General features: G+C 72.3%; 51 protein-coding genes and 3 pseudogenes (2 of these 54 cut by a window edge). 23 read left to right on the top strand and 31 right to left on the bottom strand.

The window, feature by feature from the left end:
• Nucleotides 1–151, top strand: the 3' portion of a protein-coding gene (locus tag KIS93_RS00485) for a class I SAM-dependent methyltransferase (protein ID WP_080040285.1). The gene continues 437 nt to the left of window position 1, outside the view; 151 of the gene's 588 nt are visible here — the last part of the coding sequence; the start codon falls outside the window, past its left edge; it ends in the stop codon at nt 149–151.
• A gap of 396 nt (nt 152–547) precedes the next feature.
• Here the strand turns inward: KIS93_RS00485 and KIS93_RS00480 are convergent, their stop codons facing one another.
• The 4 genes from KIS93_RS00480 to KIS93_RS00465 all read right to left on the bottom strand — a co-directional run bounded on the left by KIS93_RS00480 (nt 548) and on the right by KIS93_RS00465 (nt 3,979).
• Nucleotides 548–1,330 carry an enoyl-CoA hydratase/isomerase family protein gene (locus KIS93_RS00480; RefSeq protein ID WP_080040286.1) on the bottom strand — a complete coding sequence of 261 codons (783 nt, stop codon included), beginning with the start codon at nt 1,328–1,330 and terminating at the stop codon, nt 548–550.
• Nucleotides 1,331–1,378: 48 nt separating this feature from the next.
• Nucleotides 1,379–2,293 (bottom strand): alpha/beta hydrolase, encoded by a 915-nt coding sequence (locus KIS93_RS00475; protein WP_080040287.1) that lies wholly within the window; start codon nt 2,291–2,293, stop codon nt 1,379–1,381.
• A gap of 9 nt (nt 2,294–2,302) precedes the next feature.
• Nucleotides 2,303–2,989: a gamma-glutamyl-gamma-aminobutyrate hydrolase family protein gene (locus KIS93_RS00470; protein WP_080040288.1), complete on the bottom strand. Its 687-nt coding sequence runs from the start codon at nt 2,987–2,989 to the stop codon at nt 2,303–2,305.
• Between the two features lie 693 nt (nt 2,990–3,682).
• Nucleotides 3,683–3,979 carry a hypothetical protein gene (locus KIS93_RS00465; protein ID WP_155127948.1) on the bottom strand — a complete coding sequence of 99 codons (297 nt, stop codon included), beginning with the start codon at nt 3,977–3,979 and terminating at the stop codon, nt 3,683–3,685.
• A 303-nt stretch (nt 3,980–4,282) separates the two neighbouring features.
• Between KIS93_RS00465 and KIS93_RS00460 the strand changes: the two genes are divergently transcribed.
• The 3 genes from KIS93_RS00460 (at nt 4,283) to KIS93_RS00450 (ending at nt 7,063) form a co-directional block, all read left to right on the top strand.
• A complete protein-coding gene (locus KIS93_RS00460) occupies nt 4,283–5,401 on the top strand; it encodes a globin domain-containing protein (RefSeq protein ID WP_080040290.1) in 1,119 nt (372 codons plus the stop codon).
• A gap of 199 nt (nt 5,402–5,600) precedes the next feature.
• Nucleotides 5,601–6,560 (top strand): sialidase family protein, encoded by a 960-nt coding sequence (locus KIS93_RS00455; RefSeq protein WP_186403498.1) that lies wholly within the window; start codon nt 5,601–5,603, stop codon nt 6,558–6,560.
• Nucleotides 6,479–7,063 (top strand): sialidase family protein, encoded by a 585-nt coding sequence (locus tag KIS93_RS00450; protein WP_186403497.1) that lies wholly within the window; start codon nt 6,479–6,481, stop codon nt 7,061–7,063. The genes KIS93_RS00455 and KIS93_RS00450 overlap by 82 nt, the downstream gene beginning before the upstream one ends.
• A gap of 78 nt (nt 7,064–7,141) precedes the next feature.
• On the opposite strand, the gene KIS93_RS00445 is transcribed toward KIS93_RS00450, so the two are convergent.
• Together KIS93_RS00445 and KIS93_RS68225 are read right to left on the bottom strand one after the other, a co-directional pair.
• Nucleotides 7,142–7,669, bottom strand: coding sequence for an MmyB family transcriptional regulator (locus KIS93_RS00445; RefSeq protein ID WP_335673872.1), 528 nt, complete (start codon nt 7,667–7,669; stop codon nt 7,142–7,144).
• Nucleotides 7,660–7,941 (bottom strand): helix-turn-helix domain-containing protein, encoded by a 282-nt coding sequence (locus tag KIS93_RS68225; RefSeq protein ID WP_335673871.1) that lies wholly within the window; start codon nt 7,939–7,941, stop codon nt 7,660–7,662. Before KIS93_RS68225 ends, KIS93_RS00445 begins: the two co-directional genes overlap by 10 nt.
• Before the next feature lie 239 nt (nt 7,942–8,180).
• On the opposite strand from KIS93_RS68225, the gene KIS93_RS00440 reads away from it, so the two are divergent.
• Nucleotides 8,181–9,260, top strand: a complete 1,080-nt coding sequence (locus KIS93_RS00440; protein ID WP_080040292.1) for a WD40/YVTN/BNR-like repeat-containing protein — start codon at nt 8,181–8,183, stop codon at nt 9,258–9,260.
• A gap of 3 nt (nt 9,261–9,263) precedes the next feature.
• A complete protein-coding gene (locus tag KIS93_RS00435; protein WP_080040293.1) occupies nt 9,264–9,575 on the top strand; it encodes a ubiquitin family protein in 312 nt (103 codons plus the stop codon).
• 108 nt (nt 9,576–9,683) lie between these two features.
• Here the strand turns inward: KIS93_RS00435 and thyX are convergent, their stop codons facing one another.
• The 5 genes and pseudogenes from thyX to KIS93_RS00415 form a co-directional block, all read right to left on the bottom strand.
• On the bottom strand, nt 9,684–10,466 hold the full coding sequence (gene thyX, locus KIS93_RS00430; RefSeq protein ID WP_080040294.1) for an FAD-dependent thymidylate synthase: 783 nt from the start codon (nt 10,464–10,466) through the stop codon (nt 9,684–9,686).
• 209 nt (nt 10,467–10,675) lie between these two features.
• Nucleotides 10,676–12,406, bottom strand: a complete 1,731-nt coding sequence (locus KIS93_RS00425; RefSeq protein WP_186403496.1) for a M4 family metallopeptidase — start codon at nt 12,404–12,406, stop codon at nt 10,676–10,678.
• 563 nt (nt 12,407–12,969) lie between these two features.
• Nucleotides 12,970–13,185, bottom strand: a pseudogene (locus tag KIS93_RS64310) (hypothetical protein); the annotation flags it as partial.
• Nucleotides 13,186–13,448: 263 nt separating this feature from the next.
• Nucleotides 13,449–14,618 carry an amidohydrolase family protein gene (locus tag KIS93_RS00420; protein ID WP_080040296.1) on the bottom strand — a complete coding sequence of 390 codons (1,170 nt, stop codon included), beginning with the start codon at nt 14,616–14,618 and terminating at the stop codon, nt 13,449–13,451.
• A gap of 45 nt (nt 14,619–14,663) precedes the next feature.
• Nucleotides 14,664–16,790 (bottom strand): anthranilate synthase component I, encoded by a 2,127-nt coding sequence (locus tag KIS93_RS00415; protein ID WP_080040297.1) that lies wholly within the window; start codon nt 16,788–16,790, stop codon nt 14,664–14,666.
• A 261-nt stretch (nt 16,791–17,051) separates the two neighbouring features.
• Between KIS93_RS00415 and KIS93_RS00410 the strand changes: the two genes are divergently transcribed.
• From KIS93_RS00410 to KIS93_RS00385, 6 genes are all read left to right on the top strand, one after another.
• Nucleotides 17,052–18,242, top strand: a complete 1,191-nt coding sequence (locus KIS93_RS00410; protein WP_080040298.1) for a cytochrome P450 — start codon at nt 17,052–17,054, stop codon at nt 18,240–18,242.
• Nucleotides 18,239–19,066, top strand: a complete 828-nt coding sequence (locus KIS93_RS00405; protein ID WP_222107152.1) for an oxidoreductase — start codon at nt 18,239–18,241, stop codon at nt 19,064–19,066. The genes KIS93_RS00410 and KIS93_RS00405 overlap by 4 nt, the downstream gene beginning before the upstream one ends.
• On the top strand, nt 19,063–19,710 hold the full coding sequence (locus tag KIS93_RS00400; protein WP_080040299.1) for a TetR/AcrR family transcriptional regulator: 648 nt from the start codon (nt 19,063–19,065) through the stop codon (nt 19,708–19,710). Before KIS93_RS00405 ends, KIS93_RS00400 begins: the two co-directional genes overlap by 4 nt.
• A 96-nt stretch (nt 19,711–19,806) precedes the next feature.
• The gene (locus KIS93_RS00395; protein ID WP_080040300.1) at nt 19,807–23,295 is read left to right on the top strand and encodes a S8 family serine peptidase; all 3,489 of its coding nucleotides are present in this window, start codon (nt 19,807–19,809) and stop codon (nt 23,293–23,295) included.
• A 62-nt stretch (nt 23,296–23,357) separates the two neighbouring features.
• Nucleotides 23,358–24,947 carry a CocE/NonD family hydrolase gene (locus KIS93_RS00390; protein WP_186403495.1) on the top strand — a complete coding sequence of 530 codons (1,590 nt, stop codon included), beginning with the start codon at nt 23,358–23,360 and terminating at the stop codon, nt 24,945–24,947.
• The gene (locus tag KIS93_RS00385; RefSeq protein WP_080040302.1) at nt 24,929–25,891 is read left to right on the top strand and encodes a helix-turn-helix transcriptional regulator; all 963 of its coding nucleotides are present in this window, start codon (nt 24,929–24,931) and stop codon (nt 25,889–25,891) included. The genes KIS93_RS00390 and KIS93_RS00385 overlap by 19 nt, the downstream gene beginning before the upstream one ends.
• On the opposite strand, the gene KIS93_RS00380 is transcribed toward KIS93_RS00385, so the two are convergent.
• Nucleotides 25,882–26,772 (bottom strand): SDR family oxidoreductase, encoded by an 891-nt coding sequence (locus KIS93_RS00380; RefSeq protein ID WP_155127954.1) that lies wholly within the window; start codon nt 26,770–26,772, stop codon nt 25,882–25,884. The two genes, KIS93_RS00385 and KIS93_RS00380, sit on opposite strands and share 10 nt — an antisense overlap.
• Before the next feature lie 91 nt (nt 26,773–26,863).
• Here KIS93_RS00380 and KIS93_RS00375 point away from each other — a divergent pair, with 91 nt between their 5' ends.
• From KIS93_RS00375 to mctP, 4 genes are all read left to right on the top strand, one after another.
• Nucleotides 26,864–27,412 carry a VOC family protein gene (locus KIS93_RS00375; protein ID WP_080040304.1) on the top strand — a complete coding sequence of 183 codons (549 nt, stop codon included), beginning with the start codon at nt 26,864–26,866 and terminating at the stop codon, nt 27,410–27,412.
• Nucleotides 27,412–28,044 (top strand): carboxymuconolactone decarboxylase family protein, encoded by a 633-nt coding sequence (locus tag KIS93_RS00370; RefSeq protein WP_080040305.1) that lies wholly within the window; start codon nt 27,412–27,414, stop codon nt 28,042–28,044. Before KIS93_RS00375 ends, KIS93_RS00370 begins: the two co-directional genes overlap by 1 nt.
• Nucleotides 28,045–28,337: 293 nt before the next feature.
• On the top strand, nt 28,338–28,547 hold the full coding sequence (locus KIS93_RS00365; RefSeq protein ID WP_080040306.1) for a DUF3311 domain-containing protein: 210 nt from the start codon (nt 28,338–28,340) through the stop codon (nt 28,545–28,547).
• Nucleotides 28,544–30,148 carry a monocarboxylate uptake permease MctP gene (mctP, locus tag KIS93_RS00360; RefSeq protein WP_186403494.1) on the top strand — a complete coding sequence of 535 codons (1,605 nt, stop codon included), beginning with the start codon at nt 28,544–28,546 and terminating at the stop codon, nt 30,146–30,148. The genes KIS93_RS00365 and mctP overlap by 4 nt, the downstream gene beginning before the upstream one ends.
• Nucleotides 30,149–30,323: 175 nt before the next feature.
• On the opposite strand, the gene KIS93_RS00355 is transcribed toward mctP, so the two are convergent.
• Complete coding sequence (locus KIS93_RS00355) at nt 30,324–30,668, bottom strand: DUF6285 domain-containing protein (RefSeq protein ID WP_080040307.1); 345 nt, start codon at nt 30,666–30,668, stop codon at nt 30,324–30,326.
• 67 nt (nt 30,669–30,735) lie between these two features.
• Entirely contained in the window at nt 30,736–32,316 is a 1,581-nt protein-coding gene (locus KIS93_RS00350; protein ID WP_080040308.1) for an IS1182 family transposase, read from the bottom strand.
• 503 nt (nt 32,317–32,819) lie between these two features.
• Here KIS93_RS00350 and KIS93_RS00345 point away from each other — a divergent pair.
• The 6 genes from KIS93_RS00345 to KIS93_RS00325 all read left to right on the top strand — a co-directional run bounded on the left by KIS93_RS00345 (nt 32,820) and on the right by KIS93_RS00325 (nt 40,558).
• The gene (locus KIS93_RS00345; protein ID WP_186403493.1) at nt 32,820–34,700 is read left to right on the top strand and encodes an alpha/beta fold hydrolase; all 1,881 of its coding nucleotides are present in this window, start codon (nt 32,820–32,822) and stop codon (nt 34,698–34,700) included.
• A 529-nt stretch (nt 34,701–35,229) separates the two neighbouring features.
• The gene (locus tag KIS93_RS00340) at nt 35,230–36,012 is read left to right on the top strand and encodes a CPBP family intramembrane glutamic endopeptidase (protein WP_080040310.1); all 783 of its coding nucleotides are present in this window, start codon (nt 35,230–35,232) and stop codon (nt 36,010–36,012) included.
• A 604-nt stretch (nt 36,013–36,616) separates the two neighbouring features.
• On the top strand, nt 36,617–37,882 hold the full coding sequence (locus KIS93_RS00335; RefSeq protein WP_080040311.1) for a helix-turn-helix domain-containing protein: 1,266 nt from the start codon (nt 36,617–36,619) through the stop codon (nt 37,880–37,882).
• A gap of 110 nt (nt 37,883–37,992) precedes the next feature.
• Entirely contained in the window at nt 37,993–38,127 is a 135-nt protein-coding gene (locus KIS93_RS67190) for a hypothetical protein (RefSeq protein ID WP_268966984.1), read from the top strand.
• Between the two features lie 254 nt (nt 38,128–38,381).
• Nucleotides 38,382–39,572, top strand: coding sequence for an acyl-CoA dehydrogenase family protein (locus KIS93_RS00330; RefSeq protein ID WP_080040312.1), 1,191 nt, complete (start codon nt 38,382–38,384; stop codon nt 39,570–39,572).
• Nucleotides 39,569–40,558, top strand: a complete 990-nt coding sequence (locus KIS93_RS00325; RefSeq protein WP_080040313.1) for a phosphotransferase family protein — start codon at nt 39,569–39,571, stop codon at nt 40,556–40,558. Before KIS93_RS00330 ends, KIS93_RS00325 begins: the two co-directional genes overlap by 4 nt.
• A gap of 24 nt (nt 40,559–40,582) precedes the next feature.
• Here the strand turns inward: KIS93_RS00325 and KIS93_RS00320 are convergent, their stop codons facing one another.
• Both KIS93_RS00320 and KIS93_RS00315 read right to left on the bottom strand, forming a co-directional pair.
• Nucleotides 40,583–41,188, bottom strand: a complete 606-nt coding sequence (locus KIS93_RS00320; protein WP_080040314.1) for a TetR/AcrR family transcriptional regulator — start codon at nt 41,186–41,188, stop codon at nt 40,583–40,585.
• Complete coding sequence (locus tag KIS93_RS00315; protein ID WP_155127960.1) at nt 41,185–41,643, bottom strand: hypothetical protein; 459 nt, start codon at nt 41,641–41,643, stop codon at nt 41,185–41,187. The genes KIS93_RS00320 and KIS93_RS00315 overlap by 4 nt, the downstream gene beginning before the upstream one ends.
• A gap of 252 nt (nt 41,644–41,895) precedes the next feature.
• Between KIS93_RS00315 and KIS93_RS00310 the strand changes: the two genes are divergently transcribed.
• Nucleotides 41,896–43,101 (top strand): cytochrome P450, encoded by a 1,206-nt coding sequence (locus KIS93_RS00310; protein WP_186403492.1) that lies wholly within the window; start codon nt 41,896–41,898, stop codon nt 43,099–43,101.
• 9 nt (nt 43,102–43,110) lie between these two features.
• On the opposite strand, the gene KIS93_RS00305 is transcribed toward KIS93_RS00310, so the two are convergent.
• The 15 genes and pseudogenes from KIS93_RS00305 to KIS93_RS00250 form a co-directional block, all read right to left on the bottom strand.
• The gene (locus tag KIS93_RS00305) at nt 43,111–44,259 is read right to left on the bottom strand and encodes a NosD domain-containing protein (protein WP_080040317.1); all 1,149 of its coding nucleotides are present in this window, start codon (nt 44,257–44,259) and stop codon (nt 43,111–43,113) included.
• 25 nt (nt 44,260–44,284) lie between these two features.
• A complete protein-coding gene (locus tag KIS93_RS00300; RefSeq protein ID WP_080040318.1) occupies nt 44,285–45,421 on the bottom strand; it encodes a right-handed parallel beta-helix repeat-containing protein in 1,137 nt (378 codons plus the stop codon).
• Nucleotides 45,422–45,634: 213 nt separating this feature from the next.
• A pseudogene (locus tag KIS93_RS00295) lies at nt 45,635–47,003 on the bottom strand (alkaline phosphatase family protein).
• A complete protein-coding gene (gene eboE, locus KIS93_RS00290; RefSeq protein WP_080040320.1) occupies nt 47,000–48,127 on the bottom strand; it encodes a metabolite traffic protein EboE in 1,128 nt (375 codons plus the stop codon). The pseudogene KIS93_RS00295 and the gene eboE overlap by 4 nt, the downstream one beginning before the upstream one ends.
• Nucleotides 48,127–48,981, bottom strand: a complete 855-nt coding sequence (locus tag KIS93_RS00285; protein ID WP_080040321.1) for a TatD family hydrolase — start codon at nt 48,979–48,981, stop codon at nt 48,127–48,129. Before KIS93_RS00285 ends, eboE begins: the two co-directional genes overlap by 1 nt.
• A complete protein-coding gene (locus KIS93_RS00280) occupies nt 48,981–49,643 on the bottom strand; it encodes an EboA domain-containing protein (RefSeq protein WP_080040322.1) in 663 nt (220 codons plus the stop codon). Before KIS93_RS00280 ends, KIS93_RS00285 begins: the two co-directional genes overlap by 1 nt.
• Nucleotides 49,643–50,209 carry a sugar phosphate isomerase/epimerase family protein gene (locus KIS93_RS64305; RefSeq protein ID WP_246005143.1) on the bottom strand — a complete coding sequence of 189 codons (567 nt, stop codon included), beginning with the start codon at nt 50,207–50,209 and terminating at the stop codon, nt 49,643–49,645. Before KIS93_RS64305 ends, KIS93_RS00280 begins: the two co-directional genes overlap by 1 nt.
• 26 nt (nt 50,210–50,235) lie before the next feature.
• Complete coding sequence (locus KIS93_RS64300; RefSeq protein ID WP_246005144.1) at nt 50,236–50,526, bottom strand: hypothetical protein; 291 nt, start codon at nt 50,524–50,526, stop codon at nt 50,236–50,238.
• On the bottom strand, nt 50,523–50,747 hold the full coding sequence (locus KIS93_RS62890) for a UbiA prenyltransferase family protein (protein WP_222107153.1): 225 nt from the start codon (nt 50,745–50,747) through the stop codon (nt 50,523–50,525). The genes KIS93_RS64300 and KIS93_RS62890 overlap by 4 nt, the downstream gene beginning before the upstream one ends.
• A 74-nt stretch (nt 50,748–50,821) precedes the next feature.
• A pseudogene (locus KIS93_RS68715) lies at nt 50,822–51,568 on the bottom strand (SCO3242 family prenyltransferase); the annotation flags it as partial.
• Nucleotides 51,569–52,286: 718 nt separating this feature from the next.
• Entirely contained in the window at nt 52,287–53,447 is a 1,161-nt protein-coding gene (locus KIS93_RS00265) for an inositol-3-phosphate synthase (RefSeq protein WP_080040325.1), read from the bottom strand.
• A gap of 260 nt (nt 53,448–53,707) precedes the next feature.
• Nucleotides 53,708–54,637, bottom strand: a complete 930-nt coding sequence (locus KIS93_RS00260) for a carbohydrate ABC transporter permease (RefSeq protein WP_080040326.1) — start codon at nt 54,635–54,637, stop codon at nt 53,708–53,710.
• Complete coding sequence (locus KIS93_RS00255; protein ID WP_080040327.1) at nt 54,634–55,557, bottom strand: carbohydrate ABC transporter permease; 924 nt, start codon at nt 55,555–55,557, stop codon at nt 54,634–54,636. The genes KIS93_RS00260 and KIS93_RS00255 overlap by 4 nt, the downstream gene beginning before the upstream one ends.
• Nucleotides 55,554–55,994 carry a type 2 periplasmic-binding domain-containing protein gene (locus tag KIS93_RS64290; RefSeq protein WP_420895842.1) on the bottom strand — a complete coding sequence of 147 codons (441 nt, stop codon included), beginning with the start codon at nt 55,992–55,994 and terminating at the stop codon, nt 55,554–55,556. Before KIS93_RS64290 ends, KIS93_RS00255 begins: the two co-directional genes overlap by 4 nt.
• A protein-coding gene (locus KIS93_RS00250) for an ABC transporter substrate-binding protein (RefSeq protein WP_222107149.1) crosses the window boundary here: on the bottom strand, nt 55,880–56,349 show its end. 532 nt of this gene lie beyond the right edge of the window; 470 of the gene's 1,002 nt are visible here — the last part of the coding sequence; its start codon lies off the right edge, out of view; the stop codon is at nt 55,880–55,882. Before KIS93_RS00250 ends, KIS93_RS64290 begins: the two co-directional genes overlap by 115 nt.

The raw sequence follows: 56,349 nt of genomic DNA, 5'->3' as shown, positions 1-56,349 counted from the left end.
CACGTTCTCCTACATCCACGCCATCCCGCTCAGCTCGGCGCGGCGCTTCCGCGCGCTGCTGGCCGAGCGGTTCGAGGAAGTGGTGCCGGGGCGTACCGTGTGGCGGAACACTCCGCCGGCCTTCGTGTTCCACGCCCGCCGCCCCCGGTAGGGGCCATCGCCCGAGCCCTGACCTGTAGGCCGGGCCCTCATGCTGGGCCCTCATGCGGGCCCTCATACTGGGCCCTGGTGCGGGCCCTCATACTGGGCCCTGGTGCGGGCCCCTTCTGCGGGCTCTGGTCCGGACCTGCTGCCGGTCCTGATCCGGAGCCCTCTGCGGGGAGCCCGGCCGCCCGATCGGCGCCGAGATCGGGCGGGCCACGCCATGTAAGCGGGGAGCTGGTTGCTCAACCCCTCGCGGCGCGGGCACTCGGACCGCCCCGCGGCCTTCCGCGGCCGGCGACCGCGTCGTCTGACCTCCTCCCCCGTCGTCGTCCTCCGTGACAGCCGACTACCCGAGGGTCTGGGAAGCATTCGTCCCGCGCCAGGATCCGGCGGCCCGGACGTCTCAGCCGAAGGCGGGCGGCCGCTTCTCCCGCAGCGCGCGCACGCCCTCCGCGATGTCCGGGCCGGTGAAACCGAGGAACTCCATCGCCAGCGACGCGTCGAACGACGGGCCGGCCAGGCGCAGCCAGTTGTTCAGCGAGTACTTGGTGAGCCTGATCGCCTCCTGCGCGCCGGCCGCCAGCCTGACGGCGATCTCCATGGCGCGCTCGTGCACCTCGTCGTCGTCCACGCACACGCTGACCAGCCCCATCCGCTCCGCCTGCTCACCCGTCACCGGCTCGCACAGCAGCAGGTGGTACTTCGCCTTCGCCATGCCGCACAACAGCGGCCAGATGATCGCCGCGTGGTCGCCGGCCGCGACCCCGAGCCGGGTGTGACCGTCGATGATCCGCGCGGTGCGGCCCGCCACCGAGATGTCGGCCAGCAGCGCGACCGCCAGCCCCGCGCCGACGGCCGGGCCCTGGATGGCGGAGACGACCGGCTTGGAGCAGTTGAGGACGTTGTAGACGATGTCGCGGGCCTCGGCGAACACACGCAACCTCGTGGCGTGGTCGCGCATCATGTCCTCGATCATGGACAGGTCGCCGCCCGCCGAGAACGCCCGGCCCTCACCCCTGACCAGGATCACCCGCACGCTGTCGTCGCGGTCGGCGTCGCGCCAGACCTCGCCCAGCTCGCGGTGGGCGGTCGCGTCGACGGCGTTGAGCCGGGCGGGCTCGCTGATCGTGACCCGCAGCACGCCTTCGGCCGGGGTGTCGAGCTTGAGCTTGGTGTAGGCGTCCATCACAGGTGCCCCCGCGGCGTCGTACGAGCGTCGTCCATCAGTCGTCCATCACAGGTGCTCCCGCAGCCGTTCGGCGACGTACTCGCGGGCCTCGATCGCCTGGTCGAACAGGCCGGGCAGCACGTAGAAGCTGTGCACCGCGCCCTCGAACCTGCGCAGGTCCACCGGCACGCCCGCCTCGGCCAGGCGCGCGGCGTACCGCTCGCCCTCGTCCCTGAGCACGTCGTACTCGGCGGTCACCACCGTGGCCGAAGCCAGGCCCGACATGTCGGGCAGGCGCAGCGGGGACAGGCGCGGGTCGGCCGGGTCGGCGCCGGGCGCGTACTGGCGGGCGAACCAGGCCATCTCCGCGGCGTCCAGGCCGAAGCCCTTGGCGAACTCGCGGTAGCTCGGCGTGTCCATCGCCACGTCGAGCACCGGGTAGACGAGCACCTGGTGGGCCAGAGTCAGGCCGGCGTCGCGCGCCTGCCACGCCGCGACCGCCGCCAGATTGCCGCCGGCGCTGTCGCCGCAGACGGCGACGCTGCCGTTGCTCTGGTAGAAGGCGGGCCTGGCGAACAGGTCGCGCACCACCGTCCAGGCGTCGTCGGCGGCGGCCGGGAACGGATGCTCCGGCGCCAGCCGGTAGTCGACCGACACCACCACCGCGCCCGTGCGGATCGCCAGGTCGCGGGCGGTCGCGTCGTTGCGCTTGACGCTGCCGAACACCCAGCCGCCGCCGTGGAAGTAGACCACGACCGGCAGCGGGTCGTCGCCCGGATCGGCGCGGTAGATGCGGATCGGGACGCCCTCGGCCAGCTCGTCACGCACGAACGGCAGCTTCGTCAGCGGCCCGCGATGGTCCGCGAAGGCGTCCTGCGCGCGCATCTCCTGGATCGCGGCCAGGTCGAGCGCGGCCAGGTCGGTGTCCAGATCCGATGGGTATCGGGCGAGGTGCTCCCGCGCCTGGGGGTGCAGCGGCATGATCGCAGCCTAGCGGGCCGCCTCGATGAACGCATCGAAGAGCCGGGTGTCGCCGCCCCTTTCCGGATGCCACTGCACGCCCACGCCGAACCGGTGCCCCTGCAGCTCGATGCCCTCGACGATCTGGTCCTCGGCCCAGGCCACGGCCAGCAGGCCCGTGCCGAGGCGGCGTACGGACTGGTGGTGCGGGGCACTCGTCTCCACCCGCTCCCCCACCGCCTTGCCCAGCTTGCTGGACACGCTCACCTGGATCGTGTGCCCGCCGTCGGGCTCGGCGTGCCGGTCGCTGTCGAGCACGTCCGGCAGCCACGGGATCAGCGTGCCGCCCTGGGCGACGTTCAGCACGTGCATGCCCCTGGCGACGGCCAGGATGGGCACGTCGGCGCGCACCGCCGCCCGCGCCAGCGCCAGCTCGAACCGGTCACGCTGCGCCTGCGGCTCGTGGACCCGCGCGTCCTGCTCGCCGCCGTACGCCTCCGCTCCCAGCTCCACGCCGCCCGCCAGGACGACGCCCCTCAGCCCGCTCACGTAGTCGTCCACGGCGCTCGGGGCCAGCGGCGGCAGCACCACCGGCGCGCCCCCAGCCCGCCCGACGGCCCTGGCGTACGAGGGCGGGGACAACACGGCCTCCCGCACCCAGTCACCCCAGCGGGCTGCTTCGAAATAGGCGGTGATACCGATCAGCGGTCGGGACATGCGATCTCCAGGGGGCATGGTGGAGTCGGGCGGCCATCGGCTTCGGCCTCACGGGGACGGCCCCATGCCCCATCATGGCGCACTCCCTTTCCGATATGTCACCCCTCCCAAAGATCCCTTGCCTGCCCCTGCGCGGGCTTTCCGCGATTCGTCCCGGTACCTCCCACGAGGCGCCCCGATCCCGCCACCCGCCCCGGCGCACACGTCCGGTCACGACGCCCGGGGCACGGCCACCGCCCGGCACAACGCCGGGGTCGCACAGGCCGTGGCGAGCCGACACACGCGATCTCGCGAGCACACAGCCCAAGGGGGCGCCCGGCGTGCGTGTGTCGCCAGCGGGCACGGCGACCGCGCAAGCCCCGCCCAACCCGAGGCCCACAAGAGGCCGCGAGTGGTGCGTGGCACGAGGCCGCGCGCGGGGGCGCACGGCACGTGGCACGGAACGCGCTCTGCCGAGCTGGCCCAGCCCAGACAACGCGAGACGCACAACGCGAGGCGCGCAAGACGTGGCGCGGCGCACAGCACATGGCGCCCGGAGCGTGGCTTGCACCAAGCGGTGCGGCGCGGGTGCGGCGCGGCCGACGCGTAACGCGGGGCGGTCCGGCCGGGCCCGGCGGGGCGCAGCACGGCGCAGCACAGCACGACGCAGCACGGCGCAACGCGGCGCGGCACGGCACAGTGCGGTGGGTGGGGTTAGGGGAGGCGGGAGGTGGTTTCGGTGATGAGTTGGGTGAGGAGGGAGGTGGTGGAGGGGGTGGTGGTGAGGAGGTCGTCGAGGCGGGCGCGCCAGGCCCCGACCTCCTCGTACGCCGCCTCCACGTCCGGCTCCCCCTGCAGCCGCAGCCGTGTTTCGCAGAGCTGGAGCTGGTACATGAGCCCCAGGTACTGCCCCACCGTGTCGCTGAGCCACCAGTAGGCGTCCGTGGTGGCGGCGGAGACGAAGGTGCGTGCGCCCTCCCAAGCGACCCGCTTGGGGTGGAGGACTGCCATGGCCGGATCGTACGCCTCCCGCCCCGGCCCGGAAACCGTTCCACCGAATGATGTTCCGCCCGCCGACAAGGGACGGCCCCACAGCGAGCCCAGCCAAATGCGAGAAATAATTACTTTCGCCTGCCCCAATCGAAAACACGCGAAATTGGGGAGAATCGGTTGTGACGCGTCATCGGTGGTGTAAGACTCAATTTCGAGCGTACGGGAATGGCCGGGGAGGGCCCCGCGCTCGCGACCCGGACTGTCAGGGAGGTGCAGGTCGAGGCCGGAATGCGTGCCGGCCGAAAAGGGTGGGGCTGGAATATGTCGTTGAATCCGCGACTGGTCAAAGAGAGTTTCTCCGTCGTCGAGCCGATGGCCGACAAGGCCACGGCCTACTTCTACGGCCGCTTGTTCGCCGAGAACCCGCACTTACGGGGCATGTTCCCGCCCGCCATGGACGTCCAGCGGGACCGGTTGTTCGGGGCGCTGACGCGGATCGTGTGGAGCCTGGACAGCCCGGACAGCCTGGCGGCCTTCCTCGGGCAGCTCGGCAGGGACCACCGCAAGTACGGCGTGATCGCGGAGCACTACACGGCCGTGGGCAACGCCCTGCTGGCCACGATCCGCCGGTTCGCGGCCGACGTCTGGAACCACGAGATCGAGGCGGCCTGGGTGTCGGCGTACACGGCGGCGGCCAACCTCATGATCGAGTCGGCCGAGTCGGACGCCGGGGTCTCCCCCGCCTGGTGGCTGGCCGAGGTGATCGACCACGAGCTGCGTCACCGCGACATCGCGGTGCTGACGCTGCGGCCGACGCAGCGCCTGCCGTTCACGCCGGGACAGTACGTCAACGTGCAGACGCCGCGCTGGCCGCGCGTGTGGCGGACGTTCTCGATCGCGAACGCGCCCCGCCCGGACAACACGCTCACGCTGCACGTGCGCTCGGTGCCGGGCGGCTGGGTCTCGACCACGCTGATCCGGCACACGCGCGTCGGCGACACGCTCATGCTGGGCCCGCCGATGGGCACGATGGCGCTGCGCGAGCACAGCGTGCGCGACATGCTGTGCGTGGCCGGCGGCACGGGCCTGGCGCCGCTGAAGGCGATCATCGAGTCCGTCATCGCCTCCGGCCGCCGCCCCAACATCCACCTGCTGTACGGCGCCCGCACCGCCGAGGAGCTGTACGACCTGCCGGACCTGATCAGGATGGAGTCGTCGTTCCCGTGGCTGCGGGTGCTGCCGGTGGTGTCGGACCAGCCCGCCTACGACGGCATGCGCGGCCGCCTGCCCGAGGTGACGCAGCGCTTCCATTCGTGGGCGGAGCACGACGTGTACGTGTGCGGCCCGCCCCTCATGGTGAACGAGACCGTGCGGCGCCTGCAGATCGACGGCGTGCCGCTGGCGCGCATCCACCGGGACGTCGCCCACGGCGAGCGCTGAGATGTTCAGGGGAAGGACGTCCCAGAGCGAGCGCCTCTCACGGCGTGCCGCCGCGGACGTGCGCGGCGCGGCTGCCGCAGGCCCGCCCTGCCGATGAGCAGGGGATCTTCACGATGAGGAAGGGTGTGGCGTAGATCGGGAGTTGACAGCGGGCGCTGGACGGTGCCAAGTGGATGTTGACACGCCTGTGAGGTGAACCGTGCCATCGCCCGCCCGGCGCCGAGTATTCGGCGGACTCGTCACCGTCATCACCGCGACCCTGCTGTTATCCCCGTCGACCGCGGCGGCGGTGTCGGAGGCGGACTCGGAGGTGGGCTCGGAGGCCGTGCCGCTGACGGAGTTATCCGCGGGTGCGGGTACGGGCGGCCAGCGCGGTACCTCGGCCGGGCCCGACACCTACCACTGGGGCTCGACGATCGTGACCGCGCAGCAGGCGGGCCGCTTCCATGACGGCGGGGCGGCCGGCGTCACGTTCGCCACGTCCACCGACAACGGCGCCACCTGGACGAGGGGCACGCTGCCCGGCATCACCGCGCCGGGCGGGGGCCCGTACGGGCGGGTCAGCGACCCGTCGGTGGCCTTCGACGCCGAGCACGGCACCTGGCTGATCACCTCGCTCGCGCTCGACGACGCGGGCGGGCTGACGGGGGCGGCGGTCCTGACCAGCCGCTCCACCGACGGCGGCCTGACCTGGAGCGCGCCGGTCACCGCGGCCACCGGCGGCGACCTGGACAAGAGCTGGGCCGTCTGCGACAACGGCGCGGGCAGCGCCTTCCGCGGCACCTGTTACGCGGTGTTCGACGACCACGCGGCGGGCAACGCGATCAAGGTGGCCCGTTCCTCCGATGGCGGCCAGACGTGGGCCGTGACCGGCACCTCCGCGACCGGCCTGGGCGCGCAGCCGGTGGTGCGGCCGAACGGCGCCGTGGTGGTGCCGTACCTGGGCGAAGCGGGCGAGATCCGCTCCTTCCGTTCCCGCGACGGCGGCGCGAGCTGGGAGGACAGCGTGCTGGTGTCGGCGGTGCAGCGGCACACGGTCGGGGCGGGCTGCGGGCCGCGCCGCTGCCGTCGGCCGAGGTGGACGCGGCCGGCACCGTGTACGTCGTCTGGCAGGACTGCCGCTTCCAGGTGGAGTGCGCGGGCAACGACATCGTGCTGAGCAGGTCGGCCAACGGCGCCACCTGGAGCGACGCTCTCCGCGTCACCAGGGGCGACGGCGACCACTTCATCCCCGGCCTCGGCGTGGACCGCGAGAGCTCAGGCAAGGGGGCGCGGCTGGCGCTGGCGTACTACCGCTACCCCGACGCCGCCTGCGCGCCCGCCGCCTGCCGGCTCACGGTCGCTTTCACCTCCTCGGCGAACGGCGGCGCGAGCTGGTCGCAGCCGACGGAGCTGCACGCGGGCATGGCGCCGGACTGGCTGGCGACCAGCACGCAGGGCCGTACCGTCGGCGACTACATCTCCACCTCGGTCGTGCCGGGCGGCAGCGCGTTCCCGGTGTTCACGGTGGCGGGGGCGCCGTCGGGCGGGGCGTTCGACGTGCGCACGCTGACGGTCACGGGCGGCCTGTCGATCGCGGGCGGCGAGCCGCCGACGATCGCCGTCGAGGCGGAGGTCGCATCGGGCGAGCCCCCACCCCAAGCACCCCAGACCGCCCGCTGACGCCACCCGCCCAACCCACCGCCGACCGCCCGCTGACGCCGCCGTCAGCCGCGCCGACGGCCGCCCGCTGACGCCCGTTCAGGCGTTCTTGCGGAACGCGGCGGCGGTCTCCTCGTCGCTGGGCCAGAACGTCTCGATGGCCAGCTCCGACACCGTCACGTCCACCGGCGTCCCGAACGTCGCAATCGTCGTGAACATCGACAGCACCCGGTCCCCGGCCGCGATCCGCAGCGGCACCAGGATGTCGGCCGGTCCGGGCACGTGCGCCACGTTGAGGTCCACGCCCGGGTAGGTGTAGGAGGCCAGCTCGTCGTGCAGCTCGGCGAGCTGCCCGTTGCCGGACATCTCGGCCTGCCTGCGGAGCTGGTGCAGCAGGTGGGCGCGCACCTCGGCGAGGTTCAGCAGCCGCCCGCCCATCGCCTGGGGGTGCAGCGACAGCCGCATCACGTTGACCGGCTCCCGCAGCAGCTCCTCGGGCACCCCCTCCATGAACATGGCCGCCGCCGCGTTCGCGGCCACCAGGTTCCACGTCGCGTCCACCACGACCGCCGGGTACGGCTCGTGCCCGGCGAGGATCTTGTCCAGCGCCTGCCGGATCACCCCCATCTCGGGGCGCGCACCTCGCGTTCCGGGTAGACGGGCGCGAACCCGGCGGCCACCAGCAGCCGGTTGCGGTGCCGCAGCGGCACCTCCAGCTCCTCGGCCAGCCTCATCACCATCTCGCGGCTCGGGCGGGCGCGGCCCGTCTCCAGGAAGCTGACGTGCCGCGCCGACACGTCCGCCTCGATGGCCAGGTCGAGCTGGCTCACCCTCCTGCGCTGCCGCCACGACCGCAGCAACTCACCGAAAGAATCCTCATGTACGGCCACAGCTCCCATGCCGGACACGGTAGCGGTCACAGGGAAGCGCCTCGATTACCTGTCAGGTAAGCGACGGGGGCTTGCGCGGGGAATCTCCCAGTCCTCGGTAACTGTCGGTGGCGCGTGGCACGATGGCCGCAAGACCGACTGGGAGCGCTGCCACGGCCGCTCCCACCTCCTGGAAGGGGATCTCACTCCCGCCCGTCCGCCAGCACCCCAGCTCCGCGACACAAGGTTTCCAGATGTGAGGAGATTCGATGAGTGACGCAGTGGTCGCGATCGGCACCCGCAAGGGCCTGTTCCTCGCCCGTTCCACCGGTGGCGGCCCCTTCCGGGTCCAGCCGATCCAGTTCTCCACGGTCGCGATCCCCTCGGTCGCGATCGACACCCGCGGCGCGACGCCCCGGCTGCTCGCCGGCATCGAGTACGGCCACTTCGGCCCGTCCGTCATGTACTCCGACGACCTGGGCGAGACCTGGCAGGAGGCCGAGCAGCCGCCGATCGCCTTCCCGGAGAAGACGGGGGCGACGCTGACCAGGGTCTGGCAGCTCGCGCCCTCGCCGTCCGAGCCCGACGTGGTGTGGGCGGGCGTCGAGCCCGCCGCGCTGTTCCGCTCGGAGGACCGCGGGGTCACCTACCGCCTGGTGGAGGGCCTGTGGGAGCACCCGCACCGCGAGCACTGGCAGCCGGGCGGCGGCGGCCTGTGCCTGCACACGATCGTCAACCACCCGACCGACCCGGAGATCATGGCGGTCGCGGTGTCGGCCGCCGGCTTCTACCGCAGCACCGACGGCGGCCTGTCGTGGGAGGCGGCCAACAAGAACATCCGGGCCCCGTTCATGCCGGAGGGCCAGCAGTACCCGGAGTACGGGCAGTGCGTGCACAAGGTGTCGATGCACCCGTCGCGGCCCGAGCGGCTCTACCTGCAGCACCATTTCGGCGTCTACCGCAGCGACGACTTCGGCGGGAGCTGGCATGACATCGGCTCGCCGCTGCCGTCCGACTTCGGGTTCCCCATCGCGGTGCACCCGTCGCGGCCCGACACGGTCTACGTGCTGCCGCTGACGGCCGACATCGACCGCACGCCGGTCGGGCATCGCTACCAGGTCCACCGCAGCGACGACGCGGGCAAGACCTGGCAGGCGCTGTCGAAGGGGCTGCCCGAGGGGCCGGTGCACGCGACCGTCCTGCGCGATGCGATGACCGCGTCGGAGGCGGGCGTGTTCTTCGGTACGCGCGGCGGCGAGGTCTACGGCTCGCGCGACGACGGCGAGACCTGGGCGGCGATCGCCACCCACCTGCCCGACGTGCTGACCGTGCGGGCGGCGGTGCTCTGAGGCATGCTCTCGAAACCGGTGACGATGGTGGTGTTCGTCCTGCCGAGCGTGCTGCGCAGGTGGGTGAGCGGGCGCACCGAGGTCAAGGTCTTCGCCGTCGGCGCCGATCGCGACTCGCCGCCCACCCTGGGCTCGGCCCTCGACACGCTGCGGCGTACGCATCCGATGCTGGAGGAGCGGCTGCGCGACGAGTACGGCCGCATCCGCCGGCACATCAGCATGATCGTGTGCGGCGAGAACGCGCAGGGCCTCGGCGGGCTCGACTGCGCGCTGCCGCCGGGCGCCGAGGTCTACGTGCTCCCTGCTCTGGGCTGACAGCCTGCCCGGGCGCCTGCCGCACGCCCGGGCGGGTGCCCGGCCCCGGCGCTGGGCGGCAGCACGCCCCCCCGTGGCGGGTGTGCCGGCCCGTGCCGGGGCGGGCGGTCAGACCTTGCGGTAGCCGGGGATCCAGGCGCCGTCCTCGACGACGTAGTCGCCGAAGAGGGCCGGCGCCTCCTCGCGCATGAGCTCGCCGATGCGCTGGAACAGCAGGCGGATCTCCTCCTCCGCCCCGGCGGCGGTGCGGGCCTCGATCGTGTGCCGCAGCGTGCGCACGTTCGCGGTCCACACCAGCCCGGTGGCCAGCCCTTCGGGGGCGAACCTGCGCATGAACGAGGTGCGGTGCTTCTTCTCGGAGAACGGCACGCCCTCCTCGTCGAGCCCGAAGTGCCCGGCCATCCAGAGCTGGAACTGCTCGAGCTGCTCCAGCACGGCGGTGGCCCGCTTCATCAGCTCCTCGTCGGCCTGGGCCCACTCGGGGAACCAGAACGGCAGCTCGTCGAGCCGGACGAAGCGCAGCGACTCCTGCGAGATGGCGACGCCGGGCCGGTGCCGGACCAGCTCGTGCGTCAGGACCCGGCTGACGTTGTGCAGCACGAAGCTGAAGCTGAGGTGCTCCAGGACGGACCCGTGCGCGCTGGCCAGGATGTTGCGCAGGTAGTCGTCCTGGTTGTCCCTGATCCTGACGACGTTGGGGTTGAGGCCGGGCTCGAAGGAGCGGTAGCAGAGGCGGCCGGCGAACTCGGCCAGGTTTTGGGCGTCGAGGTCGCCGCGGTCGAGCCGCTCCAGCCAGCTCTCGCCGCCGACCTCGCGCAGGTAGCGGGCCAGCTCGTCGTAGTCGAGGGATGGACGGGCGACGATGAAGACCTCGGGTTCGACTGTGCGCATGGGGAGCCCCCGCTCGGATCGGCAGTGTGACGGCCCAAGCAAACCAGGTCACGGGCCCGCGCGCGACTCGGCGCCCGTCGCGCCCCCATGAGGGCGCGACGGGCGCCTGCCCAGGTCAGCGGCCTGGTACGACCCGAGTCAGCACCGGATCGGCCGCTGAATCAGCCGTTCCGGCAGCCGTTCTGGCAGCGGCTCCAGCAGCCGCCGGGTCAGCAGCGGACAGCGGGTCTGTCGCGGGTCACCAGGTCGGTGTTACCGCTGGTGCCGTCGAGCCAGGCGAGCCTGCTGCCCTCGCCCGCGGCGAAGTAGTCCTGCGTGCCCTTGTTGCAGGACTGGCGCCACATCTGCCCGCCTCCCGCGGGAAGCTGGAAGATCTTGGGCAGGGTGGCGTTCTCAAGCTGGTCCCCGTCCGGCCACACGCCGATGGACACGACGGTGTCGTTGGCGTCGAACCAGTTGGGGAACGGCGCCTGCGGGCCGTCGGCCAGGACGAAGGCGGAGCCGGTGCCGTCGGTGGCGGCGCGCATGATGCCGTAGCGGCCGTCGCCGTTGGTGTCGACGGTCCAGAACACGTGCTTGCCGGTGATGACCGGCAGGACGGTGTCCGAGGGCAGCCCGCCGGTGCCGGGCGCTTCGGGGATGACGACCTCGGTGCCGGTGGCCAGGTCGTAGACGGCGGGCGTGCTGTGCGTGGCGCCGCCTTCCTGCCAGAGCCGGTTGTAGGCGAGCTTGCCGCCCTTGATCGTCGGCCCGACGCCGGCGACGCCCTGCGCGGTGGTGATCTTGACGGGGGCGGCGGCGCCGCGCTTGAGCCAGATCTCGGGCTCCTCGCTGGCCGGGTCGAAGGCGTCCCAGGCGATGTACTCGCCGGAGACGGCCAGCCCGTTCACCGGCTCGGGCGACTGGTGGACCAGCCGCGCGGGCGCGCTGCCGTCGATCGGGCGGGCGTGCACCTGGAAGCTGTCAAACGCGGCGTTGTACGACGCCCAGGCGACCTGCCGGCCGTCGGTGACGGGCAGGTAGTTGTAGCGGTCGTTGTCCTCCAGGGTCACCGGTGTGCCGCCGCGCAGCCGTCCGGCGAGGATGCGGGTGGGGGGCTCGCCGGCGGGCGAGGCGTCGGAGACGACGTAGCGGTCGCCGGCCACGTCGGGCCTGGCCTGGATGTCGGTGATGCCGTCGATCAGCGTGCGGCTGTCGGTGCGCAGGAGCCGTTCCCAGCCCGCCTTGATGCCGTGCTGGTCGAACGCCCGTGCGACGGTCTGCCGGTCGCGTGCCGACCAGCCCAGGGCGCGGGCGGCCGACTCGACGGCGCGGCGGCCGTCCACGAAGTCGTCGAGCGGCGTCATGTACTCGGTCAGCGCCTTGTAGGCCAGCTTGTCGGCCTTCTTGCCGCCGAGCTGCTCCCTGACGTCCCACAGGGCGCCGGAGAAGATGGTGGAGTTGAGGTGCACGCCGCCGTTGTCGATGCTGACGGTGGCGCCGAGGTAGTCGCGCGCGGCGACGCGGGCGTCGTCGAGGTCGCGGCCGGCGCACTCGGCGGGCGGCAGGGTCTTGCACAGGCCCTCGCCGAGCAGGCTCGCGTCGGGGTCGCTCATCGGGATCCCGAACGTGTCCACCTGGATGGCGTTGCCGAAGTAGTCGGCCAGGCCCTCGTTCATGGCGCCGGACTGGCCGAGGTAGACCAGGTCGGCGCTGTGCTCGATGACGCCGTGGGTCATCTCGTGGCCGACCACGTCGAGGCTGGCGGCGAAGGAGTGGTACTCGGGGCCGCCGCCGCCGTAGACCATCTTGGTGCCGTCCCAGAAGGCGTTGGCGAACGGCTGGCCGTCGAGGGTGACGTTGACGACGGAGTACATGGTGCCGCCCTGGCCGTCGAGCCCGTCGCGGCCGAGCCCCCGGTAGTACTCGTAGACCTGGCCGGCGCCCCAGTGGGCGTCCACGGCGCCGGTCTGGGTGTGCTCGGGCCGAAGACGGGGGTGGCGGAGCGGGCGAGCTCGGTGCCGGGCGGGATGCCGGGCTCGAGGTAGTCGAAGACCTCGCCGCCCTTGGCGTCGTAGGTGAGGATCTCGCCGGTGGTGCCGTTCCACATGGGACGGGTGCGGTCGCGCAGCTCGTAGGCGCCGTCGGCGCGCTGGTAGGCGTTGAGCGGGACGGTCTGCCCGTGCGCGGTCTGCCCGCTGCCCTGGACGGGGCCCTCGAACCGGAGCCGGTCCACGGCGAACAGGGGGCGGCCCGAGTGGGCGTCCACGTACGCGTCGAGCAGCACCGGCCGCCGGGCCGTCCGGTCCTTGCCGCTGAGCACCACGTGCCAGGCCAGCACGCCCGCGCCGCGCGGCACGACGACCAGCTCGCCGGTACGGGCGGCCAGGCCCTCGGGCGCGCCGTAGGGGCGTGCCATCAGGCTGCGGGCGATCTTGGCGGCGCTCTCCTTCTTCACGGCCGGGGCCGGGTCCACGCTCAGCTCGGTGAGGAAGCGGCCACCCGCGCCGACCACCTCACGCTGCCCGCCCTCGGTGCGGAAGTGCACGAGGTAGTGGGCGCCGAAGACGGGCAGGCCGCGGTAGCGCTGGGCGAACCTGACGGTCTCGTCCTGGCCGTCCTTGACGGTGCGCAGCGGGGCGAGGTCGGCGGGGTTCAGGTGGTAGCGCGGGTCGGCCAGGTGCGCCTTGGCGGCGGCGACGGGGTCGCCGGCCTTGGCGGGCTCGGACAGGCCGCGCACCTCCGCCGGGGCCTGTGTGCCGGCGCGGGCCTCCACCTCGGGGGGCGGATCCTCCGCCGCGGCCACCCCCGGGACGGATAAAGCCGTACATAACGCGGTGATGAGGATGATGGGACGCCAGGACACGACACCTCCAGGTGTGTGCGACAAGTTTTCTGGCGCTCCCGATCATCACCAGGACTTTGACAAACAGACAAATCACAATTCGGTCAACCCAAAGGGGAATGATGCATTTCCCCGGCGAAATCCCGGAAACTTTCCGGTCACAAGCGGTAGATCCGCCGCGCGTTTCCCGAGCCGATCATGTGCGCGATGCGGGCCGCGTCGGACGTGCTCCACTCCCCCGCCGCGATCCGGGCCTGCAGCGCGCCGGCCAGGGCCCGCCGGTAGGTCAGCGCGCCCAGGTAACCGGTCTCGGCCAGGCCGCGGCAGCCGGAGCTGAACAACTGCTTGTGGAAGGGGGCCAGCTCCAGCAGCTCGTCCATGACGCGGGCCGCGGCGGCGGTGCCGTGCGGCGGGGCCAGGCCGACGTCCACGTACACGTGCGGGAAGATCCCGGCCAGGTGGGCGGCCTGGCGGTGGAACGGGTAGCAGTGCAGCAGGATCACCGGCACGCCGAGCGGCTGCAGCGCCGCGGCGAAAGCGCTCAGCCGGGCCGGGTCGGCGCGGTGCGGCTCGCCCGCGGGCCCGCCGGCCCCGTGGTGGACCGGCCCGCCGAACCCGGTGTGGAACTGCACCGGCAGGCCCCGCTCCCTGGCCACGTCGACGGCGCTCCACAGCAGGTAGCGCAGCAGGACGTGGTCGGTCAGCGGCTCCTTCGGGTCGGCCAGGCGCCGGTTGGCCGCCGCGATCACCGCCCCCCTGGAGGGCCGGGCGGGGTCGAAGTCGAGGCCGCACAGGGCGCCGATGACGGTCTTGAGCCCGACCGCCCTGGCAGCTTTGGCGGTCAGCTCCTCGCCCAGGTTGTCGAGGTAGTCCACGGCCAGCTCGGCGGTGGCGGCGACGTCCCGTTCGATCCGCTCGATGCGGACCAGCTCGTCGGCGGCGGCCCCGCCGTGGCGGCCCATCTCGGCGGCGGTCAGCACCTCCAGCTCCTCGTGGGAGGCGTCCACCAGGAACGCCACCACCCCGGAGCCCGCGAGCAGCCGCCGGTTCACCTCGGCGGCGCCCAGCTCGGCGCGGCGGGCCAGGTAGACGGCGGGCGGAGCGTGCGGCTCCAGGTCGAGCAGCGGCGCGCACCAGCGGCGCACGGCCGCGCCGAACGGGGTGTCGAAGTGCGTGGTGCCGGGCGGGGCGGGGCCGCCGCCCTCGCCGCTGAGCAGCTCGAACTGCGCTCTGCTCAGGTCGTCCCGCCGCACCCCGTGACAGTGGTGGTCGACGAGCGGGGCGAGCAGCGCGTCACGCACCGTGCCGGGCAGGTCTACGGGGAGCATGCGGGAACTCTAGGGGAGCCCCGCATGCCCCCGCCCGGGTTTTACCTACCTGCGGGACAGACGCAGCACGTTCGCGATGATCTTCGCGCCCGCGCCGCCCTCCTGGGTCAGGATCGACTCGGGGTGGAACTGCACGGCGAAGCGCCGCCGCTCGGGGTCCTCGATGGCCATGACGTTGCCGTCGGGCGTCAGCGCGGTCGGGGTGAAGCCGACCACGCCGGGCCGCTTGGCGTGCAGCGAGTGGTAGCGGGCCGCGGTGAACTCGCCGGGCAGCCCGTCCAGCAGCGCGCTGTCGCCGAGCCTGGACACCTGGCCGCGCTTGCCGTGCTCGGGGTAGTCGAGCAGCTCCAGCGTGCCGCCGGCGTGCTCGACCATGGCCTGCAGGCCCAGGCAGACGCCGAAGACGGGCAGGTCGCGGGCGTAGACCTGGTCGAGCAGGGCGGAGATGCCGAAGTCGGTCGGCCAGCCCGGCCCCGGCGAGAGCACCACCAGGTCGGGGGCGATCTCGTCGAGCATGGCGGACGGGAAGCCGTGCCGCAGCGTCACGACGTCGGCGCCCTCCTGGCGGAAGTAGTCGGCCAGGGTGTTGACGAAGGAGTCCTCGTGGTCGACGAGCAGCACCTTCATGCCGGCGCCCGGCTGCTCCCTCGTCTCGGCCGGCCGTACGGCCTCGGGCTGGTTGACCGCGGCCAGGGCGCCGAGCAGGGCGCTGGCCTTCAGCTCGGTCTCGCGCTCCTCGGCCTCGGGGTCGCTGTCGAACAGCAGCGTCGCCCCGGCCCGCACGGTCGCCACGCCGTTCTTGATCTGCGCGGTGCGCAGGGTCAGGCCGGTGTTCATGGAGCCGTCGAAGCCGATGAAGCCGATGGCGCCGCCGTACCAGCGGCGGGTGGTGGCCTCGTGGTCCTCGATGAACTGCATGGCCCACGTCTTGGGCGCGCCGGTCACCGTGACGGCCCACATGTGGGTGAGGAAGGCGTCGAGCGCGTCGAACTCGGGGCGCAGCCGGCCCTCGATGTGGTCGACCGTGTGGATCAGCCGGGAGTACAGCTCGATCTGGCGGCGGCCGATGACCTTGACGCTGCCGGGGACGCAGATGCGCGACTTGTCGTTGCGGTCGACGTCGGTGCACATCGTCAGCTCCGACTCCTCCTTCACGCTGGACAGGAGGGTGCGGATCGCTTCGGCGTCCTCGACCGGGTTGCTGCCGCGGGCGATCGTGCCCGAGATGGGGCAGGTCTCGACGCGGTCGCCGGTGACGCGGACGTACATCTCGGGTGAGGCGCCGACCAGGTGCTCGCCCTCGCCGAGGCTGATGATGAACTCGTACGGGGCGGGGTTGCTGTGGCGCAGGCTCCGGTAGAAGGCGGACGGGTCGGCGCAGGTGGCGTGGAAGACCTGGCCGGGCACGACCTCGAACAGGTCGCCGCGCTTGAACTTCTCCTTGGCGGCGGCGACGACCTTGGCGTACTCGCCCTTCACCGGGTTCGGTGGCAGCTCGGCGGGCGTCACCGGCGGGGCGGAGGTGCCGGTGCGCTCGAGGCCGCGGGTGGTGGCGCCGTCGACGGTGAACTCGTAGCGGTACTCGAAGCTGGTCTCCCGCTGCCGGTCGATGACGACCAGCCGGTCGGGCAGGTGCAGCACGAGGTCGCGCTGGTCGTCGGGGCGGACGAGCTCCTGCCTGATCGGCTCGAACTGGAAGGCCAGGTCGTAGCCGAACGCGCCGTAGAGCCCGAGGTGCGGGTCGTCGCCCTGGAAGGCGGCGATGACCTCGCGGATGGCGGTGAACACGGTGGGCCGGCGGCTGCGCAGCTCCTCCGGCAGGAGGTCTTCGGACTCCGGCACGTACACCTCGACGCGGTCGGCCGTGGGCTCGGTGACCGGCTTGCCCGCGGCCAGCAGGCAGGAGGTGACGGCCGGGAGCACGACCCGGCCCCGCTCGTTGAGCGCGGTGGCCGAGATGGTGCGGCCCTTGGCGACCAGCTCCAGGCACGGGTCGACGTAGCCGAACGCCCATCGGCTGTAGCGGCCCGGGTAGTCCATGCCGGAGGAGAAGGCGCCCCCGCGCCGCTCCGACAGGGCGGTCACGATCTCTTCGAGGGCGGCCTCGTCCACCTCGCGTGTCTCGCGCTCGACACCGATGCCCCCGGCGGTGGTATATCCGCTCGTCTCCACTTGCTGCCCCTTTACCACTTCAAATGATCGAGCCCCGGGGCGGACACGAGAAAGGCCGCCTATCCGGGGCGGCCGTCCGTTGGAAGGAATGCGAAACACGCGCCGCCTAGGAGCGGCGCCACCACTGGAGCTGAGCGTGATTTCGCATGACGTCCAGGGTAACCGCCGGACCATGATCGCGCAACGCGGACGCGCCGCCCCGCTTGCCAGAGTTTCAATACAGAGCTGTACTGTATTTGTGCAGGGCGAAAGGAGTCCTTCATGACCGACACCGAGGTGATCACGCTGCCCACCGGGCGGCCCACCCCGTTCGATCCCCCCGCCGAGCTGGGCGAGCTGCGCGAGAGCCGGCCCATCACCCCGCTCGCCTACCCCGACGGCCACGTCGGGTGGCTGGTCACCAGCCACCCGCTGGCCCGCGAGGTGCTGGCCGACCGGCGCTTCAGCGCGCGCTCCGAGCTGCGGCACCTGCCCACCGAGTCCGGCGGGCAGGCCGGGCGGCCCGCGCCGCCCGGCATGTTCGTCTCGACCGACCCGCCGGTGCACACCCGCTACCGCCACCTGCTGACCGGCGAGTTCACCGTGCGCAGGATGCGGCAGCTCGGCGAGCGCATCGAGGACGTCACCCGCTCCCACCTCGACGCCATGGAGCGGCAGGGCCCTCCGGCGGACCTGGTGAAGACGTTCACCGCGCCGATCCCCGCCGTGGTGATCTGCGAGCTGCTGGGCGTGCCGGAGCAGGACCGCGGCCGGTTCATGGAGCGGAGCACCACGCTGATGCGCACGGACGTGCCGCAGGAGGAGAAGATCGCGGCCTACCTGGCCATGCAGGCCCACATGAAGGAGCTCGTCCTGGCCAAGCGGGCGGCCCCCACCGACGACCTGCTCAGCGGGCTGACCAGGAGCGACCTGACCGACGAGGAGCTGGCCAACATCGGCTTCATGCTGCTCGGCGCGGGCCTGGACACCACGGCCAACATGCTCGCCCTGGGCACGTTCGCCCTGCTGCGGCACCCCGACCAGCTCGCCGTGCTGCGCGAGCGGCCGGAGCGGGTGGACCAGGTGGTGGAGGAGCTGCTGCGCTACCTCAGCGTCGTCCCCTTCCTCGTGCGCACCGCGCTGGAGGACGTCGAGCTGGGCGGCGAGCGGGTCAGGGCCGGCGAGACCGTGACGATCTCGCTCGCGGCGGCCAACCGCGACCCCGCCCGCTTCCCCGATCCCGACCGCCTGGACGTGCTCAGGGCGAGCGGCGGCCACGTGGGCTTCGGCCACGGCGTGCACCAGTGCCTGGGCCAGCAGCTCGCGCGGGTGGAGATGCGGGCGGGCTTCCCCGCGCTGTTCGAGCGCTTCCCGTCGCTGCGGCTCGCGGTCGATCCCGGGCAGGTGCCGCTGCGTACGGACATGCTGATCTACGGCGTGCACGCGCTGCCCGTCACGTGGGACGCCCCGTGACCGGCGGGGGCAGGGTGTGCCTGGTCACCGGGGCGTCGTCCGGGATCGGCCGGGCCACCGCGCTGGCGCTGCTGCGCGCCGGCCACACCGTGTACGGGGCGGCCCGGCGGGCGGAGCGCATGGAGCCGCTCGTCAAGGCGGGCGGGCACGCGATCGGCGCGGACGTCACCCGGGAGGAGGACCTGCAGCGGGTCGTGCGCACGGTCGTGGACGCGCAGGGCCGCGTCGACGTGCTGGTCAACAACGCCGGGTCGGCCGTCTACGGGTCGGCGGAGGAGGTGCCGATCGCGCGGGCGCGGCAGGTCTTCGACGTCAACCTGTTCGGCCCGGCCCGGCTGACCCAGCTCGTCCTGCCGGGGATGCGCGAGCGCGGCTCGGGCACGATCGTGAACATCTCCTCGATCGGCGGCGAGATCGCGCTGCCCCTGGGCGCCTGGTACCACGCCTCCAAGCACGCGCTGGAGGGGTATTCGGACTCGCTGCGGCAGGAGGTGGCGCGGTTCGGCGTGCGCGTGGTGGTGGTCCAGCCGGGCATCATCAGGACCGACTTCCAGGACGGCACGCCGCGCGAGCTGAGGGAGATCTCGGGTCACGGGCCGTACCGGGCGGTGGCCGAGCCGATGGCGCGGCGGGCGGAGCAGGCGAACGGGCCGGATTTCGCGGCGTCCGACCCGTCGGTGGTGGCCGCGTGCGTGGTGCGGATCGTCGCCGCGCCCGCGCCCCGGCCACGTTACGCCGTCGGCCGGCTCGCCAAGGTGATGCTGGGGGTCAATAGACTCCTGCCGGACCGCCTGTACGACAAGATGGTGACGCGAGGGGCATGACCGGGCAGCCAGACGAGACGACCGGCGGCACGCGGGCGGCACGCCCGCCGGGCCGGCCGCGCAGCCAGGAGGCCGATCTCGCCATCCTGTCGGCGGCGCTCGACCTGCTGATCGAGCAGGGCGCGGCGCAGACCAGCATCGAGCAGGTGGCGCGCCGGGCCGGGGTGACGCGGGCGACGGTCTACCGGCGCTTCGCCGACAAGACGGCGCTGCTGGTGCGGGCGCTGGAGTGGGCCAACCACGACAACGATCCGGCGTTCACCGGCTGGCGGGACCTGGAGCACATGTTCGCCGACTGGGCGGCGTACCTGGCGGTGCCGCGGCACCGCCGGCTGCTGCGCCGCCTGTACGGCAGCGTGGACGACTACCCGGAGCTGGTGGCCGCCTACCGGGTGGTCAACGGGGGGCGGCGGGCGGCGGTGGTGCGGGAGCTGCTGTGCCGCACGCGGGATCTGGGGCGGCTGCCGGGCGACGTGGACGTGGACGCGGTGCAGCGGATGCTGACCGCGGCGGTGTTGTACGAGGTGGGCGTCCAGCCCGACCGGGACGACGAGGCGGCGATCGCGGCGGATTTCCTCGCCGTCATGCGCCTGGTCGGATACGACATTTCAGATGACCAGATTACATTTCATCGCGCAAAGTAACTTTTCACGACATCTCTTGCTTTCCGAACAAGATCTCTTCACTCTTCTCGACAGAGGCGTAAAGATCACCTCTCCCCGTGTCGTGAAGGAGAGCAAGTGCCCCCCATCTCCCGCTTACGCGCGACCCTTTTAGGGCTCGTGACCGCCGCCGGCCTGCTGGTCCCGCAGGCCGCGGCGCAGGCGGCGCCGGATCCCGGCAAGATCGACGCAACGGTCCGGGCGCAGCTCGCCCAGGACGACAAGGCCACCTTCTGGGTGCGGTTGAAGGGGGAGGCCGACCTGAGCGGCGCCCGCCGCGCCCTGACGAAGGAGGCGAAGGCCGAGCGGGTCTTCGAGGCCAAGACCGAGCAGGCGCGGTCGTCCCAGGCGGGGCTGCGCAAGCTGCTCGACGCCCAGCACGCCGACTACCGCCCGTTCTGGATCGTCAACGCGGTCAAGGTGACCGCGGGTGAGAAGCTGGCGGCCGAGATCGCGAGCCTGCCCGAGGTCGAGCGCATCGACCCGGTCCGCACGCTCACGCTGCCCAAGCCCGTCGAGGGCAGCGCCCAGGCCAGGGTCAACGCCGTCGAGTGGAACATCGACCGGGTCAACGCCCCGCGCGTGTGGGACGAGCTGGGCAACCGCGGCGAGGGCATCGTGATCGCCAACATCGACTCGGGCGTCCAGTTCGACCACCCCGACCTGGCGGCCAGCTACCGGGGCAGGAACCCCGACGGCACCTACACCCACGACTACAACTGGTTCGACCCGGCGGGCGTCTGCCCGACGGCGGCGCCGTGCGACAACAACGACCACGGCACGCACGTCATGGGCACCATGGTCGGCGCGAACGGCATCGGCGTGGCGCCCGGCGCCAAGTGGATCGCCGCCAAGGGCTGCGAGGTCAACACCTGCACCGACGCGTCCCTGCTGGCGGCCGGCCAGTGGGTGATGCGGCCCACCGACCTCAACGGCCAGAACCCGCGCCCGGACCTGGCGCCCGACATCGTCAACAACTCGTGGGGCGGCTCCGGCTTCGACCCGTTCTACAAGGACGTCGTGGACGCGTGGGTCGCGGCCGGCATCTTCCCGGCCTTCTCCAACGGCAACGAGGGCCCCGCCTGCGACACCAGCGGCTCGCCCGGCCAGTACGTGAACGCGTACAGCGCGGGCGCCTTCGACGTCAACAACGCGCTCTACGCCCGCTCCAGCAAGGGCGAGGGCGAGAACGGCGAGATCAAGCCGAACATCGCCGCCCCCGGCGTCAACGTGCGCTCCTCGGTGCCGGGCGGCTACGACAGCTTCACCGGCACGTCGATGGCCTCGCCGCACGTGGCCGCCACGGTGGCGCTGATCTGGTCGGCCTCGCCGGGGCTGCAGGGGAACGTCGCGGCCACCCGCCCGCTGCTGGACGGCACCGCCGTGGACGTCGCCGACACCAGCTGCGGCGGCACCGCGGCCGACAACAACGTGTGGGGCGAGGGCCGGCTGGACACCTACGCCGCCGTGCTGGCCGCCCCCGACGAGGGCCTGGGCGACCTGTCCGGCACGGTGACGGCGGGCGGCGCGCCGCTGTCCGGCGTGACGGTGACGGTCAGCGGCCCGATGACCCGCACCATCGTCACCGGCGCCGACGGCACGTACGCGATCCCGCGCCTGCTGGCCGGCTCGTACGAGGTCGCCGCGGAGAAGTTCGGCTACGCCCGCGCCACCACGACCGTCACGATCACCGCCGGGCAGGCCGCGACCGCGGACGTGCCGCTGACGGTGCTGCCGACGGGCGTCGTGTCGGGCACGGTCACCACGGCCGGCACGCCGGAGCCGGGCACCACGGTCGCGGCCGCCGGCACGCCGGTGAGCGCGGTGACCGACGCGTCGGGGCGGTACTCGATGACGCTGCCGCACGGCTCGTACGAGCTGCGGCTCACGCCGTCCTCCCGCTGCTCCAGCGCGGCGACGGCGGAGGTGACGGTGGCCGGTGACGTGGTGAAGGACGTGGAGCTGCCGCTGCGCGGCGACAACTTCGGCTACACGTGCAGGAGCGGCGCGCAACCGTACCAGGCGGGATCCGAGAAGCTGGCGCTGACCGGGGACGACGAGGCGCAGCAGGTGACGCTGCCGTTCCCGGTGCCGTTCTACGGCACGGGCTACACGAAGGCGTGGATCGCCACGAACGGGTTCGTCACGTTCGCCGACCGGATCACGACCGGCAGCAACGGCAGGCTGCCGACGTCGGGGACGCCCAACAACGCCGTCTACCCGTACTGGGACGACCTCGTCGTGGACGCGCAGGCGGGCGTCTACACGGCGGTGACGGGCACCGCACCGCACCGGGTGTTCGTGGTGGAGTGGCGCAACGTCACCTTCTACAACGAGGGCGGGCAGCGGGTGTCGTTCGCGGCGCTGCTCGGCGAGGACGGCTCGATCGCCTTCCGCTACCAGGACGTCGAGAGCGAGCGCGACCGGGGCAGCAGCGCCACGGTCGGCATCGAGAACGCGGCCGGCAACGACGCGCTGCTGTACTCCTACGAGGAGCCGGTGCTGGCGACCGGGCAGGGCCTGACGTTCACGGCCAGCCGGCACGGCCTGGTCACCGGCAAGGTCACCGACGCCAACGACGGCGACCCGATCGCCGGGGCGACGGTGAAGATCGGCGACGTGGCCACGCTCACGACCGCCGCGGACGGCACCTTCTACGGGCAGGTGCTGGCCGGCGACTACGAGGTCGTGGTCTCCAAGGAGCACTACGGCACGTTCACCCGGCAGGTCACGGTGGCCGCGGCGACGGTGACGCGGATCGACACGGCGCTGGTCACCGGGCGGGTCAGCGCGTCCACGGCGGAGCTGACCGTGGTGCTGCCGGCCGAGTCCAGCCGGACGCGGACGCTGGAGCTGACGAACCTCGGCACGGCGACGCCGTACACGGTGACCGGGGAGCCGTGGTTCACGGTGACGCCGGCGGCGGGCGAGCTGGCCAAGGGGCAGCGGGTGGTCCTGGAGGTGGAGCTGTCCAGCGCCGGGGTGGCGGCGGGCACGTTCCGCACCGGCAAGCTCCTCGTCAAGTCGGCCAGCGGCCGGCAGCCCACCATCGAGGTGAAGGTGACGGTCGTGGTGCCCAAGCTGCAGGTGGCCATCGACACCGGCGCCACGAGGAGCTTCGTGGACGCCGCCGGTGACACCTGGACGCCGGACAAGAAGTACGCCCAGGGCGGCTACGGCTACCTGACCAGCCAGAACCGCACGCAGAGCACGTCCAGGACGATCGCCGGCACGCCGGACCAGGCGTTGTTCAGGACGGCGCGGGAGTCGATGCTGGAGTACCGCTTCGACAACGTGCCGGCCGGGACGTACACGGTCGAGCTGGACTTCGCCGAGATAAAGAACATGCGGATGGGGCAGCGGGTCTTCGACGTCCTGGTCGAGGGGCAGCTCGCGATCCCGGCGCTGGACCTGGCGCTGGAGTCGGGCACGTACACGGCGGTGAGCAGGCAGTACACGGTGAAGGTGACCGACGGCCAGCTCAACGTGCGCTTCGCGACCCGGCAGGGCGCGACGATCGTGAACGGGCTGCGGATCTCGGAGCGCCCGGACAAGGCGGCTTCGTAGCGATTGCGCAAGGGCGGCCCCCGGGCTACCGCCCGGCGGGCCGCCATGTTACTCGTTGGTATATGAGACGCGTACGGCTCCAGCGTGATCTACCGGTGCCGATGCCCGACGGCGTGACGTTGCTGGCCGACCACTACGCCCCGCCCGGAGGGGAGCGCGCCCCCGTGATCCTGATGCGCTCCCCCTACGGCAGGCGCGGCCTGTTCGGGCTGGTGTACGGCCGCGGGTTCGCCCGGCAGGGCTTCCACGTCGTCATCCAGAGCTGCCGGGGCGGTTTCGGCTCCGGCGGCCTGCTGGACCCGCTCGGCGACGAGCACGAGGACGGCCTGGCCACCGTGGCGTGGCTGCGCGAGCAGCCCTGGTACGGCGGCTCGTTCGCGATGTTCGGCCCCTCCTACCTCGGCTACACGCAGTGGGCCGTCGCCCCCTACGCCGGGCCGGAGCTCAAGGCGATGGCCCTGCAGATCACCGCCTCCCAGTTCAGGGACGCGGCGTACGTGGGCGGCGCGTTCGCGCTGGAGTCGGCGCTGAGCTGGACCACGCTCACCGACGGCATGTCGCGGCGCTTCGGCGGCGCCGCGGTGCTGACCGCGCCCCGCCAGACCCGCAGGGCGGTCCTGTCGGGCCGGCCCGTGGCGGAGCTCGACCTGGTCTCGGCGGGCCGGCCGCTGCCGTTCTTCCAGGACCTGCTCGCCCACCACGCCGACCCGGCCGTCCCCTACTGGCACAAGCGCGACTTCTCCGCCAAGGTGGGCGAGGTGGAGGCGGCGGTCACCATGCTGGGCGGCTGGTACGACGTGTTCCTGCCGTGGCAGCTCAAGGACTACGCGGCGCTGCGGGCGGCGGGCCGCCGGCCGTACCTGACGATCGGGCCCTGGTACCACATCGACGCCCGGCACGGGCGGCCCACGATGGCCGAGGCGACGGCGTGGTTCCGCGCGCACCTGCTCGGCGACCCGTCGGGGCTGCGGCCCGACCCGGTGCGCATCTACGTGACGGGGGCCGAGGAGTGGCGCGACCACCCCGACTGGCCGGTGCCCGGGATGCGGGAGCAGCGCTGGCACCTGCAGCACGGGTTCGGGCTGGGCGTGGCCGGGCCTCTGGAGTCCGGGCCCGACCGCTTCCGCTACCACCCCGAGCACCCGACGCCCTCGATCGGCGGCCCCGTCCTGCTGGGCGACTCCCGTCCGCGCGACCAGCGGCGCCTGGAGCAGCGCCGTGACGTGCTGGTCTACAGCTCTGCGGCGCTGGAGTCGGACGTGGAGATGATCGGCCCGGTACGCGCGGAGCTGTTCGTGCGGGCCAGCACCCCGTCCGCGGACGTCGTGGTGCGGGTGTGCGACGTGCACCCCGACGGGCGGTCCATGAACGTGTGCGAGGGCGTGCGCCGGCTCGCCACGGGCGGCGGATCCGGTAGCGTGCAGCGGGTGGACGTGGAGCTGTGGCCGATGGCCCACCGGTTCGGCCGCGGTCACCGGATCAGGGTGCACGTGGCGGCGGGGGCGTACCCCGCGATCGCCCGCAACCACGGCACCGGCGACCTGCTCGGCGCGGCCGGCTCAGGGGGCGCGGCGCCCACCGACGTCGAGGTCTTCCACTCCCCCGACCGGCCCTCGGCCGTGGTGCTGCCGCTGTGCGCGCCGCACGCCTGATGTCCCTGGTCCTGCTGCTGCAGGGCCGGGGCGGGATGACGGCGGCCGAGCTGGCCAAGGAGCTGGAGGTCTCCGAGCGCACCGTGCACCGCGACGTGCTCGCGCTGTCGGAGGCGGGCGTGCCCGTCTACGCCGACCGGGGGCGGGGCGGCGGCTACCGGCTGCTCGACGGCTACCGCACCCGCCTGACCGGGCTCGACCGGGCCGAGGCCGAGGCGCTGTTCCTGTCGGGGGTGCCGGCGGCGCTGCGCGAGATGGGGCTCCAGGACGTCGCCGCCACCGCCCGGCTGAAGGCCGCCGCCGCGCTGTCGCCCGCGTTGCGCGACGCGCCGGCGACCGCGGCGCAGCGCTTCCACCTCGACGCGCCCGGCTGGTTCGCCGCCGACGACCCGCCGCCGGCCGCGCTGGCGCCGCTGGCCAGGGCCGTGTGGGGAGACCGGCGCGTCGCGGCGGCCTACAAGGACGAGCCGCGCGTGCTGGAGCCGTACGGGCTGGTGCTCAAGGCCGGCGCCTGGTACCTCGTGGCGCGGCAGCGGGCCCGGTTCCTGATCTTCCGGGTGCACCGGTTCGGGGAGATCTCGGTGCTGGAGGAGCAGTTCGACCGCGACCCGGGCTTCGACCTGGCGGCCTTCTGGAAGGAGCAGGCGGCCTCGTTCACCCGCTCGCTGCTGCGGGAGGTCGTCACGCTGCGGCTCAGCGAGCGGGGGCGGCGCATGCTGCGGCACGTCGCCGACCCGGCCGCGCTGGAGGACGCGCTCGCCTCGCTCCGGCCCGACGGGACCGTGCGGCTCGCGGTGGAGTCGGTGGAGGTGGCGTTCTCGCAGGTGCTGCGATTCGGGCCGGAGGCGGAGGTGCTGGACCCGCCGGAGCTGCGGGCGATGGCCGCCGAGGCCGCCGCCCGCATGGCCCGCCTGTACCAGAGCCCCCCGCAGGATCAGCGGTAGCCTTCCCAGCCCGTTTCGCCGCCCTTCTCGCGGACCTCCGTGATGTAGCTCCACACGCGCGGGCGGCTGCCGTCCAGGTCGGTGATGTCGTACGCCAGCGCCAGCTCCTCGCTCGTCACCGACTTCCCCGACCAGCGCGCCCGGTCCGGGTCCCGCGCCAGGGCGGCCACGCCCCTGCCCAGGTAGGCGGGGGTCTCCGAGACCATCCACGTGGGGTCGGCCTTGGCCTCCCGCCAGGTGTCCTCGGTGACGCCGAAGTTGTCCAGCATGGCCTCCGAGCGCAGGAAGCCCGGCGTCACCGCCAGGCCCGTGCCCCCGTACGGGCGCAGCTCGTTCGCCCAGGCGTAGCCGAGCCGGTTGACCGACATCTTGGCCAGGTCGTAGTAGACGTTCTCCCGGTAGCGGGTCTCGTTGAACTCCCACGTGCCGTCGGTGACCTCGACCACCAGGCCGCCCTCGTTCTCGATCAGCAGCGGCAGCAGGTGGCGCGCGCTGATGAGGTGGGTGTCGACGGCCAGCCGGAGCAGGCGCAGGCCCTTGTCCTGGTCGTGCCGCCAGACGGGGGTGTTCCACGTCCACAGGTGGTCGCCGCCCCAGATGTCGTTGACCAGGACGTCGAGGCGGCCCTGCTCGCGGCGTACCCGCTCGGCCAGCGCCGCCACCTGCTCCGGCTCCAGGAAGTCGGCCCGGACCGGGATGCCGGTGCCGCCGGCCGCCGTGACCAGCTCGGCCGTCTCCTCGATGGTCTCCGGCCGGTTCATCTCGGAGCGCCGCTCCCGGGTGCTCCGGCCGGCGCAGTAGACGGTGGCGCCGGCCTCGCCCAGCGCCACCGCGATGCCCCGTCCTGTTCCGCGGGTCGCGCCCGCCACCAATGCGATCATGCGGACCATCCTGCGCTCAAAAGCCGACATGTCCTGTCATGTTTTCGCGTCGTGTCTTTCCGGGAACCCCTGTGATAAGCAGGGAGTTACCATGAACGGCGAATTCGAGCTCCGCGGGGTCAACCACGTCGCGCTGGTCTGCTCCGACATGAAACAGACCGTCGCCTTCTACTCCGGCGTGCTCGGCATGCCGCTGATCAAGACGATCGAGCTGCCCATGGGCTGGGGCCAGCACTTCTTCTTCGACTGCGGCGGCGGCAACGCGCTGGCGTTCTTCTGGTTCCCCGACGCGCCCGACGGCGTGCCCGGCGTGTCCGCGCCGAAGAACCTGCCCGACCGCGGCGAGCTGCTGTCGGCCGTCGGCTCCATGAACCACATCGCCTTCGACGTGCCGCCGGAGAAGATCGAGGAATACCGCGAACGGCTCATCGCCAAGGGCATCGACGTGGGCGTGCTGCTCAACCACGACGACAGCGAGTTCGGCGTGGCGCCCGAGCCGCACGACGGCGTGTTCGTTCGGTCGATCTACTTCAAGGACCCCGACGGGATCCTCCTCGAGTTCGCCGCCTGGACGCGGCCGGTCGGGCAGCCCGGCGACGTGCGCCACGAACCCCGCACGGCGGCGGACCGGACCATCTGATGGCGCGCCTGCGCCGGGTGCCCCGCGCGGAGATGACCGACCCCGTCGTCCAGCTCTTCCACGACCGCCTCATCCTGCCCGGCGGAGGCACGGCCACCGGCTCGCCGGGCGACTGGTGGGAGGTGTTCGCGCTGCACCCCGCGATCTTCCGGCACTGCGTCAAGGGCTTCGAGCTCTACCGCGGCACCGCGCTCGACCCGGTGCTGCGCGAGCTGGCCCAGGTCCGGGCCGGGTGGGCGCGGCAGAGCCAGTTCGTCTACTCCCAGCACTGCAAACAGCTGCGGGCGCTGGGCGTGGCGGAGGAGAAGGTGCGGGCGGTCGCGCACTGGACGGTCAGCGACGTCTTCGACGCGGCGGAGCGGGCCGTGCTGGCCTACGCCGACGCGCTGGTGCTCGACGGCGGGCGGGTGCCCGACGAGGTGTTCGCCGCCCTCGGCCGGCACCTGCCCGACGAGCAGATCCTGGAGCTGACGTACGTGACGTGCCTGTACGAGATGCACGCCACGATGGCGCGGGCGTTGCGGCTGGAGTTCGACGACCGGCCCGACCCGATCGTGGAGGTACCGGCGCCCGACGGGTACGGCACGCGGGACATCGCTGACGACTTCACCGACAACTCCCGGGGGACGTGACCGCTCGGCGCGAGCAACCGACCACCCCCGACTCTTTGGGACGGTGACCGCTCGGCGCGAGTAACCGACCGCTCACCGATCGGCGATCCCGGTCGCCGCGCGTCCGTCGTTAGGGTGGCTCTGGTCCGCGCGGCACGCCGTCTCACATTGCGAGATTTCATCTCGACATTTAGGCCAAACCGTAACACGGCGGACATTGGGTTTAATATCCCCGAAAAGCTACCCTCCCTCCATTGACACACACGTCAGGACCGGGTCAACAGCCTGGTCCTGATCCGTTCATCGGAGGGACGATGACTACCGGGGAACCCGGGCAGCCACGCACCGACCGCAGCCCGTGGAACTGGCTGCTGGTCGTACCGATCGTGCTGCCGTTGCTGACGTTCCTGTTCAACGCCGACGAGCCGCGCCTGCTGGGCTTCCCGCTCTTCTACTGGCTGCAGATCGCCTTCGTCGCGGTCGGTGTCGTGTGCACCACCATCGTCTACAGGATGACGAAGTGAGCGGGCACACGACCGAGCTGGTCGTCTTCATCCTGCTGTTCCTGATCGTCAGCGGCATGGGCTTCGTCGCCGCCCGCTGGCGGCGGCCCACCGACCTGGCCAGCCTCAACGAGTGGGGCCTCGGCGGTCGCAGCTTCGGCTCCTGGATCACCTGGTTCCTGGTCGGCGGCGACCTCTACACCGCCTACACCTTCGTCGCGGTGCCCGCGCTCGTGTTCGGCTCCGGGGCGCTCGGCTTCTACGCGCTGCCGTACACCGTCGTGGTGTACCCGCTGGTGTTCCTGGTGCTGGCCCGGATGTGGTCGGTGTCGCACGTGCACGGGTTCGTCACGCCGGCCGACTTCGTCCGGGCCCGCTTCGGGTCGCCGACGCTGGCGCTGGTCATCGCGATCACCGGGCTGGTGGCCACGATGCCGTACATCGCGCTGCAGCTCGTCGGCATCGAGGCCGTGCTCAAGGCGATGGGCATCACCGGGCACCTGCCGATCATCATCGCGTTCGCCATCCTGGCCGCCTACACCTACCAGTCCGGCCTGCGCGCGCCCGCGCTCATCGCGTTCGTCAAGGACACGCTGATCTACATCGTGATCCTGGCCGCGGTCATCTACATCCCCGCCAAGCTGGGCGGCTGGGACTCCATCTTCGAGGCGGCCAAGGCCAAGTTCGACGCCACCCCCGCCCCCGACGGGATCTTCCTCAACGCCAACAACCAGCTCCAGTACGTGACGCTGGCCTTCGGCTCGGCCCTGGCGCTGTTCCTGTACCCGCACAGCCTCACCGGCGTGCTCGCCTCCAAGAACCGCAACGTCATCAAGCGGAACATGTCGGCGCTGCCCGCCTACAGCCTCGTGCTGGGCCTGATCGCGCTGCTCGGCTTCATGGCCATCTCCGCCGGCATCAAGCCGATCGTGACGGACGGCAAGGTCGACAACAACACGGTCGTGCCGCTGCTGTTCGACAAGATGTTCCCCGACTGGTTCACCGGCGTGGCGTACGCGGCCGTCGGCATCGGCGCGCTCGTCCCGGCCGCGATCATGTCCATCGCGGCGGCGAACCTGTTCACCCGCAACATCTACCGCGAGTACATCAACAAGCAGGCCACCGACGCCCAGGAGGCCAACGTCTCCAAGATCGTGTCGCTGCTGGTCAAGGTGGGCGCCGTGGCGTGCATCCTGCTGCTCGACCCGCAGTTCTCGATCGACCTGCAGCTCATCGGCGGCGTCATCATCCTGCAGACACTGCCGTCGGTCGCGCTCGGCCTCTACACGCGCTGGTTCCACAAGGGCGGCCTCATCGCCGGCTGGGCGGCCGGCCTGGCGGCCGGCATGTGGATGCTCTACCTCATCCCGAACCCGGCCAACGGCAAGCAGCACTTCGGCGGCTCGGCGTTCGCGCTGTCGAACCTGGGCTTCGACACCAAGATGACGATCTACGCCGGGTTCCTGGCGCTGGCCGTCAACCTGATCGTGGCCGTCGTCGGCACGCTCATCTTCAGGGGCGCGAAGGTGGCCGACGGAGACGACGCCACCGCGCGGGACGACTACTTCGCCGACGAGGGCGACCCCAAGGTCAAGGACCTGGACCTCACCGGCTCCCACTGACCCCCACACCTCGAACGCGGTCCGTCCCCTCCCCGGGGGGCGGGCCGCGTCGTCATTCCCGGGTGAGGCGTCCGGGCTCGCCCCGCGAGATGGCCGGATTGGCCGCCTCATTCCCCGGCGGGACAGCCGGACTTGCCCGCCTCATTCCCCGGCGGGACAGCCGGACTTGGCCACCTCATTCCCTCGCGAGATAGCCGGGATTGGCCACCTCCAGCTTCGCGCGTACCGCCTGCTCCAGGACCCGCACGAGCGCGTCGTCGTCGGCGACGCGGCCCTCGCGGACGGCGGCGGCCAGCTCCGCGTCATCGGCCACGCCCAGCTCGGCCAGGTTCGCCGCGTGCCGCTCGGCCTGTTCCCCGCCGAGCTCGATCTCCCGCTCGACCATGGCGAGCACGTTGATCGCCACACGGGTGTGGTAGCGGACCCGGCCCTCGACGGCCGGGAGCACATCCGTCTGGAGGAAGTCGCGGACGGCGGCCACCAGGTCGGCCGCCGTGGGGACGTCGTGGGGAGCGTTCACAGCTCCTCCCTAGGACTGTCCTGAAGATCTTGCTGGGTGAGTCGGCATGAGCTGGCTCACCCTCTTGCTATGCAGTGATCGGGACGAGTGTCCAGATGCCGTTGGTGTGGGTGAGTCTGAGGTTGACCAGGCGGCGGAGGTTGAGGGCGGCGGCGCGGTGGTGGAGCCAGCGGTCGTTGGCGGCGGTGCCGCGGTAGTGCAGGCGGCGGTTGCCGCGGGCGACGAGCCAGGCCACGGCGCGCTCCACCATGGGGCGCCAGCGGCGGTAGTCGTCTTGCCAGGCGGGGTCGGTGGCGGCTTGGTGGCGGGCGGCGGCCTGCAGGTGGTGGTGCGGGCGGATGGTGAGCACGCGGCCGGTCTTGGCGGTGGTGCACCGCTCGCGCAGCGGGCAGGCGGCGCACAGGCCGGTGAAGGTGGCGCGGCATTGCTGGTAGCGGCCACCTGGTGCGGCGAGCGGGACGGTGTGCCCAGCGGGGCAGGTGACCGTGCCGGCGGCGGTGTCGATCGCGAAGTCGTCCAGGGTGAATCCGCCGATCACGGCGGGCTTGAGCGCGGGCGGCTTGATCAGCAGCCGGTGCCCGGCATCGGTGAGGGCGGCACGCAGGCCGGCGGCAGCATAGGCGGCATCGGCCAGGATCTGCAGTGGCCCGCGCTCGTGAGCGAGCAGGCCGGGCGCGACGGTGGCCTCATGGCAGGCGGCGCCGGCGCCGGGGCGCAGGGCGACGGCGGTGAACAGGCCGGTCTCCGGCTCCACAGCCAGGTGAGCCTTATAGCCGTCGTCGCGTTGCTCCTGGCTCTTGTGGATGTGGCGGGCCTCCACATCGACGGTGGAGATGATCCGATCAGGTGCGGTGCGGCGGGCGATCCGCCACCGCCCGTCGGTGCCGTCGGAGCCGTCAACAGGCTCGACATCCTGGCCGGCGATCAGGGCCAGCAGGCCGACCGCGTGCTCGGCACTCTCGTCCAGTTCCTGCCCGGCCAGGTGGTCGAGCAGGGCGAGCGCGTCCGTGACCAGCCCACTGACCAGGGCGCTCTTGGCCTCCTCATCGTCCCAGGCGATCCTTGGCTTGCCCGGGTCGGTGTAGTCGCAGGCGTGGCAGTGCGCCGCCACCAGCGCGCTCGCGCCGGGCACCTGACGGGCCACCCGGCGGATCGCGGCGATCAGCTGAGTGATGGTGTCCTGGGTGGCGACCGCATCCAGCAGCACCGCCGAATCCAGCGCCCGCCGCGTCCGGCCGGCCAGCACCCCGGTCTGCTCCACCACCGCGCGGACGATGCCGAAGATCCGGTCCGGCTCTGAGGAGCCGGCCAGCCGGCGCCGGAAGTAGGTCAGCAACGACGGATCGAAGCCCGGGTCATACAGGCCCAGCCCGCAGGCGGCCTTCCACCGCAGATCGAACCGCAGCGCTCCGACCGCCTCCTCATCGGACAATCCCTGCAAGGACTGCAGCACCACGACCGTGGCCAGCAGCCCCGGCGGCACCGACGGACGTCCGTTGACCGGCGCATACATGTCCGCGAACGCCTGCGACGGGAACAACACCCGCCGGTGTTCGGCCAGGAACGCGAACACGCTCCCGGCAGGGATCATCTCCCGGCACACGGCCCATACCTCAGGCCCGGCCGAAACCCTCCGACGGCCCATCATGACCCGAGTCTGAATCCCGAAACTCTCCCTGACCAGCCCACCGAGATCTTCAGGACATTCCTAGCAGAGTAGGAGCGTGGTCCCAAGACGAATTCGTCCCTGGGTCCGAGGGATCGGGGAAGATCGCTTGCGAGGGTGGGGACATGGACATCAAAGCCCTCGTGGCCGCAGGCCTCCTGCTTTCGACGGCACTCGCCCCGGCCACCGCAACCGCCGAGACGTCCCCGCCCGCCCTCGCCTCCGCGACCGCCGGAATGCCCCCACCCACCCGCACCTCCGGAACGTCCTCGCCCGCCCCCGTCTCCGCGACCGCCGGGATGCCCTCACCCACCAGCGCCTTTGGGACGTCTTCGCCCACCCTCGCCTCCAGGACCGCCGGGACATCCCCGCACACTCCCACCTCCGGGAGCGGTGAGGCGTCTTCGCCCGGTCATGTCACCGGCGAGCGCTTCGAGGTGGCGCCGCATGAGTGCGGGCGCGCCACATCGCGGTGTGACGGCACGGTGAGTGTGCCGCTGGACTGGAGCGACCCCTCCTCCGAGCGCATCCAGGTCGCCTTCGCCTGGCTCCCCGCCGCCGGCGGGCGCGCGGCCGGCACGATCCTGGCCAACCCCGGCGGTCCCCTGCCCGCGCTGCCCGACCTGCCACTCGTCCGCGACACGCTCGGGCCCGCCCTGGAGCACCGCAACCTGCTCGTCGTCGACCCGCGCGGCCTCGGCAAGTCCACACCGCTGACCTGCCCGGGCCTGAAGCTCACCGACCCGGACACGATCGCCGCCTGCGCCCGGCACCTCGGCCCCAGGGCCGCCTTCTTCACCGCCGACCAGGCCGCGCACGACCTCGACGCCGTGCGCCGCGCCCTCGGCGCCGGCCCGGTCACCTTCTACGGCAACTCCTACGGCACCGCCTTCGCCCAGGCGTACGCCGCCCGCCACCCCGAGGGCCTGGCCGCGGCGTTCCTGGACAGCACGACGATCACCTCGCCCGACGGCTACGTCCTGTGGCCCACGCGTTCCCGCCCGGACCTGCTCGGCCTCGTCTGCGAGCGCTCGCGCGCCTGCCGCGACCTGCCCGGCGACCCCCAGCGCCGCTACGCGCGACTGGTGGCGCACCTGCGCGAGCACCCCGACCCGGAGGTGCCGCTGCCCACGCTCAAGAGTGTGGAACGGATGGCGGAGCCGGTCCTCGGCCGGGAGGCCAACGCCGCCGTCACCGCCTACCTGTCCGGCGACCGGGAGCCGCTGCGCCGGCTGGCCCGCGTCCTGAAGGTTGCCCCGGGCCAGCCGATCGAGGGCCCCGAATGGGCCGGGTACCTGGCCTACCGGTGCGGCGACGGCGCCTCCCCCTTCGACCGGGACGCGGGGCCGGACGAGCGCCTGGCCCAGCTCCAGCGGTACTACGAGCGGGAGCGTCCGCTGGCGCCGTACACGCCTGCCGACCTCGGCCTGGACGTGCGGACCGGGCTGGAGTTCTGCGTGCAGTGGCCGACGCCCCGCCCCAGCCCCGTGCTGCCGCCCGGCGCCGCGCTGCCCGCCGTGCCGGTGCTGGTGGTGGGCGGCGACTTCGACACCCAGACGCCCGCCGAGGTGGCCCGCGCGATGCGGGTCTTTCCCCGGGCGACGTTCGTCCGGGTCCCGTTCGGGACACACAGCCTCGCCTGGGGCGCCGGCGCGTCCGGGGAGTGCGTCCGGACGATGCTGCGGTCCTTCGTGACCGACCATCGGGTGCCCCCGCAACGCTGCACCGCCGAGAACTACCGCGCCATCGGCGCCTTCCCCCGCTCCCTGAACGACGTCGCCCCTGTCCCGGCACGCATCCTGGACGAGGCGGCGCACGACCCGGACGAGGGACGCAGCCTGGACGAGACGCACGGCCCAGACAAGGGACGCAGCCTGGACGAGACGCACGGCCCAGACAAGGGACGCAGCCTGGACGAGACGCACGGCCCAGACAAGGGACGCAGCCTGGACGAGGGGCAGCGGCGGGTGCTGGCCGCCGTGCACGCCACCGCCGCCGACGCCGTCGCCCGCCGCAATCCTTACAACGTGGTCCACGGCCGGCTGACGTCCCAGGCGGGCCTGCGCGGCGGCCGGCTCACCTTCGGCAACGGAACGATCGACCTGGACCGGGCCTCCTTCGTCCCCGGGGTGAAGGTGACCGGCCGCATCACCCTCACCCCACCCGACACCACCACGACCTCGGGCGCGACTCAGGGCACGGCCCCGGGTACGGCCACGGCCTCGCTCACCGTCACAGGGGCCGGTGTGCCGGGCGGCGAGACGTACCGGGTGGAGCTGGCGTGGGAGGCGTTCACGGCCCAGGAGCGCCCCGCACTGTCCGGCTCCTTCGACGGGACACCGTTCAAGGTCCGCGAGCAGCACTGACACCCGCACCGCCCAACCCGGCCCCCGGCCCCGGCCCCGCACCCCGCACGGCGCTCCCGGCTCGGCCCGCGGGTGCAGGGCGCTCTCAGCGCGGCCCGCGGGCGCAGGGCGCTCTCAGCGCGGCCCGCGGGCGCAGGGCGGTGCCGGGCCAGCTTGCGGGCACACGGCGCTCCCAGCCCAGCGTGCGGGCGCACGGCGGTCCCGGTCCGAGGCGCGGGCACAGAGCGGCCAGGACCGCCGCGCCGTCCACGGAGAACCGGCCTGCGATCCGATACGTCCCATCGGTCCGGTGACCCGGCCCGTGCCACCCCGCCCGGCCCCGGCCCGCGCCATCCTGCGGCCCGCACGCCGGTTGGGGCCGCGTGCCGGTTGGGGGCCGCGCGCTGGTTGGGGGCCGCGCGCTGGTTGGGGCCGCGCGCCGCCCGGCGCGGCGGCCACACCCGCGCGGTGACCCGACATGTCCCCCCGGCAAGCCGGGGGACATGTCGCCTTTATCAGCATCGGATCATGTACCGGCTAATCTGCGCACATGCACACTCAGTCCCCCCTCGCGCCGGCTCACGGGCTCGAACCGCGCCTCATCAAGGCCGAGCTCTTCGTCGTGATGTCCGTCTCGCTCGGTGCCAGCGCCCTGGTGGCGTTCGTGCGGCTGATCGGGTCGCTGACCGCGCCGCGCGAGCTCAAGGGCCAGCAGGCGGTGCTCGTCGGGTCCATGGCGCCCGGCCGGCCCTGGCTGGACCTGGCGCTGCAGCTCGTGCAGATCGCGATCGCGGTCGCGCCGGTGGGGCTCGTGGCGTACCTCATGGTGCGCTCCGGCGAGTCGCTGCGGACGATCGGCGCCGACTTCCGCCGGCCCGGCGGCGACCTCCTGCGCGGCGCGCTGCTCGCCGCCGCGATCGGCGGCTCCGGGCTGGCGTTCTACCTCGCGGTGTGGGCGGCCGGCGTGAACCTGACCGTCGTCCCCGGCGCGCTGCCCGAGGAGTGGTGGCAGGTGCCGGTGCTGCTGCTGGCCGCCGCGCAGAACGGCGTGCTGGAGGAGGTCATCGTCGCCGGCTACCTGCTGCACCGGCTCGGCCAGGCCGGGTGGACGCCGTGGAAGGCGGTGGCGGTGTCGTCGCTGCTGCGCGGGTCCTACCACCTGTATCAGGGGTTCGGGGGGTTCGTCGGGAACGTGGTGATGGGGGTGGTGTTCGGGCGGGCGTACCAGAAGTGGGGACGCACCATGCCGCTGATCATGGCGCACACGCTCATCGACGCCGTCGCCTTCGTCGGGTACGCCTTCCTGCGCGGCCGGGTGAGCTGGCTGCCCTGACCCCTCGCTTGCAAGGATCCATGATTTCTTAACTGTACGTCTGGACCTGCACCCCGTACGTATGGAACGCGCGATACACCATGATCGATTCGGTCTAGTGGCACGCTAACGGTAGGGCGATCACGCCTCTGACGTGGCGCTCGCTAGCAAGATCTGGCACGGTATGGCACGACCTTGCGGCATGCAGATGGCACGGAAGCGAACCCGGCGCCCCTACCAGCGATCCACTCGCATGGAGCTAACTGGCGACGGTTTTATGGCTCATGAGTTTCTTCGAGCGACATGACCGCTGACCTGGTACGCAGCAGGTTACTGGCACTGCTGCCGCCATGATCATCGCACATATTGCACGTCCCGGAAGACACGGCCGGAGATCCATCCGGCGATCAACCTTCGTCTTCACCGCCCGTCCGCCCACCGATCAGTAATCAGCCCTGTGGGGGCGAGGAGGTTCTCGAGAAGAGAACCGTGCGGTGCTGCTGCCTCTCGAACGAAGTCGCTTGGGTGCTAGGTGTCGTAGAACTTGCCATTGCATTGAGACTTATCTAGGCTGAGTGCTCACTGAGCGCTCAATCGCCAGTTGATGCTCGCGAGAAGAGGTCCGATGGCGGAAGTTGTCGATGTGAAGGTCGCGCGCGAGGCGGCTGGGCTGACCCAAGCCGAGGCAGCGAAGGCCGCGCGCATCTCTGTGGCTACATGGAGACGCGCCGAGGATGATCTCTCGTCAGTGTCGGCCAAAACCAGGTCGGCGGTCGAGCGTGTGCTGAAGGCAACTCAGCGTCGACCGCAGGAGAAAGCAGCGGAGCTGTCCTTCCATGCGAGGAGGCTGAACGAGAGTTTCCAGGAGGGGGCTCTTACGCCCGCTATGGCGGTGCATCTATCAGCCACTTGCGGCATGGCCTACGACATGAGCACCCATGATCAGGTGGATCTCCCAGATTTTATGGAAGAGCTGCCTGACTCTGTTCTGTTCCGGGTTCAAGGGAATCTCGCATGGCGAGAGAAACTGGCGGAGAACTTTCAGCGAATGGCGTCCCTGCTCGACAGCGGCGTGAGGCCGAGACTCCAGAATCTGGCGGAAGAGTACGTGCTGCACGCGGCTATAAGGTGGGGGCGTGAGACGTGGAGTGACATGCCTCCGTGGCAGTATGTCGAGGGTATCGAGCGCCGGAGGGACGACCCGGACTGGGACGGTGTCGCCTTGGAGATCTCGCGCTTTCCATTCGGTTTTCCTGAATTCACTGAGGATGAGATCGCCGATCACATCGGATCCGATGGCCGTATCAGGCTTTCGCGACTTCACCCCTTCCGCTGGTGGGAGCCGCTGGACACGGCCCTGGACGAATGGCGAAAGGCTAATGGAAGCGCCATCGCCGCACCAGAGTTCATCGCGCGCACGCTTCTCGGCTTCCTTCGCCGCAATCGCGATATCGTCGATGAGATCTTTGAGGGCGATCTTTACGCCATGGACTTCGACGCCGCCCGCTCCGAGGTACTACTGCGGGACGCATCTGGGTTCACGGCCGTGCTCACCGTGACGCGCCCGGATGTCGTCGTCCCAGTGAGGGAGAACCCTTTCCAAGCGTTCGTGTACGCGAGCAGTTTCGTGGAGCACATTTTCCGGACACACGAGGAGAATTGTGTCGCCGAATGCGGTGCCTGCGGCAGCTGCGAGGACTGCGAATACGGCGGCTACCTCAGCGAGAATGTCAGCGGGCGCGATGCTTGGCGACAGACCACAGGTCTTTCCGCACCTCCAGACCTCGTCGATGTTGGCCGCTCCGAGGATGACTTTCGCGGCCACCAGGCTATTGGGATCAAGTTCCGTGAGGACGTGGTGATCAGAGTAACAATCGTAGACAACGACTGAGGGGTCGTCATAAATCTCCTCAGCCATCACATGCCGTCTCCTCACCTCCCTCAAGACGCCGCCGCGGCTCTGTCGGATTCGAATAGGAGCAAACTTCCGCAGTAGCGCTCATGGTGCACAAGCGGAAGCTGGGGATGCCGGTGTGGGTGTTCGTCGGGTTCGGCGGGGCCTACTACTCCTGGCAGTGCGCCGGGCAGCGGCACCCGACCCGCGATCCAGAAGGTGCGGCGAAGCTCCCTGGCTGAGTACATCGCCAAGTGATGACCGGCGCGGCGAGACGAGCGCGTCCCCTATCGGAGGGGATGAGGGGCGCCGCCGTCTCGTCTTGTCGTACCGCCACCGGCAGGCAGTTGCGGTGGTCGCCCCCCGCGGCGACCTTTCCCTGCCCGCCTGCTGTGCTGCCTGCCGGTTCTCTCCGTACAGCTTCCCGCCTTGCTCCCAACCGCGTCGTTGCCCGGGGCCGTTGACCGGTGCCCGGGATTCGGGTTGGGTGCGGATTATGAACTTCGCGGTCCCCGACAGCGTGCGGCCGGTTCGCGATGCCGTGCACGCGTTCATGACCGAGCGGGTCGAGCCCGCCGAGCCGGTGCTGCAGGAGGGCGGGCCGGGCGCCGCGGCGGCGCTGGAGGAGCTGCGCGCGCAGGCCAAGAAGGAGGGCCTGTGGGCGCTCGGCCACCCGCGTGAGCTGGGCGGGGGCGGGCTGCCGTTCCTCGACTACGTCTACGTCAACGAGGTGCAGGGGCGCAGCGAGTACGGGCAGCTCGCGCTCGGCACGTACACGCTGCAGGACTCGCTGATGCTGCACGAGCACGCCTCGCCCGAGCAGCGCGAGCGGTTCCTGGAGCCGCTGGTGCGCGGCGACATCTCCCCCAGCTTCGCGATGACGGAGCCGGGCGTCTCCAGCAGCGACCCCACGCAGATCACCACGTCCGCCGTGCTCGACGGCGGCGAATGGGTGATCAACGGGCACAAGTGGTTCACCACCGGGGCGTCGCGGGCGGCGTACACGACCGTGATGTGCAGGACCGAGCAGGACGCGCCCCCGCACCGCGCGTTCTCCATGATCGTGGTGCCGACCGACACGCCGGGGTACACGATCGTGCGCGAGACGCCGGTGCTGGGCCTCGACGGCGCGCACTGCGAGGTGCGTTACGACAACGTGCGCGTCCCCGCGTCGAGCCTGCTCGGCGAGCGCGGGCAGGGCTTCGTCATCGCGCAGCGGCGGCTCGGGCCCGGACGCATCTTCCACTGCATGCGCTGGCTCGGGCAGGCGCAGCGCGCCTTCGACCTGATGTGCGTACGGCTGCACGAGCGTACGGCGTTCGGGCAGCCGCTGGCGGCCAAGCAGCTCATGCGGCAGCACGTGTTCGACTCCTACACCGAGATCCAGTCCGCGCGGCTGCTCACGCTGCACGCCGCCGAGGCGATCGACCGGGGCTCCGAGGCCCGCGTGGAGATCGGGGCGATCAAGGTGGTGGGCGCGCGCATGCTCCACAACGTCATCGACCGGGCGATCCAGGTGTACGGCGCCGCCGGGCTGACGCCCGACACGCCGCTCGACCGCATGTACCGGCACGCCAGGGCCGGGCGCATCTACGACGGTCCGGACGAGGTGCACATCGACTCCGTGGGACGGCGGATCCTCGGCGAATACGCGGCGGGCGGGTCGTGGGAGTTCGGCCTGCGATGACCACCGACCTGTACGCCGTCGTCCGTGAAGCGCTCGGAGAGAAGGCGGTGGTCGAGGCCGGGGTGCGGTTGCCCGGCGGGGCGTCGCGCGAGACCTGGGCGCTGGACGTGACCCTGCCCGATGAGGGGAGGCACGAGCTGATCCTGCGGCTCGACTCCCCCGGCGCCGCCGCCATGGAGGGGAGCGCTGGGGCAGGTGCGGGGCTGGGTGTGGAAGCGCGGCTCATGCGGGCCGCCGCCGACGCCGGGGTGCCGGTGCCGCGGATCGTCGCGTGCGGGGAGTCGTACATCCTCATGACGCGCGTCCCCGGCGAGACGATCCCGCGCAAGATCCTGCGGGACGACGCCTACGCGGCGGCCAGGCCGCGGCTGGCCCGGCAGTGCGGGCAGGTGCTGGCCGCCATCCACCGCATGCCACTCACCGCACTCCCGCCGCAGGAGCACGTGGAGGAGCAGGTGGACGACCCGTTGCTGCGCTGGCGGGACGTGCTCGACCAGCTCGGCGAGCCGCACCCGGTGTTCGAGCTGGCGCTGCGCCGGCTGGCCGCCACCCGTCCGGCCGGTGGGCGGCGTACGGTCGTGCACGGCGACTTCCGCAACGGCAACCTCGTCATCGGGCCCGAGGGGATCAGGGCGGTGCTCGACTGGGAGCTCGCGCACGCCGGCGACCCGCTGGAGGACCTCGGGTGGCTGTGCGTGAAGGCGTGGCGGTTCGGCTCGCCGCTGCCGGTCGGCGGGTTCGGCGAGTACGGCGAGCTCGTCGACGCCTACGAGGAGGCCGGCGGGCAGGCGGTCGATCGGGAGGCGCTGCGGTGGTGGGAGACGTTCGGCGTGCTCAAGTGGGGCGTCATCTGCGTCATGCAGACGATGCGGCACCTGCGCGGCGGCGCCCGTTCCGTGGAGCTGGCCGCGATCGGGCGGCGCGTGTGCGAGAACGAGTGGGACCTGCTGCGGTTGCTGCGCGAGCAGCGGGGAGTACGAGGGTAGCCGGGACGGCCGTGGCGTCAGGCGTCAGGCGGTGCGCGCCGGGCTTCCGGTGCGGGGAGCGGGCGTGAGGGCCAGCGCGATCACGTCCACCAGGCCCTCCACCACCTCGTCGCGGTCCACCTCCGGATGGTCGAGCCACCAGTCGCCGGTCGTCTGCACCATGCCGACGAACGCGTGCCCCAGCACCTGGGCGCGCGTCGGGTCGGGCACCGCGCGCTCGGCGGCCAGGACCTCGCCGAGCTCCTCCCCCAGGCTGCGCACCAGCGACGTCATGTGGGAGCGGACCCGGCTGTCCTCGGCGCCCGCCCGGTGGAACAGGAAGCGGTAGAGGTTGCGGTTGGCGGCGATGAGGTCGAAGTAGACGCCGATCGCCGCCCTGGCCCTGCCGCGCGGGTCGGCGCCCGTGGCGGCGAACTCGGGGCGCAGCTGGGCGATGACCGTGCGCACGTGGCGGTCGGCCAGGGCCTGGTAGAGGCCGTGCTTGTCGCCGAAGTGGCGGTAGAGGATGGGCTTGGTGATGCCGGCCTCGGCGGCGATGGCGGCCATCGACACGCCGGGGCCCTCCTTCATGATGACCCGGTCGGCCGCGTCGAGCAGCGCCCTGCGCCGATCAGGATCCCGCCCGCTCACACGTCCAGGATAGATCGCCGGCGGAGCCCGGGCAGCGCCGACAGCACGAGGACGGCGCCGACGAGCGCGTACAGGCCGCTCATGCCGGCCAGCGTGCCGGGCGGCTCGGCCAGCTCCGCCCACGGCGCGCCGCCCGGCGGCGACCACGGCAGGCCGCCGGTCCGCGCCCACGGCAGGGTGGCCGCCAGGCGGATCGCGGCGTCCACGTCGAGGGCGAACAGGACGCCCGCCGCCGTCAGCGGCACGCCGCAGCCGAGCGCGGCGGCGGGCCAGGCGGTCAGGAGCGTGACGAGGACGGCCACGGCGGCGAGGTAGGCCAGGCCGAGCGGGGCCGGGGAGAACGCGGCCTGGCCGGTGCGCAGGCAGCGGGCGGCGGCGTCGGTGAGGTAGTAGACGGGGGCCAGGGCGGCCACGCCTGCCGCGGCTGCCAGGAGAGGGCGGGGGCGGCGCTTCACATCGGCACACCTTACGCCGGGGACGGCCGGCCCAGGGGCGATATCCCGATCTTCCGCGAACGCCGGTGTCCGATCACCCGGTGCCGCTGGCAGGGGCCGGAGGCGGCAGCGGAGGCAGGGCCGAGGGGTGGGGGCCGAGGGGTGGGGGCCGAGGGGTGGGGGCCGAGGGGTCGGGTTGGGTCGGGACAATCCCAACTTTCCGGGTTACCGTCCGATCTGTCAGGAGGCCGCCGTACCGCGATGGAGATCGTGATGCCCACCCCCCGCTCCCCCATCCCCTTCCCGTACCCCGGCGAGCGCGCCACCGTGACCGTGTGCCGGCTGCGGGACGAGGTGGGGCCGGTCGTGCCCGTCGAGCTCGCGGGCGGTGTCGGCGGCTGGCTGGCCACCGGTTACGAGGCGGTCAGCGAGGTGCTGGCCGGCGAGCACACCCTGTTCAGCAAGGACGCCCGGAACTTCGGCGGGCTGCACGACGGCAGCATCCCGCCCGACTGGCCGCTGCGGCAGGTGCTGGAGGCGGATCACATGCTGAACAAGGACGGGGCCGAGCACCGGCGGCTGCGCGGGCTGGTGGGGCGGGCGTTCACGCAGACGCGGGTGCAAGGGCTGGCGCCGCGGATCGAGGAGCTGGCCGGTCACCTGCTGGACGGCCTGGCGGCCGATGGCCCCGTGGACCTGGTGGCGGGATACACCGATCCGCTGCCGGTCGTGGTGATCTGCGAGCTGTTCGGCGTACCGGAGGAAGAGCGGGAGGACCTCCGCCGCCGGGCGGCGACGCTCATCTCGCTGACCTCTGCCCCGGAGGAGATCGGCAAGGCGTGGAACGACCTGATCGCCCACCTCACCGGCCACATCGAGCGGCGCCGCCGCGACCCCCGCGACGACCTGACCACCGCCCTCGTCCAGGCGCAGGAGCAGGACGGCGACCGGCTCGGGGACGACGAGATCCTGTGGATCCTGTGGCTGGTCATCCTGGCCGGCCACGAGACGACCGTGCACCTGATCGCGAACGCCGTCATCGCCCTGTGCGCCGACCCGGACCAGCTCGCCCTGGCCCGGGAGAAGGACGCGTGGGCGGAGGTGGTGGAGGAGGCGCTGCGCAGCCGCAGCCCGATGAGCGCCGGCCTGTTCCGCTACCCGCTGCGCGAGGTGGAGCTGTGCGGGGTGCGCATCCCGGCGGGGCAGCCGGTGCTGGTCGGGTTCGGCGGCACCGGCACCGATCCGGCGAGGTTCGGGGCCGATGCCGCGCGGTTCGACATCTCGCGGGGCCAGGAGCCGCATCTGGGCTTCGGGCGGGGCCCGCACTTCTGCCTGGGGCGCCGCTGGCCAGGCTGGAGGCGCGGATCGCGCTGTCGCGCCTGTTCGGGCGCTTTCCCGGGCTGCGGCTGGCGGTGCCTCCTGAGGAGATCGCCTACACGCCGTCGTGGATCACCGAGGGGCCGCTGGCCCTCCCGGTGATCCTCGGGGTCACCAGCAGGTGAGGTCGGGGTTGGGCGTCGGCTGGCAGGGGCCCTGGTTGCCGCCGCCGTCGATGACCATGCCGGGCGGCGCCCAGATCATCCGGCCGGCGTTGCCGGTGCCGACGTTGTTGGCCAGCGCGATGCGCGCCGCCGGGTCGAGCCGGGTGATGAGGTGCAGGCCGCCCTGGACGGGGTTGCCGTCGTCGTCGACGATGCCGCTGGGCGCGTGGCCGTTGCCGACGAACACGTTCCCTGAGACCGGGTCGGGGCTGGGGATGACGGTCCTGCGGTTCTCCAGGTACATGCCGACCGTGCGGTTCGCGGTGAACACGTTGTCGCGCACGATCGTGTTGCGGAAGGTGTAGTCGGCCAGCAGGCCGATGTCGTTGGCCAGGAACACGTTCTTCTCGATCACGTTCGCGTTGGCGGGCGAGTAGGCCTCGCTGGTCTCGAACGCCGTGCCGGCGTTCTTGAACACGTTCCCCTTGAACAGGTTGCGGCGGCACTCGGGGGTGCCCATGAGCACGGGGAAGTCGTCGAAGACGTTGGTGAGGTACTCGCCCCGGTCGGACTGGCCGATGCCGAGCAGGCCGTGGCTGAGCAGGCTGTGCCGGATGGCCGAGTAGTTCGACTCGTACAGCCGCACCTCGCCGGTGACCCGGCACCGGTCGACGACGAGCTTGCCGGGCCCGCCCCGCAGGTCGGCGCCCGCCAGGCGGCAGTTGCCGAGGGTGCCGCCGACCGTGATGGTGGAGTTGCGGCCCCGTACGAGCGCGTCGGTGAAGCGCACGCCCGTGACGGTGACGTCGGGCGAGACGCCGCTCGTCCCGAGGGCGTACAGCCCTTCCGCGAAACCGGTGACCCTGCCGTCGCGCAGGACGAGCCCGGTGTGCCCGTGGACGCGAACCGCCGTCCCGGTGCCGTCCCCGGTGATGGAGTGGCCGTCCAGGTCGATGGTGACGCCGTCGGCGCCGACGGTGAGCGCGTCGCCGCCCGCGCAGACGAGGTCGGCGGTGAGCGTGACGCTGCTGGTGAGCACGTCACCGCAGCTCACGACGTCCAGCGCGGACGCGTGCGCGGCACCGGGCACGGCCAGCACCGCCAGCGCGATCGATAACGCGGCGGCCGTGAGCCTGGTCTTTCTTCCTCGGGACATGAAGTGCTCCTCCGGGTTGAGGGGGTTACCAGCAGGTGAGGTCGGGGTTCGGGACGGGCTCGCAGGGGCCCTGGTTGCCACCGCCGTCGATGACCATGCCGGGCGGCGCCCAGATCATCCGGCCGGCGTTGCCGATGCCGACGTTGTCCGCCAGCGCGATGCGCATCACCGGCTCCAGGCCGGTGACGAGGTGCAGGCCGCCCTGGATCGGGTTGCCGACGAGGTCCTTCCTGCCGCTGGGGGCGTGGCCGTTGCCGATGAGGACGTTGCCGGAGACCGCGACGGAGCTCGGTATGGCGCCGTAGTTCTCCAGGTACATCCCGGCCGTGCGGTTGTCCTTGAACACGTTGTTCCGGACGATCACGTTGCTGAACGCCCACTTGCCGAACACGCCGATGTCGTTGCCGGTGAACACGTTCTTCTCGATCACGCTCGCGTTCGCCGGCGTGTAGGCCGGGGTGGTGGTGAAGGCGACGGCGGCGTTCTTGAACACGTTCTGCTTGAAGACGTTGCGCCTGGATTCCGTGGCCCAGATGTCCACGGGATAGTCGTCGAAGACGTTGGCGCTGAAGTCGCCCTGGTCGCTCTGCCCGATGCTGAGCAGGCCGCCGCTGAGCACGCTGTGGCGGATCGCCGAGAGGTTGGCGTTGAACAGGTAGATGGAGCCGTCCACCCGGCAGCCGTCGACGACGAGGTTGCCGGGGGCTCCGTAGACGCTCGCGTTCTCCAGATGGCAGGTCGAGTGCGTGCCGCTCACCGAGATGAACGCCGGACGTCCCTGAATGCCGGAGCCGACGAAGCGCACGTCGGTGACCGTCACCTTCGGGACCGGAGCGAAGTAGGCGCGGGCGTGGAGGCCGGTGGTGAATCCGGTGATCGTGCCGTTGCGGATGGTTACGCCGACGGCGTTCTGCACCTGGATCGCCGTGCCCGGAGCCGTCCCGATCAAGGAGTGCCCGTTCAGATCGATGTCCACGTCGTCGGTCTGGACGGTGAGCGCGACGCCGCCCGCGCAGACCAGGTCGGCGGTGAGCGTGACGCTGCTGGTGAGCACGTCGCCGCAGCTCACCGCGTTCTGTGCGGACGCGTGCGCGACGCCCGGAGCGGCCAGCACGACCGATAACGCGACGGCCGTGAGCCTGAGCCTTCTTCCTCGGGACATGAGTGCTCCTTCTCCTGGGCGGATGCGCTGGAGGGCAGCCCGCAGCGCCGTTTGGCACGTTCCAGAGTGCGGCGGTGAGGGGGCGGGGGGCGGAAAGAGCGCGGTCGACTTGAGTTTGCGGCCATTTGTGGCATTTGTCGGCACCTAAGGCGGAAGTGGCCACAACTGGACAAGTGGGGCAAACGGCTGGCCCCTGGCCGGGGCCGGCCGTCGTCACGCGCGTGCCAGGCGCAGCAGCAGGTCCTTCACCTCCGTGGCCTCGTACCGCGAGCGGGCCTGCGCCGGGTCGGAGCAGAGCAGGACGGGGGCGTCGGCCGGGTCGGCGGGCAGCAGGCCGTGGGAGCCGCGCACCGCGCGGGCGCCCGCGTCCAGGCCGACGACGCTCATGACGTAACGCAGGCCCGCCTTCTTGCGCAGCAGCGCCAGCCCCGCCCGCCGCTTGGCCGCGCCGGGGGCGGCGGGGTCGAAGAACAGCTCGGCCGGGTCGTAGCCGGGCTTGCGGTGGATCTCGACGACGCGGGCGAAGTCGGGGGCGCGGGCGTCGTCCAGCCAGTAGTAGTAGGTGAACCACGAGTCGGGCTCGGCGAGCAGGACCAGCTCGCCCGAGCGCGGGTGGTCGAGGCCGTGCGCGGCCTTGCCGTCCTGGTCGAGCACGGTGGCGACGCCCTCGGCGGAGGCGCACAGCTTGGCCACGGCCGGCACGTCGGCGGGGTCGCGGACGTAGACGTGCGCGATCTGGTGGTCGGCGACGGCGAACGCGCGCGACGTCCACGGGTCCAGGTACTCCATGCCGTCCTGGGTGTGCACGCGCAGCAGGCCCTCGGCGCGCAGGACGCGGTTGACGTCCACGGGCGGGAGACGTCGGTGATGCCGTACTCCGACAGCACCACCGTGGTCCGGTCGGCGGCCGCGTCGAGCAGCGGCGCCAGCACGGTGTCCAGCTCGGCCGCCGCGGCGGCGGCGCGCGGGTCGGAGGGGCCGAAACGCTGCAGGTCGTAGTCGAGGTGCGGCACGTAGACGAGCGTCAGGTCGGGGTCGTGGACAGCCATGACGTGCTCGGCGGCCCGGCAGATCCAGGACGACGACGCGATGCCCGCCCCGGCCCCCAGTAGCTGAACAGCGGGAACGTGCCGAGCTTCGCGGTCAGCTCGTCGTGCAGCCCCGGCGGGTCGGTGTAGCAGTCGGGGTCCTTGCGGCCGTCGGCGCGGTAGATGGGGCGGGGCGTGACGGTCCAGTCGACGTCGGCGCCCATGGCGTACCACCAGCAGACGTTCGCCACGGTGAAGCCGGGGCGGTCGCGGCGCGCGGCCTGCCACACCTTCTCGCCGCCGACCAGCGCGTTGTGCTGGCGCCACAGCAGCACCTCGCCCAGGTCGCGGAAGTACCAGCCGTTGCCCACGATCCCGTGCCCCGACGGCGGCAGCCCCGTCAGGAACGTGGACTGCGCCGGGCACGTCACCGCCGGCAGGACGGTGCCGAGCTCGGCGCGGAAACCGTTCGCGGCCACCGCCCGCAGGCGGGGCATGTGGGCCAGCAGTCGCGGGGTCAGCCCCACGACGTCGAGGACCAGCAGCTTCGTCATGCCGTCACTCCGAGGTCGCGCAGGTGGTCGCGGGCGAAGGCCAGCTCGCCGGCGATGCCGTCGGCGAGCTGGGCGGGGGTACGGGGGCGCAGCGCGGGCGGCAGCACGCCCCACGTGTAGGTCTCCACGTCGTAGTGGTCGCACAACGGCTCGGGCCCGCCTGCCAGCTCCTTCAGCGCCTCGCGCAGCACCGGCACGGTGGTCGTCAGGGGCGGGGCGGGGTCGGCGTGCAGCGGCACGTGGTAGTGGACCCGCCACGGGCCCGGCAGGTTCCGGGCGAACGCCTCGTCCAGGTCGTCGGCCGCGTCGCCGTACGGGTTGCGGGTCTGGTGCAGGAAGCGCGGCTCGGCGTACTCGTGCAGCGCCCGCGGGTCCGCGCTCTCCAGGGCGGCCGAGAGCTGGACCTTGACGATCGGCAGGCCCCGGTCGCGCAGCGCCTTGAGCGCGGTGGCCGGCTGCTCCCACGCGCACGCCAGGTGCGCCAGGTCCAGGCAGATGCCGAGCCGCCCCGTGTCGGCGCGGGCCAGGTGGGTGATCGCCTGCTCGGTCGTCTCGACGACGCAGCCCGGCTCCGGCTCGAACGCCACCCGCACCACCCGCCCCGTCGACGACTGGACGGCGGCCAGCCCGGCGGCGAGCTGGTCGAGGCGGCGGGCCGCCTGGTCGGCCATGGCCGTGGTCCAGGGCGCGCGCCAGGCCAGCGGCAGGGTGGAGACCGACCCTCTGGCCGCGTCGTCGGGCAGCAGGTCCGCCAGGATACGGGCCAGGTCGAAGGTGTACGACAGCCGCTCCCTGGTCGTCCAGTCAGGACGGTACACCGTCCTCTTGACGACCGGATCATGAAAGGAGCGGTACGGGAACCCGTTCAGCGTCACGACCTCCAGGCCCCGCGCCGCCAGCTCCCGGCGCAGCCGCGCGCGCAGGGCCTGGTCGGCGGCCAGCGCCTCGGCCACCGGCGCGGCCAGCCACAGCCCCAGCCCCAGCACGTCCGTCCCGAGCCGGTCCCTGACGGGGACCGCGTACTCGTCGAACTGGGCGATGACGCCGGCGAGGTCCTCGGCCGGGTGCACGTTGGTGCAGTAGCCGAGGTGCAGCGTGTCGCCCGAGCGGTGGCGCAGCCGCATCACTCGCCGCCGCGCTTGATGGAGCTGCCCGCGAACGTCGGCTCGGCCGCCCCGGTGACGCCCGTCAGGTCGAGCCGGCCCGACTGGCTGTAGAACTCCACCGGGTTGCGCCACATGACCCGGTCCACGTCGTCCTCGTCGAACCCGGCCGCCAGCATCGCCTCCGCCGTCTCCACGGTGAGCAGCGGGTCGGAGACGCCCCAGTCGGCGGCCGAGTTGACCAGCACCCGCTCCGTGCCGTACCGGCGCAGCAGCTCCACCATCCGCGGTGGCGACATCTTCGTCTCCGGGTAGATCGAGAAGCCCATCCAGCAGCCGGAGCCGTGCACGAGGTCGATGGTGACCTCGTTGAGGTGGTCGACGGCGACCCGGCCCGGCTCGATGCCGGACGCCTTCACCAGGTCGAGCGTGCGGCGCGTGCCGGCCGCCTTGTCGCGGTGCGGGGTGTGCACCAGCGCGGGCAGCTCGTGCTCGACGGCCAGGGCCAGCTGGCGTTCGAAGGCGTCGTCCTCCTCCGGCGTCATCGAGTCGTAGCCGATCTCGCCGACCGCGACCACCCGGTCCTTGTCCAGGTAGCGGGGCAGCAGGTCGAGGACGGGGCGGCAGCGCGGGTCGTTCGCCTCCTTGGGGTTCAGCGCGATCGTGGCGTGGTGCACCACGCCGAACTGGGCCGCCCGGTACGGCTCCCAGCCGAGGATCGAGTCGAAGTAGTCGGTGAACGAGCCGGGGTTCGTGCGCGGCTGGCCCAGCCAGAAGGACGGCTCCACCACGGCGGCGATCCCGGCGGCGGCCATGCGGGCGTAGTCGTCGGTGGTGCGGGAGGTCATGTGGATGTGCGGGTCGAAGATGCGCATCAGGTCTCCTCGGTGGTGCGACGGCCGTCCTGGTCCTCGTCGGAACGGCCGGAGGGATCGCTGGTGAGGCGGGCGAGCAGGGCGACGGCGTCGGGCGGCATGGGGCGGCCGGCCGCCTGCCGTTCCTCGGCGAACGCCGCCAGCATGGCGGCCAGCTCGGCGTCGGCCCGCTCCTCCAGCCGGTCCACCGCCGCCAGCGGCACCCCCATGAACACGCACTTGAGCACCGCCTGCCGCCACAGCGCCTGGTCGAGATGGACGGCGTACGGGCCGAGGGCCGCGGCCAGCAGGCGGGCGTCGTTCGTGCGGATGGCGTCCGTCAGGAGGGGCACCGCGTCCGCGCCGATCGGGAGCAGCGGCAGGGCCTTCAGCACCGCGCGTTTCTCGTCGGCGTCGCCGTGATGGTAGAGGTCGAGCGCCTCCGTCGCGGCGCGGCCGGGCGGGAGCGCCGCCAGCAGCAACGCCCTGGCCGCCTCGTCGGCCGTCCAGCCGGGCACGCCCGGCAGCGGGCCCCGGCCGGTGCGCCGGCCGGCGGCGGCGAACGAGCGGGCGAACGTGCCCGGCGCCGCCGTCGTCTCGTCCAGCGCCTTTTCCAGCACCCCGTCCAGCCAGGCGCCGTTCGGGGTGGCGCGGAGCGCGGCGTGCAGCCGCTCGGGTGGCATCACGAGCTGCCTCCTTCAAGATCTGGTACGTCGTGTGCGCCGCCCCGATCGGCCCGTACGGACTCCTGCTCGGCCTGGCGGAGGAAGGCGAGGGAGCGGGCCGCGACGTCGGGGGCGGCGTGCGAGTGGCGGGGCAGCTCGACGGCCACCAGCCCGCGGTAGCCGGAGTCGGCCAGCGCCCGCAGCACCGGCGGGAAGTCGATCTCCCCCTCGCCGAACTCCAGGTGCTCGTGCGTCCCCCGGCGCATGTCGTCGATCTGCACGTTGACCAGGTACGGGCCCACGGCCGTCACGCAGTCGGGCACCGGGTCCGGCTCGTTGCAGCGGCAATGGCCGATGTCCAGGGTCAGGCCGAACCCGTCCGGCGCGCCGAGCGCCCGGCGCAGCGCGTGCCAGCCGGCGATCGTGTCGACCAGCATCCCCGGCTCCGGCTCGAACCCCAGCGGCACCCCCTGCGCCGCCTCCAGCACCCGCGCGCACCCCTCCACCAGCCGGTCCCACGCCAGGCCCGGCGGCACGTGCCCGGGCCGGACCCCCGACCAGAACGACACCGCCTCCGCCCCCAGGTCGGCGCCGACCGCCGCGGCCCTGCTCAGGAAGTCGACGCGGTGGTCACGGTCGTCGTCCAGGAGCGTGGGGCGTGCTTGCGGCGGGGGTCGAGCAGGTAGCGGGCGCCGGTCTCGATCACCACCCCCAGGCCGAGCGTGCGCAGCCGGTCGGCGAGCTTCGCCACGCGCGCCGCCAGCCCGTCGGCGTACGGGTCGAGGTGGTGGTGGTCGAGGGTGAGGGCCACGCCGGTGTAGCCCAGGTCGGCGATGATGTCGAGGGCGTCGGGGAGGCGGTGGTTGGCGAAGCCGTTCGTGCCGTAACCGAATCTGATCATGTCGGGGACAACTTTCTGGCCAGCCGGCGAGCCGGCGGGACCATCGCGGCGAGCGCCAGCCCGGCACGGGGCGCACCGGCCCGGGCCACCAGGGCGCCTTGGAGAGCGGGCAGGCTGACGATCCCGGCCGCCACGGCCTCCCGCACCCGCTCCGCCGACGGCTCCGCGACGGCGCGGGCCTGGGGGGCGCCGAACTGGGAGGCGTACCAGGCGGCGAGCACCGCCCGCGCGGCCCCGCCCCGTCCCCGCGTGGACCGGGCGAGGCCGGGCCGGACGGCCGGCAGGCGGTGGCCGCCGCCAGCGCCACGGTGCCCGCCAGCGTGACGGCGGGGCGGCGCCGCGCCGTCCCGGAGGTCTCGCCCTGGGAGAGATGGGTGAGGAGGTACGTGTGGGCGGCGATCGTAAGGGCGGCGGGCAGCGCGGCGGCCAACGCGTCCGAGGGGCTCGCGGGAACCGGAGGTGCGGGGACCAGGCGCCCGAGCAGCGCCAGCCCGCGCGATGACGCGCGGCTCCGCGGCGGTGCGGATCGCTGCGACAGCGCGAGGCCCCGTAGCAGCGCGAGTCCCCGCGGCGGCGGCGTGGGGCGCTGCGGTGGCGGTTTCGCGGTCGCTCCCAGCAGCACGTCCAGGCCGCGGCACGCCGCCATGACGAGCGGGCCGGCGGGGGTGTTCTTGGCAACCAGATCGTACGCCCAGATCGCCCCGGCCAGCGGCACCGCGACCGCCAGGGCCCGGCGTCCGCCGGCGAGGGCGGCCGTGGTGAGGCCGGCGGCGGTGAGGCCGACGGCCACGCCCAGGGCCGCGCCAGGGCTCACCCGGCCGGACGGGATGGGGCGCTCGGGGCGTTCGGTGGCGTCGAGGTGGCGGTCGGCCCAGTCGTTGGCGGCCATGCCGGCCCAGTACAGGCAGACGGAGGAGCAGGCCAGGCCGACCGTCCGGGGGCCGAGCACCTGCCCGGCGGCGGCGCCCGCGGCCACGTCGCCGGGCACCGACAGCGCGGCCGGCGCCCGCACGAGCTCCAGCAGGTCCCGCAGCGCGGTCATCGACGTGCCTCCCTCGCCCGGGACCGACCGGCGGCATGAGCACACCCGCCGACCGAGACGTCCCCACCCCGCCCCCACATCACGCCCCAGGTGCGGGGCCGAGCCAGGCCCGAGGCACCCCAGGCGGGCAGCCGGGCCGGGCCTGAGGCGGCCCACGCGCGAAGCCGCGTCACGCACCCAGCGGTTCTGGCGCGCAGCAACGCCACGTCCCAAGCGGCTCTGGCACGCCGCCGCCCTGCCCACCGAGTGGCCCCGCCGCGCAGCCGCCTCGCGCTCCGGGCGGCCAGCCACGCCGCGCCCGAGGTGCCCCGGGCGGGCATCCGGGTCGCGTCCGAGGCGGCCCCGGCGCGCAGCCACGCCACGTCCCCAACGGCTCTGGCACGCCGCCGCTCCGCGTCCCAAGCGTCCTCGCCGCGAAGCCGCCTCGCGCTCCGGGCGGCCAGCCACGCCGCGCCTGAGACGCCCCAGGCGCGGGGCCAGGTCACGTCCGAGGGGCTCCAGGCGCGCAGTCGGGGCGCGTCCGGAGCGGGCCCGGCGCGCCGCCGTCCCGCGCCCTCAGCGGCCCCGGTGCGCTGCCGTCCTGTGCCTCCAGCGGTGCCGGGGCGCGGCCGGGTCGCGTCCTGGGCGGCCCCGGCGCGCAGCCGCGCCGCGCCCCCAGTGGGGCTGGCGGGCGTGGGTCGGGTTGGGGGGTGTAAGGGGTGGGGCCCGAAGGGTGGGGTCACGGGGTGGGCTCCGGGGTGAGGGAGGTGACGAGGTCGCAGAGGGTGCGCCACTGGTCGGCGAGGCCGTGCGGTACCTCCCCCAGCGGGTCCTTGAAGAAGAAGGCCAGGCCGGGCAGGGGGCCCGCGCGGCCGGCGTGGTGGGCGGCGGCGGTGAGGCGGGCGAGGTCGAGGACGAGGGGGGCGGCAAGGGCGGAGTCGCAGCCGTGCCAGGTGAACTCCATCCGCATGCCGGTCCCGAGGAAGCCTTCGAAGGTGACCAGGTCCCAGGCGGTTTTGAAGTCGCCCAGGTCTTCGAGGTAGTCGATGCGGGTCTCCCCCTGGGGGAGGTAGCCGAGGGTTTCGGGGAGGACGCGTTGTTTGCTGGCGGATTTGGCGGCGTTGGCGCCGGGCCGGGCGAGGTTGGCGCCGTCGCCGCCGCCGAGGAGGTTGATGCCGGACCAGGTGCGGACCTTGAGGTTGCGCTGGGCGAACATGGGCGCGAGCACGGACTTGACCAGGGTCTCGCCCGTCTTGCCGTCGTGCCCGGCGTACGGGAGGCCGCGTTCGCGGGCGAGGGCGTCGAGGGCGGGCAGGCGGGCGCCGGTGGAGGGGGTGAAGTCGACGTACGGGCAGCCGGCGGTCAGGGCGGCGTAGGCGGCGAGCGAGCTGGGCGGCAGCACAGGGTCGGTGGCGGAGAGGGGGTCGGCGAGGGCGGCGCGCAGGTCGTCGAGGGAGGCGTGGGCGGGGTGCGGGGCGGGGGCGGGTTCGGTGGTCGAGACGTTGATGACGACGACGCGGTCGAGGTCGTTCTGTCGGCGGAAGCGGTCGAGGTCGTCGGCGATGGCATGGGCGGTGCCGGCCTGGGTGGGGGCGGCGGGCAGGGGGCGTACGCGCTGCTCGACGGCGGCCAGGTCGTCCTTTACGGCCTGGGCGAGCGCGGCGGGCACCACGCCGGAGCCGGCCAGTTCGGCGGCCTTCTTCTCCAGGGGGACGGAGGTGACGTCGTGGCCGCCGAAGACGAGGTCGGCGATGCCGGGGCGGATGCGCTCGCGCAGGGCGGGCGACTCCAGGACGCATCCGGTGGGTGCGATCAGGCCCGCCCTGACGGCGAGGGCGCCGATCATGCTCGTGACGGCGACGGATCCGCGTGCGCCGATCAGCCAGGTTCCCGTTCTCATGAGGTCTCCTTCGCGGCGGGACGATCGCCGTCCCGGGGGTGGTTCAGCGTCGAAGGCCGAGGAGGGCGGGATGGCCCGCCGGCCGGTGTACCGCGTGATCGGCCTCTGTCACGCGTCCTCCACAGTGGTCGGGGCGGCTCCCCGTTCGGGAACCGCACACGTCATGATCGGACTTTGTGACCAGGATCCGCTCGAAAGCCCCGCCATTCAAGCGGCAACGGGGGGTGTTCTGGCGCTAAAGGTCGGATGTGCGTGCCGGGTCAGCCTTTGAGGCCGCCGCTGAGCAGGTCGAGGCGCCAGAAGCGCTGCAGGAAGAGCAGCAGCGCGATGAGCGGGATGACCGACACGGCGGCGCCGACGATGGCGATGCCGTACAGGGCGGGCTCAGAGGAGCCTTTGGCGAGCAGGGTGTAGAGGCCGACGGTGATGGGGAAGCGGGATTCGTCCGACAGCATGATGTACGGCAGCAGGAAGTTGTTCCACGTCCCGACGAACTGGAGCATGAAGATCGTCACCATGCCGGGCACCATCATGGGCAGCCCGATGGAGCCGAGGATGCGGTACTCACTGGCCCCGTCGATCCTGGCGGCCTCCAGGGTGGCGTCGGGGACGGACGACAGCGCGTACACGCGCGCCAGGTAGATGCCGAACGGCGAGATGAGGCTGGGCAGCAGGACGGACCAGTAGCTGCCGACCAGGTTCGTCTCGGACATGATGAGGTACTGCGGGATGGCCAGGGTCATGCCGGGCACGAGCACGCCGGCCAGGATGGCGTAGAAGAGCACGGTACGGCCGCGGAAGTCGTACTTGGCCATGGCGTAGCCGGCGAGGGTCGAGATGAGGGTGGAGGCGGCGGAGCCGGCGACGGCGTACAGCGTGCTGTTGGCGGCCCACAGCAGGAAGCGGCCGTCGCCGTAGGCGAACAGGTCGCGCAGGTTGTCCAGGAGGCCGGTGCCGGGGGCGAAGGTGAAGGTGGAGAAGAGCTCGCCGCTGGACTTGGTGGCGGCGACGACGACCCAGGCGACCGGCACCAGGCAGTAGAGGGCGCCGGCGAGCAGGACGAGGGTGGGCAGGATCTTGGCGCGCTGGTGCGGGAGGAGGTGGCCGCGGGCGGCCCCGCCGGTGCGGGTGGCGGCCCCGCCCCCGGCCCCGGCCCCGCGAAGGCCGCCCGTCTGGGTGGCGGCGGTCATGAGAGACCTCCGGAGGCGCGCTTCTGGGTGAGTTTCAGCAGCACGACGGACACGACGAGGGTGCCGGCGGCGAGGATGACGGAGGCGGCCGAGGCCAGGGGCAGGTCGTCGCGGATGAACGCGTCGCGGTAGATGTGCATGAGCGGCACCCAGGTCTGGGAGATCTCGGTGGTCATGGGGGCGAGCGTGGTCGGCTCGCCGTACACCTGGAGGGTGCCGATGAGCGCGAACAGGCCGGTGAGCACGAGCGCGGGCGCGACGAGCGGGATCTTGACGTGCCAGGCGATGCGCCATTCGGAGGCGCCGTCGATGCGGGCGGCGTCGGACAGCTCGGCGGGGATGCCGCGCAGCGACGTGAAGATGATGATCATGTTGAAGCCGACGCCGCCCCAGATCGCGATGTTGGCGAGCGAGGGGTAGATGCCGTCGCCGGCGAGGAACGGGATGCCGCCCAGCCCGAGCTCCTTGGTGAAGTAGCTGAAGGGGCTGGTGGAGGGCAGGTACATGAAGCCCCACAGGAGTGAGGCGGTCACGCCGGGGATCGCGTACGGCAGGAAGATGGCGGTGCGGGCGAAGCGGCGGCCGCGGGCGCCCGCGTAGTCGAGCAGGAGCGCGAACAGCAGCGCCAGCCCGAGCGTGAGCGGCACGCTGATCAGCCCGTAGAGGGCGAGCCGGCCGAACCCGGCCCAGAACTCGGCGTCAGTGAGCACCCTGGCGTAGTTGTCGAGGCCGACGAAGATCTCCTGGCGGGTGCCGAAGATGCCGGGGCCGGTCAGGCGCAGGCCGCGGGCGCTGAGGTAGACGGCGTACCCGATGGGGACGGCGAGGAAGGCCAGGAACAGCAGGACCGCGGGGGCGACGAGGAGGTACGGCGCCCGCGTCCTGCGGCGGGCGCTCTGGGGACCCTGGAGGCTCGTCACGGGCCGGCGACCTTGAAGCCGGTGGCCTTCATGTCGTCCACGACGACCTGCTGCGTCTTCTGCAGGGCCTGGACGAGGGGTGTCCTGTCGCGGATGGCGGCGGCCATGGCGTCCTGGAAGGCGCTCTGGGCGGTGCCGACGTTCGGGCCCCAGCTGATGTGCGGGATGGTGCGCTGGGCGGCCTTGGCGGCGACCTGCCAGTAGTCCTTCTGCTCCGACACCAGCTTGGGCGGCTCGCTGGTGGTGGTGGCCTGCTGGCCGGCCAGGGACGCGGGGTACTCGCCGGCGGCGATCTGGATGTCGTAGGCGGTCTTGTCGGTGTTCATCCATTTGGCGAACGTGGCGGCGGCCTGGGCGTGCTTGCTGTTCTTGGTGACGGCGATGGCGCTGCCGCCCTGGAAGGCGACCCGGTCGTCGCCCGGGGTCCACTGGGGCAGCGGCGCGATGGCCCAGTCGCCGGCCTGCTTCTCGGCGATGCCGTACAGGACGCCGGGGCCCACAGGGCGCTCGGCCAGCTCAGGATCTTGCCCTGGTTGAGCTGGTTGTTCCATTCGGGGGTGAGCAGCGGCTCGGCCTTGACGAGGTCCTTGTCGATGAGGCCCTGCCAGTAGGCGGCCACCTCGGTGGAGGCGGTGTCGGCGATGCCGACCGTCCAGGTCTGGTCCTGCACCTTCCACCAGGTGGCGCCGGCCTGCTGGGCGAGCCCGGCGAAGTTGCCGAACTCGGCGGGGGCGAAGGTGGCGAGGTAGGCGTCGGGGTCCTTCTTGCGGACGTCGGCGGCCACGGTGGCGA

It is taken from the genome of [Actinomadura] parvosata subsp. kistnae (assembly GCF_900323885.1).
In the GTDB taxonomy this organism is placed as follows: Bacteria; Actinomycetota; Actinomycetes; order Streptosporangiales; family Streptosporangiaceae; genus Nonomuraea; species Nonomuraea composti.
This window is presented reverse-complemented; position numbering and strand designations above follow the sequence as displayed.

What these genes read in the sequence shown, in the direction of transcription:
- KIS93_RS00480 (WP_080040286.1), bottom strand. Translation starts at nt 1,330, where the DNA reads ATGGACGCCTACACCAAGCTCAAGCTCGACACCCCGGCCGAAGGCGTG.
- KIS93_RS00475 (WP_080040287.1), bottom strand. Translation starts at nt 2,293, where the DNA reads ATGCCGCTGCACCCCCAGGCGCGGGAGCACCTCGCCCGATACCCATCG.
- KIS93_RS00470 (WP_080040288.1), bottom strand. Translation starts at nt 2,989, where the DNA reads ATGTCCCGACCGCTGATCGGTATCACCGCCTATTTCGAAGCAGCCCGC.
- KIS93_RS00465 (WP_155127948.1), bottom strand. Translation starts at nt 3,979, where the DNA reads ATGGCAGTCCTCCACCCCAAGCGGGTCGCTTGGGAGGGCGCACGCACC.
- KIS93_RS00460 (WP_080040290.1), top strand. Translation starts at nt 4,283, where the DNA reads ATGTCGTTGAATCCGCGACTGGTCAAAGAGAGTTTCTCCGTCGTCGAG.
- KIS93_RS00445 (WP_335673872.1), bottom strand. Translation starts at nt 7,669, where the DNA reads ATGGGGGTGATCCGGCAGGCGCTGGACAAGATCCTCGCCGGGCACGAG.
- KIS93_RS68225 (WP_335673871.1), bottom strand. Translation starts at nt 7,941, where the DNA reads ATGGGAGCTGTGGCCGTACATGAGGATTCTTTCGGTGAGTTGCTGCGG.
- KIS93_RS00440 (WP_080040292.1), top strand. Translation starts at nt 8,181, where the DNA reads ATGAGTGACGCAGTGGTCGCGATCGGCACCCGCAAGGGCCTGTTCCTC.
- KIS93_RS00435 (WP_080040293.1), top strand. Translation starts at nt 9,264, where the DNA reads ATGCTCTCGAAACCGGTGACGATGGTGGTGTTCGTCCTGCCGAGCGTG.
- thyX (WP_080040294.1), bottom strand. Translation starts at nt 10,466, where the DNA reads ATGCGCACAGTCGAACCCGAGGTCTTCATCGTCGCCCGTCCATCCCTC.
- KIS93_RS00420 (WP_080040296.1), bottom strand. Translation starts at nt 14,618, where the DNA reads ATGCTCCCCGTAGACCTGCCCGGCACGGTGCGTGACGCGCTGCTCGCC.
- KIS93_RS00410 (WP_080040298.1), top strand. Translation starts at nt 17,052, where the DNA reads ATGACCGACACCGAGGTGATCACGCTGCCCACCGGGCGGCCCACCCCG.
- KIS93_RS00400 (WP_080040299.1), top strand. Translation starts at nt 19,063, where the DNA reads ATGACCGGGCAGCCAGACGAGACGACCGGCGGCACGCGGGCGGCACGC.
- KIS93_RS00390 (WP_186403495.1), top strand. Translation starts at nt 23,358, where the DNA reads ATGAGACGCGTACGGCTCCAGCGTGATCTACCGGTGCCGATGCCCGAC.
- KIS93_RS00380 (WP_155127954.1), bottom strand. Translation starts at nt 26,772, where the DNA reads ATGATCGCATTGGTGGCGGGCGCGACCCGCGGAACAGGACGGGGCATC.
- KIS93_RS00375 (WP_080040304.1), top strand. Translation starts at nt 26,864, where the DNA reads ATGAACGGCGAATTCGAGCTCCGCGGGGTCAACCACGTCGCGCTGGTC.
- KIS93_RS00370 (WP_080040305.1), top strand. Translation starts at nt 27,412, where the DNA reads ATGGCGCGCCTGCGCCGGGTGCCCCGCGCGGAGATGACCGACCCCGTC.
- KIS93_RS00365 (WP_080040306.1), top strand. Translation starts at nt 28,338, where the DNA reads ATGACTACCGGGGAACCCGGGCAGCCACGCACCGACCGCAGCCCGTGG.
- KIS93_RS00350 (WP_080040308.1), bottom strand. Translation starts at nt 32,316, where the DNA reads ATGATGGGCCGTCGGAGGGTTTCGGCCGGGCCTGAGGTATGGGCCGTG.
- KIS93_RS00340 (WP_080040310.1), top strand. Translation starts at nt 35,230, where the DNA reads ATGCACACTCAGTCCCCCCTCGCGCCGGCTCACGGGCTCGAACCGCGC.
- KIS93_RS00335 (WP_080040311.1), top strand. Translation starts at nt 36,617, where the DNA reads ATGGCGGAAGTTGTCGATGTGAAGGTCGCGCGCGAGGCGGCTGGGCTG.
- KIS93_RS67190 (WP_268966984.1), top strand. Translation starts at nt 37,993, where the DNA reads ATGGTGCACAAGCGGAAGCTGGGGATGCCGGTGTGGGTGTTCGTCGGG.
- KIS93_RS00330 (WP_080040312.1), top strand. Translation starts at nt 38,382, where the DNA reads ATGAACTTCGCGGTCCCCGACAGCGTGCGGCCGGTTCGCGATGCCGTG.
- KIS93_RS00325 (WP_080040313.1), top strand. Translation starts at nt 39,569, where the DNA reads ATGACCACCGACCTGTACGCCGTCGTCCGTGAAGCGCTCGGAGAGAAG.
- KIS93_RS00310 (WP_186403492.1), top strand. Translation starts at nt 41,896, where the DNA reads ATGCCCACCCCCCGCTCCCCCATCCCCTTCCCGTACCCCGGCGAGCGC.
- KIS93_RS00305 (WP_080040317.1), bottom strand. Translation starts at nt 44,259, where the DNA reads ATGTCCCGAGGAAGAAAGACCAGGCTCACGGCCGCCGCGTTATCGATC.
- KIS93_RS00300 (WP_080040318.1), bottom strand. Translation starts at nt 45,421, where the DNA reads ATGTCCCGAGGAAGAAGGCTCAGGCTCACGGCCGTCGCGTTATCGGTC.
- eboE (WP_080040320.1), bottom strand. Translation starts at nt 48,127, where the DNA reads ATGCGGCTGCGCCACCGCTCGGGCGACACGCTGCACCTCGGCTACTGC.
- KIS93_RS00285 (WP_080040321.1), bottom strand. Translation starts at nt 48,981, where the DNA reads ATGCGCATCTTCGACCCGCACATCCACATGACCTCCCGCACCACCGAC.
- KIS93_RS00280 (WP_080040322.1), bottom strand. Translation starts at nt 49,643, where the DNA reads ATGCCACCCGAGCGGCTGCACGCCGCGCTCCGCGCCACCCCGAACGGC.
- KIS93_RS64300 (WP_246005144.1), bottom strand. Translation starts at nt 50,526, where the DNA reads ATGATCAGATTCGGTTACGGCACGAACGGCTTCGCCAACCACCGCCTC.
- KIS93_RS00265 (WP_080040325.1), bottom strand. Translation starts at nt 53,447, where the DNA reads ATGAGAACGGGAACCTGGCTGATCGGCGCACGCGGATCCGTCGCCGTC.
- KIS93_RS00260 (WP_080040326.1), bottom strand. Translation starts at nt 54,637, where the DNA reads ATGACCGCCGCCACCCAGACGGGCGGCCTTCGCGGGGCCGGGGCCGGG.